Source organism: Kitasatospora sp. NPDC085895, from assembly GCF_040702125.1.
GTDB classification, from domain to species: Bacteria; Actinomycetota; Actinomycetes; order Streptomycetales; family Streptomycetaceae; genus Kitasatospora; species Kitasatospora arboriphila.
Window position 1 is genome coordinate 1 of sequence record NZ_JBFBJY010000028.1, and the last position, 56,966, is coordinate 56,966.

Annotated in this window: 48 protein-coding genes, 2 tRNA genes and 1 pseudogene (1 of these 51 running past the window's edge); 28 read left to right on the forward strand and 23 right to left on the reverse strand. The window is 74.1% G+C overall.

The genetic code is table 11. The annotated features are described in order from the left end of the window. Nucleotides 1-97: 97 nt before the first annotated feature. Nucleotides 98-556, reverse strand: a pseudogene (bcp, locus tag AB0442_RS19020) (thioredoxin-dependent thiol peroxidase); the annotation flags it as partial. Between the two features lie 142 nt (nucleotides 557-698). Here bcp and AB0442_RS19025 point away from each other — a divergent pair. Next, nucleotides 699-1,037 (forward strand): DUF3618 domain-containing protein, encoded by a 339-nt coding sequence (locus tag AB0442_RS19025; RefSeq protein WP_363542688.1) that lies wholly within the window; start codon nucleotides 699-701, stop codon nucleotides 1,035-1,037. Between the two features lie 200 nt (nucleotides 1,038-1,237). Next, nucleotides 1,238-1,540, forward strand: coding sequence for a co-chaperone GroES (locus AB0442_RS19030; RefSeq protein WP_366164175.1), 303 nt, complete (start codon nucleotides 1,238-1,240; stop codon nucleotides 1,538-1,540). 90 nt (nucleotides 1,541-1,630) lie between these two features. Here the strand turns inward: AB0442_RS19030 and AB0442_RS19035 are convergent, their stop codons facing one another. After that, on the reverse strand, nucleotides 1,631-4,057 hold the full coding sequence (locus AB0442_RS19035) for a transglycosylase domain-containing protein (protein ID WP_366164121.1): 2,427 nt from the start codon (nucleotides 4,055-4,057) through the stop codon (nucleotides 1,631-1,633). 280 nt (nucleotides 4,058-4,337) lie between these two features. Here AB0442_RS19035 and AB0442_RS19040 point away from each other — a divergent pair, with 280 nt between their 5' ends. The 8 genes from AB0442_RS19040 to mycP all read left to right on the forward strand — a co-directional run bounded on the left by AB0442_RS19040 (nucleotide 4,338) and on the right by mycP (nucleotide 13,741). Then, a complete protein-coding gene (locus AB0442_RS19040; protein WP_366164122.1) occupies nucleotides 4,338-5,180 on the forward strand; it encodes an ABC-2 family transporter protein in 843 nt (280 codons plus the stop codon). Next, the gene (locus AB0442_RS19045; protein WP_366164123.1) at nucleotides 5,173-6,039 is read left to right on the forward strand and encodes an ABC transporter permease; all 867 of its coding nucleotides are present in this window, start codon (nucleotides 5,173-5,175) and stop codon (nucleotides 6,037-6,039) included. Before AB0442_RS19040 ends, AB0442_RS19045 begins: the two co-directional genes overlap by 8 nt. Before the next feature lie 121 nt (nucleotides 6,040-6,160). Further along, nucleotides 6,161-7,120: an ATP-binding cassette domain-containing protein gene (locus AB0442_RS19050; RefSeq protein WP_366164124.1), complete on the forward strand. Its 960-nt coding sequence runs from the start codon at nucleotides 6,161-6,163 to the stop codon at nucleotides 7,118-7,120. A 90-nt stretch (nucleotides 7,121-7,210) separates the two neighbouring features. Continuing rightward, a complete protein-coding gene (locus AB0442_RS19055) occupies nucleotides 7,211-8,518 on the forward strand; it encodes a DUF445 domain-containing protein (protein WP_366164125.1) in 1,308 nt (435 codons plus the stop codon). Nucleotides 8,519-8,556: 38 nt separating this feature from the next. Beyond that, nucleotides 8,557-9,594: an adenosine deaminase gene (locus AB0442_RS19060; protein ID WP_366164126.1), complete on the forward strand. Its 1,038-nt coding sequence runs from the start codon at nucleotides 8,557-8,559 to the stop codon at nucleotides 9,592-9,594. Nucleotides 9,595-9,927: 333 nt separating this feature from the next. After that, nucleotides 9,928-10,524: a hypothetical protein gene (locus AB0442_RS19065; protein ID WP_366164127.1), complete on the forward strand. Its 597-nt coding sequence runs from the start codon at nucleotides 9,928-9,930 to the stop codon at nucleotides 10,522-10,524. 34 nt (nucleotides 10,525-10,558) lie between these two features. Then, entirely contained in the window at nucleotides 10,559-12,166 is a 1,608-nt protein-coding gene (locus AB0442_RS19070) for a hypothetical protein (RefSeq protein WP_366164128.1), read from the forward strand. 111 nt (nucleotides 12,167-12,277) lie between these two features. Then, complete coding sequence (gene mycP / locus AB0442_RS19075; protein WP_366164129.1) at nucleotides 12,278-13,741, forward strand: type VII secretion-associated serine protease mycosin; 1,464 nt, start codon at nucleotides 12,278-12,280, stop codon at nucleotides 13,739-13,741. A 107-nt stretch (nucleotides 13,742-13,848) separates the two neighbouring features. Here mycP and AB0442_RS19080 read toward each other — a convergent pair whose 3' ends face one another. Both AB0442_RS19080 and AB0442_RS19085 read right to left on the reverse strand, forming a co-directional pair. Then, entirely contained in the window at nucleotides 13,849-14,919 is a 1,071-nt protein-coding gene (locus AB0442_RS19080; RefSeq protein WP_366164130.1) for a Gfo/Idh/MocA family oxidoreductase, read from the reverse strand. A gap of 37 nt (nucleotides 14,920-14,956) precedes the next feature. After that, nucleotides 14,957-15,982 (reverse strand): lytic polysaccharide monooxygenase, encoded by a 1,026-nt coding sequence (locus AB0442_RS19085; protein WP_366164131.1) that lies wholly within the window; start codon nucleotides 15,980-15,982, stop codon nucleotides 14,957-14,959. A gap of 386 nt (nucleotides 15,983-16,368) precedes the next feature. Between AB0442_RS19085 and AB0442_RS19090 the strand changes: the two genes are divergently transcribed. The 5 genes from AB0442_RS19090 (at nucleotide 16,369) to AB0442_RS19110 (ending at nucleotide 21,749) form a co-directional block, all read left to right on the forward strand. Then, complete coding sequence (locus tag AB0442_RS19090) at nucleotides 16,369-17,148, forward strand: HAD-IIA family hydrolase (protein WP_030275764.1); 780 nt, start codon at nucleotides 16,369-16,371, stop codon at nucleotides 17,146-17,148. A 269-nt stretch (nucleotides 17,149-17,417) separates the two neighbouring features. Continuing rightward, nucleotides 17,418-18,530 carry a VCBS repeat-containing protein gene (locus tag AB0442_RS19095; protein WP_366164132.1) on the forward strand — a complete coding sequence of 371 codons (1,113 nt, stop codon included), beginning with the start codon at nucleotides 17,418-17,420 and terminating at the stop codon, nucleotides 18,528-18,530. Between the two features lie 323 nt (nucleotides 18,531-18,853). Further along, nucleotides 18,854-19,135 (forward strand): hypothetical protein, encoded by a 282-nt coding sequence (locus AB0442_RS19100; protein ID WP_366164133.1) that lies wholly within the window; start codon nucleotides 18,854-18,856, stop codon nucleotides 19,133-19,135. 517 nt (nucleotides 19,136-19,652) lie between these two features. Next, nucleotides 19,653-20,849, forward strand: a complete 1,197-nt coding sequence (locus AB0442_RS19105) for a low temperature requirement protein A (RefSeq protein WP_366164134.1) — start codon at nucleotides 19,653-19,655, stop codon at nucleotides 20,847-20,849. Between the two features lie 189 nt (nucleotides 20,850-21,038). Continuing rightward, nucleotides 21,039-21,749 carry a uracil-DNA glycosylase gene (locus AB0442_RS19110; protein WP_366164135.1) on the forward strand — a complete coding sequence of 237 codons (711 nt, stop codon included), beginning with the start codon at nucleotides 21,039-21,041 and terminating at the stop codon, nucleotides 21,747-21,749. A 68-nt stretch (nucleotides 21,750-21,817) separates the two neighbouring features. Here the strand turns inward: AB0442_RS19110 and AB0442_RS19115 are convergent, their stop codons facing one another. Both AB0442_RS19115 and AB0442_RS19120 read right to left on the reverse strand, forming a co-directional pair. Beyond that, a complete protein-coding gene (locus tag AB0442_RS19115; protein WP_366164136.1) occupies nucleotides 21,818-22,561 on the reverse strand; it encodes a CoA transferase subunit B in 744 nt (247 codons plus the stop codon). A 1-nt stretch (nucleotide 22,562) separates the two neighbouring features. Further along, entirely contained in the window at nucleotides 22,563-23,324 is a 762-nt protein-coding gene (locus AB0442_RS19120; protein ID WP_366164137.1) for a CoA transferase subunit A, read from the reverse strand. Between the two features lie 388 nt (nucleotides 23,325-23,712). On the opposite strand from AB0442_RS19120, the gene AB0442_RS19125 reads away from it, so the two are divergent. From AB0442_RS19125 to AB0442_RS19150, 6 genes are all read left to right on the forward strand, one after another. Next, entirely contained in the window at nucleotides 23,713-25,053 is a 1,341-nt protein-coding gene (locus tag AB0442_RS19125; protein WP_366164138.1) for a substrate-binding domain-containing protein, read from the forward strand. Between the two features lie 182 nt (nucleotides 25,054-25,235). Next, on the forward strand, nucleotides 25,236-25,994 hold the full coding sequence (locus AB0442_RS19130; protein WP_344627086.1) for an ABC transporter ATP-binding protein: 759 nt from the start codon (nucleotides 25,236-25,238) through the stop codon (nucleotides 25,992-25,994). A gap of 77 nt (nucleotides 25,995-26,071) precedes the next feature. Then, on the forward strand, nucleotides 26,072-26,854 hold the full coding sequence (locus AB0442_RS19135; RefSeq protein ID WP_366164139.1) for an ABC transporter ATP-binding protein: 783 nt from the start codon (nucleotides 26,072-26,074) through the stop codon (nucleotides 26,852-26,854). Continuing rightward, nucleotides 26,851-27,717 (forward strand): branched-chain amino acid ABC transporter permease, encoded by an 867-nt coding sequence (locus AB0442_RS19140; protein ID WP_366164140.1) that lies wholly within the window; start codon nucleotides 26,851-26,853, stop codon nucleotides 27,715-27,717. The genes AB0442_RS19135 and AB0442_RS19140 overlap by 4 nt, the downstream gene beginning before the upstream one ends. Before the next feature lie 107 nt (nucleotides 27,718-27,824). After that, a complete protein-coding gene (locus AB0442_RS19145) occupies nucleotides 27,825-28,931 on the forward strand; it encodes a branched-chain amino acid ABC transporter permease (protein ID WP_366164176.1) in 1,107 nt (368 codons plus the stop codon). Next, a complete protein-coding gene (locus tag AB0442_RS19150) occupies nucleotides 28,928-29,833 on the forward strand; it encodes an alpha/beta fold hydrolase (protein WP_366164141.1) in 906 nt (301 codons plus the stop codon). Before AB0442_RS19145 ends, AB0442_RS19150 begins: the two co-directional genes overlap by 4 nt. A gap of 204 nt (nucleotides 29,834-30,037) precedes the next feature. Here AB0442_RS19150 and AB0442_RS19155 read toward each other — a convergent pair whose 3' ends face one another. Both AB0442_RS19155 and AB0442_RS19160 read right to left on the reverse strand, forming a co-directional pair. After that, the gene (locus AB0442_RS19155; RefSeq protein WP_366164142.1) at nucleotides 30,038-31,303 is read right to left on the reverse strand and encodes a hypothetical protein; all 1,266 of its coding nucleotides are present in this window, start codon (nucleotides 31,301-31,303) and stop codon (nucleotides 30,038-30,040) included. A gap of 463 nt (nucleotides 31,304-31,766) precedes the next feature. Beyond that, complete coding sequence (locus AB0442_RS19160) at nucleotides 31,767-32,366, reverse strand: hypothetical protein (protein ID WP_363542634.1); 600 nt, start codon at nucleotides 32,364-32,366, stop codon at nucleotides 31,767-31,769. Between the two features lie 506 nt (nucleotides 32,367-32,872). On the opposite strand from AB0442_RS19160, the gene AB0442_RS19165 reads away from it, so the two are divergent. Beyond that, complete coding sequence (locus AB0442_RS19165; RefSeq protein ID WP_366164143.1) at nucleotides 32,873-34,054, forward strand: LLM class flavin-dependent oxidoreductase; 1,182 nt, start codon at nucleotides 32,873-32,875, stop codon at nucleotides 34,052-34,054. A 63-nt stretch (nucleotides 34,055-34,117) separates the two neighbouring features. Here AB0442_RS19165 and AB0442_RS19170 read toward each other — a convergent pair whose 3' ends face one another. Both AB0442_RS19170 and AB0442_RS19175 read right to left on the reverse strand, forming a co-directional pair. After that, nucleotides 34,118-36,244: an EAL domain-containing protein gene (locus AB0442_RS19170; RefSeq protein WP_366164144.1), complete on the reverse strand. Its 2,127-nt coding sequence runs from the start codon at nucleotides 36,242-36,244 to the stop codon at nucleotides 34,118-34,120. A 703-nt stretch (nucleotides 36,245-36,947) separates the two neighbouring features. Then, on the reverse strand, nucleotides 36,948-37,373 hold the full coding sequence (locus AB0442_RS19175; RefSeq protein WP_030275780.1) for an OsmC family protein: 426 nt from the start codon (nucleotides 37,371-37,373) through the stop codon (nucleotides 36,948-36,950). Nucleotides 37,374-37,705: 332 nt separating this feature from the next. On the opposite strand from AB0442_RS19175, the gene AB0442_RS19180 reads away from it, so the two are divergent. Together AB0442_RS19180 and lepB are read left to right on the forward strand one after the other, a co-directional pair. Then, a complete protein-coding gene (locus AB0442_RS19180) occupies nucleotides 37,706-38,005 on the forward strand; it encodes a chorismate mutase (protein ID WP_344627099.1) in 300 nt (99 codons plus the stop codon). A 269-nt stretch (nucleotides 38,006-38,274) separates the two neighbouring features. Next, nucleotides 38,275-39,105 carry a signal peptidase I gene (gene lepB, locus AB0442_RS19185; RefSeq protein WP_366164145.1) on the forward strand — a complete coding sequence of 277 codons (831 nt, stop codon included), beginning with the start codon at nucleotides 38,275-38,277 and terminating at the stop codon, nucleotides 39,103-39,105. 85 nt (nucleotides 39,106-39,190) lie between these two features. Here lepB and AB0442_RS19190 read toward each other — a convergent pair whose 3' ends face one another. Beyond that, nucleotides 39,191-40,252, reverse strand: a complete 1,062-nt coding sequence (locus AB0442_RS19190; RefSeq protein ID WP_366164146.1) for an EamA family transporter — start codon at nucleotides 40,250-40,252, stop codon at nucleotides 39,191-39,193. A 67-nt stretch (nucleotides 40,253-40,319) separates the two neighbouring features. Continuing rightward, nucleotides 40,320-42,710 carry a transglycosylase domain-containing protein gene (locus AB0442_RS19195; RefSeq protein ID WP_366164147.1) on the reverse strand — a complete coding sequence of 797 codons (2,391 nt, stop codon included), beginning with the start codon at nucleotides 42,708-42,710 and terminating at the stop codon, nucleotides 40,320-40,322. 254 nt (nucleotides 42,711-42,964) lie between these two features. Here AB0442_RS19195 and AB0442_RS19200 point away from each other — a divergent pair, with 254 nt between their 5' ends. Further along, on the forward strand, nucleotides 42,965-43,789 hold the full coding sequence (locus AB0442_RS19200; RefSeq protein WP_366164148.1) for a hypothetical protein: 825 nt from the start codon (nucleotides 42,965-42,967) through the stop codon (nucleotides 43,787-43,789). A 79-nt stretch (nucleotides 43,790-43,868) separates the two neighbouring features. On the opposite strand, the gene AB0442_RS19205 is transcribed toward AB0442_RS19200, so the two are convergent. The 3 genes from AB0442_RS19205 to AB0442_RS19215 all read right to left on the reverse strand — a co-directional run bounded on the left by AB0442_RS19205 (nucleotide 43,869) and on the right by AB0442_RS19215 (nucleotide 45,471). Then, nucleotides 43,869-43,942, reverse strand: a tRNA-Lys gene (locus tag AB0442_RS19205). A gap of 64 nt (nucleotides 43,943-44,006) precedes the next feature. Next, nucleotides 44,007-44,579, reverse strand: a complete 573-nt coding sequence (locus tag AB0442_RS19210; RefSeq protein WP_363542645.1) for a YdeI/OmpD-associated family protein — start codon at nucleotides 44,577-44,579, stop codon at nucleotides 44,007-44,009. A gap of 40 nt (nucleotides 44,580-44,619) precedes the next feature. Continuing rightward, nucleotides 44,620-45,471 (reverse strand): alcohol dehydrogenase catalytic domain-containing protein, encoded by an 852-nt coding sequence (locus tag AB0442_RS19215; RefSeq protein WP_366164149.1) that lies wholly within the window; start codon nucleotides 45,469-45,471, stop codon nucleotides 44,620-44,622. A 156-nt stretch (nucleotides 45,472-45,627) separates the two neighbouring features. Here AB0442_RS19215 and AB0442_RS19220 point away from each other — a divergent pair, with 156 nt between their 5' ends. Together AB0442_RS19220 and pgi are read left to right on the forward strand one after the other, a co-directional pair. Beyond that, the gene (locus AB0442_RS19220) at nucleotides 45,628-47,208 is read left to right on the forward strand and encodes a Na+/H+ antiporter (protein ID WP_363542648.1); all 1,581 of its coding nucleotides are present in this window, start codon (nucleotides 45,628-45,630) and stop codon (nucleotides 47,206-47,208) included. A 140-nt stretch (nucleotides 47,209-47,348) separates the two neighbouring features. Beyond that, on the forward strand, nucleotides 47,349-49,010 hold the full coding sequence (gene pgi, locus AB0442_RS19225; protein WP_366164150.1) for a glucose-6-phosphate isomerase: 1,662 nt from the start codon (nucleotides 47,349-47,351) through the stop codon (nucleotides 49,008-49,010). Nucleotides 49,011-49,076: 66 nt separating this feature from the next. Here the strand turns inward: pgi and AB0442_RS19230 are convergent, their stop codons facing one another. From AB0442_RS19230 to AB0442_RS19260, 7 genes are all read right to left on the reverse strand, one after another. Beyond that, on the reverse strand, nucleotides 49,077-49,418 hold the full coding sequence (locus tag AB0442_RS19230; protein ID WP_366164151.1) for a hypothetical protein: 342 nt from the start codon (nucleotides 49,416-49,418) through the stop codon (nucleotides 49,077-49,079). Nucleotides 49,419-49,498: 80 nt separating this feature from the next. After that, nucleotides 49,499-49,572 (reverse strand) — tRNA-Lys (locus AB0442_RS19235). Nucleotides 49,573-49,638: 66 nt separating this feature from the next. Beyond that, the gene (locus AB0442_RS19240; RefSeq protein WP_363542652.1) at nucleotides 49,639-50,235 is read right to left on the reverse strand and encodes a bifunctional DNA primase/polymerase; all 597 of its coding nucleotides are present in this window, start codon (nucleotides 50,233-50,235) and stop codon (nucleotides 49,639-49,641) included. Nucleotides 50,236-50,368: 133 nt separating this feature from the next. Beyond that, nucleotides 50,369-50,770, reverse strand: coding sequence for a hypothetical protein (locus AB0442_RS19245; RefSeq protein ID WP_344627640.1), 402 nt, complete (start codon nucleotides 50,768-50,770; stop codon nucleotides 50,369-50,371). Nucleotides 50,771-50,926: 156 nt separating this feature from the next. Next, nucleotides 50,927-52,279 carry an AAA family ATPase gene (locus AB0442_RS19250; protein WP_366164152.1) on the reverse strand — a complete coding sequence of 451 codons (1,353 nt, stop codon included), beginning with the start codon at nucleotides 52,277-52,279 and terminating at the stop codon, nucleotides 50,927-50,929. Nucleotides 52,280-52,287: 8 nt separating this feature from the next. Continuing rightward, entirely contained in the window at nucleotides 52,288-53,871 is a 1,584-nt protein-coding gene (locus AB0442_RS19255; RefSeq protein ID WP_366164153.1) for a hypothetical protein, read from the reverse strand. Between the two features lie 37 nt (nucleotides 53,872-53,908). Continuing rightward, entirely contained in the window at nucleotides 53,909-55,108 is a 1,200-nt protein-coding gene (locus AB0442_RS19260) for a hypothetical protein (protein ID WP_366164154.1), read from the reverse strand. 289 nt (nucleotides 55,109-55,397) lie between these two features. Here AB0442_RS19260 and AB0442_RS19265 point away from each other — a divergent pair, with 289 nt between their 5' ends. Beyond that, nucleotides 55,398-56,036 carry a histidine phosphatase family protein gene (locus tag AB0442_RS19265; protein ID WP_366164155.1) on the forward strand — a complete coding sequence of 213 codons (639 nt, stop codon included), beginning with the start codon at nucleotides 55,398-55,400 and terminating at the stop codon, nucleotides 56,034-56,036. A gap of 34 nt (nucleotides 56,037-56,070) precedes the next feature. On the opposite strand, the gene AB0442_RS19270 is transcribed toward AB0442_RS19265, so the two are convergent. Beyond that, nucleotides 56,071-56,966: the 3' portion of a tetratricopeptide repeat protein gene (locus tag AB0442_RS19270; protein WP_366164156.1), read on the reverse strand. 493 nt of this gene lie beyond the right edge of the window; the window shows 896 of its 1,389 coding nt (coding positions 494-1,389); its start codon lies off the right edge, out of view — the gene reads right to left on this strand; the stop codon is at nucleotides 56,071-56,073.

Consider the following 56,966-nt stretch of genomic DNA (forward strand, 5'->3'; position numbering starts at 1 on the left):
GGCCGTCGGCGACGCTGTGGCCGAGCGCGGTGGCGGTCTCCGCGTAGCCGAGGACGACCGCCCGGGCGGCGTCCTCGGGGCCGAGCAGCTCGCGGCGCAGGTCGCGCAGCAGCTTGGCGACGTGGCCGGTGGCCTTGACGTTGTAGAGCGCGTGCTCGACCTTGCCCTCCTCGTCGACGACGACGGTGGAGCGGATCACGCCGACCACGGTCTTGCCGTACAGCTTCTTCTCGCCGTACGCGCCGTACGCCTCCAGCACCGACCTGTCCTCGTCCGCGACCAGGGTGACCCGGAGGTTCTCCTTCTCGCGGAACGTGCCGAGCTTCTCCGGCTTGTCGGGGGAGACGCCGATGACGTCGTAGCCGGCGCCGGCGAAGACCTCCAGGTTGTCGGTGAAGTCGCAGGCCTGGGTGGTGCAGCCGGGGGTGAGGGCGGCCGGGTAGAAGTACACGATCACCTTGCGGCCGAGGTGGTCGGCGAGGGACACCTGGTTGCCGTCGGCGTCGGGCAGGGTGAAGGCGGGGGCGGTGTCGCCCGCCTTGAGGCGCTCGCTCACGGTGGATCTCTCCTCGTGCTGGACGGGTGGTCGTACCCCGGCAAACCTACCCCGCTCGGTGGGTGGCGCTGCGCGGCGCGTGGGGGGAGCTGACAGACTGTGCGTGTCGCACAGGACAGCATCAGTGATTGGGGTGGCTCTCGTGGCCCAGGCGAGCAAGGACAAGTCGGCGCGAACGACGGCCCAGATCGAGGCGGACATCGCGCAGGCCCGTGAGCGGCTCGCGTCGACGCTGGACGAGCTGGCGATGCGGGTGCACCCCGCGACGGTCGCGGCGCAGACCAGGGCGCGGATGCTCGGCGCCGTCGAGCAGAAGGTCGGCCGGGCGTACGTGGCGGCGAGCGGGACGCTGGAGCAGGTCAAGGCCGGTTTCACGGACGAGAAGGGCCGGCCGCGGCCGGAGCGGGTGGTGCCGGCGGCGCTGGTCGGTGTCGGCGTGGTGCTGCTGCTGGCCTCGGCCCGCAAGCGGCGGCGCGGCTGAGTCAGGCCGGTCGGGGCCGGGGCGCTGCGGCGTCCCGGCCCTTTCCGTGTCCGTTCCGGATGGCGGGCACCTGCGGGCCCCGCCGTGCACCCGCGGGCCGTCGGGCGGGTACGGTCGGGTGCGTGAGCAAGAACGACGAGCAGAGCGCGCGGCACGAGGAGCCCCGGCACGACCGGCTGGGGGAGAAGCTGCCGATCAGGATGTTGCACGACCGGGTGCTGGTGAGGGCGGACGCGGGCGAAGGCGAGCGGCGCTCCACCGGCGGCATCCTCATCCCGGCGACGGCGGAGCTGTCCCGGCGCTGCGCCTGGGCCGAGGCGGTGGCGGTCGGCCAGAGCGTGCGGACGGTGGAGCCGGGCGACCGGGTGCTGTACGACCCGGAGGACAAGCTGGAGGTCGAGGTCCGCGGGGCGACGTACGTGCTGCTGCGCGAGCGCGACCTGCACGCGGTGGCGGCCGAGCGGCTGTCCGGCGCGGAGGGGTCGACCGGCCTCTACCTGTGAGCTCCGTGGGCGGGTGAGCCCCGCGGGCACGTGGGCGACGCCCCGGACCGCGTGTGCGGTCCGGGGCGTCGTGGTGCCGGGCGGGGCGGTTCAGGGCCGGGGTGCGGGTGGCGGTCCAGGGGCGGGTGCGGGGGCCGCGGCGGGCCGGGCGGCCGCGGGGCGCTTGACGGCGGGCGCCTTGGGCTTGGGCTTCGGTTGCGGCTTGGGCTTCGGCTTGGGCTTGGGTTTGGGCGCGGCGGGGGGCTGGGGGCTGGGCGTGGGCGGTTCGGTGTTGCCGGGGCCGGGTTGCAGGTCGAACTGGCCGACCGGGCTGCCGCCGAGCGCGGCGCCCATGTAGGAGGTCCAGATCCGGGCGGGGAAGGTGCCGCCGTTGACCCGCTCGTAGCCGGCGGTGCCGGCCAGCGACTCCTTGGCGTGGGTCTTCTTGTCCTCGCGGAACAGGCCGACCACCGTGGCGAGTTCGGGAGTGTAGCCGGCGAACCAGGCGGAGCGGTTGTCGTCGGTGGTGCCGGTCTTGCCGGCGGCGGGCCGGCCGAGGGCCTGGGCGGTGGCGCCGGTGCCGCGCGGGCCGACGGTGTCGCGCAGGACGTCGGTGACGGCGTCGGCGCTGGTGCGGCTGACGGCGGTGGTGGCGTCGTGGGCGGGCAGCGCGGGCCGGTCGCCGGTGCCGGGGCGTTCCAGGGCGGTGACGGCCCAGGGGCGGAAGGCCTGGCCGTGGTTGGCGAGGGCGGCGTAGACGGCGGCGAGGTCGAGGGCGCTGGGGGTGGCGGTGCCGAGCGTCATCGAGCTGTGGTCGGGGTCCATGCCCTGGAGGCTGTCGGGCAGGCCGAGGCGGATCGCGGTGCGGCGGACGTTGTCGAGTCCGGCGTCGATGCCGAGTTGGGCGTAGACGGAGTTGACCGAGCGCACCATGGCTTCGCGCAGGGTGATCTGGCCGTGGTTCTCGTTGTCCTCGTTGGGCGGGGCGTAGGGGGTGGGGCCGCCGACGACGAGCCGGCCGCTGGTGCCGTCGTACGGGGTCTGGGTGGTGATGGGTTTGCCGTCCTGGGTGGTGCGGTCGCCCTCCAGGGCGGCGGCGAGGTCGATGGGCTTGAAGGTGGAGCCGACCTGGTTGTCCTGGCGGAGGGCGTCGTTGTAGGGCTGGACGGCGTAGTCGGGGCCGCCGTAGGCGGCGACGATGCGGCCGGTGCCGGGTTCGACGGAGGCGCCGGCGACGCGGACGTCGGTGTCGGTGCGGGGGCGCTTGACGGGGTCGAGTTCGGCGGTGAGTTCCTGCTTGACGGCGTTGACGAAGGCGTCCTGGCGGTTCTTGTCGAAGGTGGTGGTGATCCGCCAGCCGCCGGCCTTGAGGGTGGCGGTGTCGAGGACGCCGGTCTGGGTGAGCCAGTCGTCGGCGATGTCGACGAGGTAGCCGGCCTGCCCTTCGAGTCCGCCCGCGGGCTGCGGGTCGAGGACCTCGGGGAAGGTGGTCGCGGCGCGGGTGGCCTGGTCGAGGAGGCCGAGCGAGACCATGCCGTCGAGGACGTAGTTCCAGCGGGCGACGGCCTTCTCGCGGTTGGCGGGGGAGGCGGTCTTCACGTCGTAGGCGCTGGGGGCCTGCAGCAGGGCGGCGAGGTAGGCGCCCTGGGCGAGGTCGAGGTGGGCGGCGTCGGTGCCGAAGTAGGCGCGGGCGGCGGTCTGGATGCCGTAGGCGCTGCGGCCGAAGTAGCTGGTGTTGAGGTAGCCGGCGAGGATCTCGTCCTTGCTGTCCTGGCGGTCGACCTTGAGCGAGATGAAGAGTTCGCGGGCCTTGCGGCTGAGGGTCTGTTCCTGCGTCAGGTAGTAGTTCTTGACGTACTGCTGGGTGATGGTGGAGCCGCCCTGGAAGGCACGGCCGCCCTGGCCGAGGTGGCTGACGTTCTGCCAGGCGGCGCGGACCATGCCCTTGAGGTCGATGCCGCGGTTGCGGAAGAAGGTGCGGTCCTCGGCGGAGACGACGGCGTCGCGGACGTGCACGGGGACCTGGTCCAGGGCGACGTCCTCGCGGTTGACTGCGCCGGTGCGGGCGATCTCGGTGGTGCCGTCGGCGTAGTAGTACACGTTGCTCTGGGCGAGGGCGTGCGCGTTGGGGTCGGGGACGGGCACGGCCAGGTAGAGCGCGGCGAAGGCGCCGGTGGAGAGCAGCAGTCCGCCGCCGAGCAGGGTCAGCGAGGTCCGCCAGGTGGGGACGGTGCGGCGCCAGCGGGGGAGGCTGCGGCGGTGGTCGCGGCGGGCGCGGCGGCGCAGCCGGCGGCGGTCGCGGCGGGTGCCGGGTGCGCCGGGGGGCGTGCCGGGTCCGTCGGGCCGGTCGTTCTCGCGGTCGGGGCGGCGCGGGCCGGGGGCCCGGCCGGGGGCCGGTGCGGGTGCGGGCCGGGCGGGGGCGTCGGGGGCCGCGGCGGTGCCCCGTTGGGCGGGCGGATCGGCGCGCGTGGCGGTGTCCTGCCCGGGGCGGTGGTGGCCTTTGCCCGCCGGGTTGTTGGCTCGCTGCGCTCGGGTCATGGGGCGATTATGGGCGATTTGATCCGTAATCAGGTGTTTTGGCCGGTCGGTTCGGGCGTGCCGGAATTCGCCTGCGCGGGCTCGCGGCCGGCGCTACGGTGAAAGGTGACAACCGCAGACCGCTGAGACGCCGCTCAGCTCCGCCCGCCGCTCCGGACCCCCGGGGTGCGCCCGGTCGGAGCCGATCGGGGCTGCCCGCACGCCCGCGTGCGGGCCGTTCGGCGTGCGCCCGTACCGGTCCGTGCACGACTGCGGGCCGAAAAGTCGACAAGGAGACATCATGGCGATGGCAGTGCAGACCGGACGACGGGAAGGGGGCGGCACGGCGGTCCACCTCGCGGTGGCCGCCGGCGCCTTCCGCCGCTACGCCACCTACCGCGCCGCGACCCTCGCCGGCACCGTCACCAACACCGTCTTCGGCTTCATCCTCGCCTACACCTTCCTCGCCCTGTGGCAGGCCCGCCCCGGCCTCGGCGGCTACGACACCGCCCAGGCCGTCACCTACATCTGGATCAGCCAGGCACTGCTCGTCACCGTCGCCGTCTGGGGCGGCGGCTTCCAGGACGACGTCCAGGAACGCCTGCGGACCGGCGACATCGCCGTCGACCTGCACCGCCCGGTCGACTTCCAGGGCTGGTGGCTCGCCACCGACCTCGGCCGCGCCGCCTTCCACCTGCTCGCCCGCGGCACCCTGCCGACCCTCGCCGGCGCCCTCGCCTTCCACCTCCGGCTGCCCGCCTCGCCGCTGGTGTGGGCGGTCTTCCTGATCTCCGTCGCGCTCGCCGTCACCGTCAGCTTCGGCCTGCGCTTCCTGGTCGTGCTGACCGGCTTCTGGCTGCACGACTCCGACGGGGTGCGGGCCGTCGTGCTGGTCGTCGCGATGTTCCTCTCCGGCATGCTGCTGCCGATCGGGCTCTTCCCCGGCTGGCTCGGCAGCCTCGCCGCCGCCCTGCCCTGGGCCGCGGTGATCCAGACCCCGGTCGACATCCTCGTCCAGCACCGCACCGGCGCCGCCGCGGCCACCGGGATCGCCGGCCAGCTCGCCTGGGCCGTCGTCCTCCTCGCCGCCGGACGGCTCACCCTCGCGCTCGCCGTGCGCAAGGTGGTGGTGCAGGGTGGCTGAGCTCCTCCTCGCCGAGCGCCCGGGCCGCGGGGCCGTCCGCGCCGGGTGGGCGCGCGCCTGCTGGGCCGTCCGCGCCTGGTGGCTGATGGCCGGCATGTGGACGCGGTCCTCGATGTCCTACCGGACCTCCTTCGTCCTCATGCTCCTCGCCAACCTCGCCACCACCTCCCTCGACTTCCTCGTCGTCGTCCTGATGTTCCGCCACACCCGCACCCTCGGCGGCTGGACCCTGCCCGAACTCGGCTTCCTCTACGGCACCTCGGCCTTCGCCCTCGGCACCGCCAACCTCTTCGTCGGCTCCGTCGACGCGCTCGGCAACCGGATCCGCACCGGCACCCTCGACACCATGCTGGTCCGGCCCGCCCCGGCCCTCGCCCAGGTCTGCGCCGAACGCTTCTCGCTGCGCCGCCTCGGCCGGCCCCTCCAGGCCGCCGCCGTCCTCGGCTGGTCGCTCACCGCACTGCCCGTGCACTGGACGGCCGACCGGATCCTGCTCGTCCCGGTGCTGCTGCTCTGCGGCAGCGTCATCTTCGCGAGCATCTTCGTCGCCGGCGCCACCCTGCAGTTCTGGTGGGGCGACGCCGGCGAACTCCAGCACTCCCTCACCTACGGCGGCGCCACCCTGCTCCAGTACCCGCCCACCGTCTTCGCCAAGGAACTCGTCGCCGGCACCGTCTTCGGCGTCCCGCTGGCCTTCGTCAACTGGCTGCCCGCACTGCACGTCCTCGGCCGACCCGACCCGCTCGGCCTGCCCGCCGCCTTCCAGTACGCCTCGCCCGTCGCGGCCGCGCTCTGCGTGCTCGCCGCCGCCCTCACCTGGCGGGCCGGACTGCGCGCCTACCAGGGCGCCGGCAGCTGAACCGGCCCCCGAACCGACCCGGCAGCCGGACCGGCCCGCCGGGCCCACCACCCCGCCGGGCCCACCACCCCGCCGGGCCCACCACCCCGCCGAGCAGAAGCCGAGCAGAAGGAGACACCCCGTGGCCCTCATCGAACTCGACGACGTCCGCCGCAGCTTCACCGTCCGCACCCGCGCCGGCCGCTTCCGCCGCGCCCGGCGCGAGGTGCACGCCGTCGACGGCCTCAGCTTCACCGTCGGCGCCGGCGAGTGCGTCGGCTACATCGGCCCCAACGGCGCCGGCAAGTCCACCACCGTCAAGATGCTCACCGGCATCCTCGTCCCCAGCTCCGGCCGGCTCCGCGTCGCCGGCGTCGACCCCGCCCGCGACCGCACCGCCCTCGCCCGCCGGATCGGCGTCGTCTTCGGCCAGCGCACCACGCTCTGGTGGGACCTCCCGCTGCGCGACTCCTACGAACTCGCCCGCCGCATCCACCGCATCCCCGACGCCCGCTACCGCGCCAACCTCGACCGCTGCGTCGACCTGCTCGACCTCGGTGCCCTCCTCGACACCCCCGTCCGGCAGCTCTCGCTCGGCCAGCGGATGCGCGGCGACCTCGCCGCCGCCCTGCTCCACGACCCCGAGGTGCTCTACCTCGACGAGCCGACCATCGGCCTCGACGTGGTCAGCAAGGCCAAGGTCCGGGCCTTCCTCAAGGAGGCCCACCGGGGCCGCGGCACCACCGTGCTGCTCACCACCCACGACCTCGTCGACATCGAGCAGCTCTGCGACCGGGTCATGGTGATCGACCACGGCCGGCTCGTCCACGACGGCGACCTCGACGGCCTGCACGCCGCCGGCGACAGCGAACGGACCCTGGTCGTCGACCTCGCCGAGGCGCGGCCGCCGATCCTGGTGCCCGGCGCCCGCACCGTCCGGGTCGACGGGCCCCGCCAGTGGCTGGCCTTCCCCGCCCGGGAGAGCGCCGCGCCGATCGTCGCCGCGGTCGCCGCCCGCTACCCGCTGGCCGACCTCTCGGTCCGCGAACCCGCCATCGAGGACGTCATCGCCCGGATGTACGCGGGCGCCGTCATCGGCTGAGCCGCCCGGCCCCGCCGGCCCCGCCGTCCCGATCACGCCGCCCGGCCCGGTGTCGTGATCAGGACGGCGGGCGCGGGGCAGACTGTCGGGGTGAGCGTCGAACAGAGAACCGGAACGGCCTCCCGACCTCCCACCGGGGTCAGCTTCACCGAGGCCGACGAGCGCAAGCGCCGCGGCGTACGGCGGATGAAGACCATCGCCACCGGCCTGCTGGCGTTCGCCACCGTCGTCTTCGCCCTGGCCACCTGGGCCTCCGCCGCCGGGGCCGGGGCCTGGGCGGGCTACGTCGCGGCCGCCGCCGAGGCCGGCATGGTCGGCGCGCTCGCCGACTGGTTCGCGGTGACCGCGCTGTTCCGCCGCCCGTTCGGCCTGCCGATCCCGCACACCGCGATCATCCCGACCAAGAAGGACGCCTTCGGCAAGTCGCTCGGCGACTTCGTCGGCGACAACTTCCTCTCCCCGCCGGTCGTCCGTGCCCGTCTGGAGGCCATCGGCATCTCCCGCCGGCTCGGCGAGTGGCTGGCCGCCCCCGGCAGCGCCGAACGCGTCACCCGGGAGGCCGCCGCCGCACTGCGCGGCGTCATCGCCGTGCTCCGCGACGAGGACGTGCAGGCGGTCGTCGCCGAGGCCGTCACCCGCCGGGCCGCCGCCACCCCCGTCGCGGAACCGGCCGGCCGGCTGCTCGGCAAGGTCGTCGCCGACGGCGGCCACCACGGCGTGGTCGACCTGGTCAGCGTCCGCGTCCACCACTGGCTCGCCGAGCACCACGAGGACATCGTCGAACGGGTCACCCGCAAGACGCCCGGCTGGACGCCCAAGTTCATCGACCACCAGGTCGGCGAACGCGTCTACAAGGAGCTGATGCGGTTCGTCACCGACATCCGCGACGACCCGCAGCACCCCGCCCGCGGCGCCATCGACAACTTCCTCGCCGACTTCGCCACCGAGCTGCAGCACGACCCCGACACCATCGCCCGGGTCGAGCACGCCAAGGCCGACCTGCTGGAACGGCCCGAGGTGCAGGACCTCATCGCCTCCTCCTGGGCCGCCGTGCGCACCCTCGTCCTCGGTGCCGCGGAGGACGAGCAGAGCGAGCTGCGCCGCCGGCTGCGCGACGCGCTGCGCTCGCTCGGCCGCCGGCTCGCCACCGACCCGAAGCTGCAGGCCAAGGCCGACGGCTGGCTGCAGGACGCCGCCGAGTACGTCGTCGAGACCTACCGCGAGGAGATCACCGCGCTGATCTCCGACACCGTCGCCGGCTGGGACGCCGACGACGCCTCCCGCAAGATCGAGGCCAACGTCGGCCGCGACCTGCAGTTCATCCGGATCAACGGCACGGTCGTCGGCGCCGCCGCGGGGCTGGTGATCCACACCGTCGCGGTGGCCCTCGGCGGATAGCATGCAGAGTCAGTCGGACCCGTGAAGGAGCGTGTGTGGTGACCGAGGGCAGCAACCCGATCGAGGCGTTCATCGCCGGCATGCCGAAGGCCGAGCTCCACGTGCACCACGTCGGCTCCGCCTCCCCGCGGGTCGTCGCCGAGCTCGCCGCCCGCCACGAGGGCCGCACCAAGGTGCCCGCCGACCCGGCGGCGCTCGCCGAGTACTTCACCTTCACCGACTTCGCGCACTTCATCGAGGTGTACCTGAGCGTCGTCGACCTGATCCGCGACGCCGAGGACGTCCGCGCCCTCACCTACGGCGTCGCCGAGGACATGGCCCGCCAGCACATCCGCTACGCCGAGCTCACCATCACCCCGTACTCCTCGGTGAACCGCGGCATCCCCGACGTCGCCTTCATGGAGGCCATCGAGGACGCCCGCAAGGCCGCCGAGAAGGAGCTCGGCGTCGTGCTGCGCTGGTGCTTCGACATCCCCGGCGAGGCCGGCCTCGCCGCCGCCGAGGAGACCGCCCGGCTCGCCGTCGACCTCGCCCCCGAGGGCCTGGTCAGCTTCGGCCTCGGCGGCCCGGAGATCGGCGTGCCCCGCCCCCAGTTCAAGCCCTACTTCGACCGCGCCCGGGCGGCCGGCCTGCGCAGCGTCCCGCACGCCGGCGAGACCACCGGCCCGCAGACCGTCTGGGACGCCCTGCGCGACCTCGGCGCGGAGCGGATCGGCCACGGCACCCAGGCCGTCCAGGACCGGGCGCTGCTCGACCACCTCGGCGAGCACCGGATCGCGCTGGAGGTCTGCCCGACCTCCAACATCGCCACCCGCGCCGTCGAACGGATCGAGGAGCACCCGATCAAGCAGATGGTCGACGCCGGACTGCTCGTCACCGTCAACAGCGACGACCCGCCGATGTTCGGCACCGACCTCAACACCGAGTACGCCGTCGCCGCCCGGCTGCTCGACCTCGACGAGGCCGGCGTCGCCGCGCTCGCCAAGAACGCCGTCGAGGCCTCCTTCCTCGACCAGGGCGGCAAGGCCCGGCTCGCCGCCGAGATCGACACCCACCTGGCCGCCTGGCGGCGCTGACCGGGCCCCGCCACGCGTGGCACGACCCCGGTCCGGCGAGAAGCCGGGCCGGGGTCCGCCGTTCCGGGCGGGGGAGCGCCGATGGCGGGAACAGGACGCCCGGGCGGGGATGTTGTGAGTGTCCGGTGACAAGTGCGTACCGATGGCCGCCGAGGGTCCGTACCCCCTGACGGCCCGTCCGTACGGGCCGCTATGTTACGGGTGGGGGTTGCTGCCGCCCGTCGGTGCGCACGACCGACCGGACGGTGACGGACCCTGATTGCCGGGGGCGAGAGAGATGTGGTGGAACGGCTGGCCGCGGCGGGCCGGCCGGACACGGGGGAGGTTTCAACGATGGTGAACGCGGCGGACTCCGGCGGCGGCAGCGGCGGCGGCACGTTCGGCATCTTCTACAACGTCGTGTCGACGGTGACGGCCGCTCAGACCGCGGCGATGGTGGCCCAGTCCCAGGCCCTCGCCGGCCAGGTCGGCGCCCAGGCCGTCAAGGTCGAGGTCGAGAACCTGCAGACCTTCAAGAACAAGGTCGACACGATCCTCAAGGACCTCGACGGCTCGCCCGCGAGCCACGGCGAGGTCTCCCAGCAGCAGCTGCAGTCCTGGCAGCTCGGCCAGAACTTCGGCCAGGCGGGCAGCCTGATGAGCGCCTACGCCACGGTGCACGCCAACCTGGAACAGCTGTCGAAGACGCTCTCCCTGCAGATCGAGGCGATGAGCGCCAGCATCGACATGGCGGCCCGCGGCTACGCCAACGCCGACGAGGAACAGCGCCAGAAGTTCCAGACGATCCTCAACCAGGCGGACCAGCAGACCCAGGTGTCGTCGGCGGCCGGCTACCGGACCGCCGCGGGCGGCGGCACCCAGGCCCGGCCCGCCTCGTACCCGCAGCAGGCCGCCCAGCCGCCCACCGGCACCCAGCAGGGTTCGTACTGATGTCCGCTCCGGCAGCGGAGAGGGGGAGTGAGGCATGACCGAGAAGCGATTCGTCAGGTTCCACCGCGACGGCGACGACTTCGGCGGCGCCAGCCACGAGCAGTTGGTGGCCATGGTCGAGAGCGCCGACCCGGTGGCCGTCATGCAGGTCGGCCAGCGGCTGCTGCTGGCCGCCCAGAAGATGGACGAGATCAGCAACGAGCTGCACGCCCACATGAGCGGCCTCGAGTGGGAGGGTCAGGCGGCCGACAGCTTCAAGACCTGGGGCGGCAACGTCTCCAAGTCCACCATGCAGCTCGCCGACTACTCGCGGAACGCCGGCACCTACATCGCGACCGCCGGCGAGACGCTCGGCGAGGTCAAGCGGAGCATGCCGGACGTGCCGACCTCCGACATGGAGCTCGTCCGCCGGTACGAGGCGCAGCCGAACACCGCGGTCGGCGTCGGCGGCTTCATCGCCGGCGGCATGGCGATGCCCGGCATCGGGAACGTGGTCGGCGGCTGGGCGGCCGACAAGGTCGCCGGCATGGTGGACTCCGACTGGGTCACCCAGGAGCAGGCGCAGGCCGCGCAGCAGCGCGTCGACCAGGCGCACCAGGACGCGATCCAGCAGATGGCCAAGCTGGGGCAGTCCTACGACCAGTCGGTCACCCGGCTGAACTCCGCGCAGCCGCCGGAGTTCCCGGCGGTGCCGGGTGCCGAACGGCGCCAAGACGGACAGAACGTCGAGGTGGGCGGCAGCACCGGCGGCGGCGGAGGTACCGGCGGCTCGGGCCGGCCGGCACAGATGCCCACGTGGACACCGCCGTCCGGCCACCAGACGGTGCCCACGACGCCGCCGGTCCACCAGGTGCCGACCGGGCCAGGCCCGGTGCACACCATGCCGTACCCGAACACCGGCCAGGTGCCGAGCACCGGCATCGACCACGCGCCGACGATGCCGACCTCGCCGACCCTGCCGGGCGGTAACCAGCCCGGTGGTGGCAGCACGCTGCCCGGCGGCGGAAGCCTGCCCGGGGGCGGGAACCTCGGCGGCGGCGGTCTGCCCGGCGGCGGTCTGCCCGGCGGTCTCGGAGGCGGTGGCCTCGGTGGCGGCGGTCTGGGCGGCGGCCGCGGTGGTGCCGGTGGCGGCGGTCTCCCCGGCGGTCGCGGCGGCGGTGGCAACACCGTCGGCGCGGGTCGTGCGGGCGGTACGGCCGGAGCGGGCGGCACCGGAGCCGGGGCCCGGCCCGGTGGTGGTGCGGCCGGCAGCACCCCGGGGACGGGCCAGGCGGGCCGCGCCGGTGCACCCGGCATGGGCGGCATGCCCCACGCCGGAGGCGCGGGCGGTGCGGGCGCCAAGGGCGGTGCCGGCGGCGGCCGCGCGGGCGGCGGCCTGGTGGGCCGGGCCGGCGGTGCGGTCGGTGGACGCCGCGGGCCCGCGGCCGGCGGCGAGTTCACCCAGGGCGGCACCGGTCTGCGCGGCCGGGCCGAGCGGGGCGCGGACGGCCGCTCCGGCCAGGGCGGCTTCGGCGGCGGCCACGGTGCCGGCGGCGCGGGCCGCAAGGACCGCAACCGCGGGAACCGTCCGGACTACCTCGTCGAGGACGAGGACACCTGGACCTCCGGTTCGGGGCCGGTCAACCCCGGCGTGATTGAGTAGGAATCAGGTCGACTGCCCGGCCGCGGGGCCACGAGACGCCCCGCGGCCGGGCAGGTCCGTGCGTCGGGAGGCGCGCCGGGCCGACGGCGACGGTTGACGAGGGAGAGCAGGATGCGGCGAACGGGCACGGCAGTGCGGGGGCGGCGGTTCGCCGCGGTGATGGCGGCGGTGGCCGCGGTCGCGGTCGGGACGGCGGCCGGACCGGCCGCCGCCGTGGACTCGATCCGCGCCCAGCAGTGGTACCTGGACGCCATGCACGCCCCGGACATGTGGAAGACCAGCACCGGCCAGGGCATCACCGTCGCGGTGATCGACAGCGGCGTGAACGCCGCGCACCCGGACCTGGCGGGGCAGGTGTTGCCCGGCAAGGACTTCACCGGAACCGGGAACACCTCGGACTCCACCGGCCACGGCACCGGCATGGCGAGCATCATCGCCGGCACCGGCAAGGGACTGGGCGGCAAGGGCGAGTACGGCCTGGCCCCCGGCACCAAGATCCTGCCGATCAAGGTCAACGACACCTACGGCGGCAAGGTCGAGGCGGAGAACTCCGACCTCGCACAGCTGGGCCAGGCGATCGTCTACGCCTCGGACCAGGGCGCGAAGGTCATCAACATGTCGGTGGGCATCCCGGCGTCGAACCTCAAGCCGGTCGACCTGCAGAAGTTCAAGATCTCGGTGGACCACGCCCTCGCCCGCGGCAGCCTGGTCTTCGCCGCGGTCGGCAACAGCGGAAACACCACCAACCGGGTGGAGTACCCGGGTGCGGCCCCCGGCGTGGTCGGTGTCGCCGCCACCGACAAGGACGGCAAGGCCGTCGCGGTGTCCGAGCACGGCCCGCAGGTCTCCCTGGCCGCGCCGGGCGCCGACATCTACAGCGCTTGCACCGGACCGTCCGGCTACTGCAAGGGCACCGGCACCTCCGACGCCACGGCCGTGGCCTCCGCCTCGGCTGCCCTGCTCTGGGCGGCCCACCCCGACTGGACCAACAACCAGGTCCTGCGCGTGCTGATCAACACCGCCAGCAACCCGAAGGAGCGCAGCGACTTCATCGGCTACGGCGCCGTGCGCCCGCGGATCGCGCTCAGCGACCCGGGCGACCCGGGCGCGGCCGGCGAGTTCCCGCTGAAGGCAGCGGCGGCCGTTGATCCGACCCCGGGTGCGGGCACCGGCGGTGCCACCGCGCCGGGGACGGCACCGGCCCCCGCCGGGTCCTCGCAGGCCGCGGCCGCCCCCTCGGACGGCGGCTCCGGCACGGACCCGCTCGACCTGGTGCTGATGATCATCGGCGGGCTCTTCGGCTTCGCGGTGCTGCTGGTGATCGTCTTCTTGGTGATCGGCCGGCGGAAGAAGGCCGCCGCCGCGGGCGCGGCCCCGGTGCCGCCGCCCGCGCCGTACGGTGCCCAGCCGCCCCACCAGGCGCCGGGCTTCCCCGCCCAGCAGCCGCCCGCCGGCCCCTACGGGCAGCAGCCGCCGGCCGCCCCGTACGGCCAGCAGCCCTCCGCGCCCGGCGGCTACCCGCCGCCGCAGGGGCAGACCCCACCGCCTCCGGGCGGCAACCCCTACGCCCGCTGACGGGCGAGGACAGCACGGCCCCGGGGCCGGCCGCGATCCGCGGCCGGCCCCGCGGCGTTCCCCGGGCTCGGGCCGGCCCGCGGGGCGATCGTCGGCCGAGGTGGCCGTCAGCCGAGGCGGACGACGCTGCCCGTGGCGGCGGAGGTGCGGGCCGCCTCCAGGACGGTGAGCGCGGCGACGGCGTCCCGCGTGTCCACCGGCGGCGGGGTGCCGTCGGCCAGCGAGGCGGCGATGCCGGCGTAGTAGGCGGGGTAGTCGCCGGGATCGGTGGGGATGCGCTCGGCGCCCTCGTCGGTGCCGAGGGTGCCGTACGCGGCTGGGTCGTCGGCGCCCCACGGGTAGCCGTCGCCGGGCGTGCGGCCCGCCCTGAGGTCGCTCTCCTGCGGGTCCATGCCGAACTTCACGTACCCGGCGCGGTCGCCGAGGACGCGCAGCCGGGGGCCGCCGACCGGGGCGACGGCACTCGTCCACAAGTGGGAGCGGACACCGGAGGCGTGGGTGAGGGCCAGGAAGGCGTCGTCGTCGACCACCGCGCCGTCGCGCCGGGTGTCGATCTCCGCGTACACCGACTCGGCCGGGCCGAAGAGCGTGAGCGCCTGGTCGACGAGGTGGCTTCCCAGGTCGTACAGGGTGCCGCCGACCTCGGCCGGGTCGGCGAGCTCCCGCCACCCCGGCTTGGGCTTCGGCCGGAACCGCTCGAAGCGCGACTCGAAGCGGTGCACCCGGCCGAGCGCACCCTCACCGATCAGCCGGCGGGCCGTCAGGAAGTCGCCGTCCCAACGGCGGTTCTGGAAGACCGAGAGCAGCACCCCGGCCCGCTCCGCCGCGTCGCAGAGCCGGGCCGCCTCGACGGCCGAGCCCGCGAGCGGCTTGTCGATCACCGCCGGCAGGCCGGCGGCGACCGCCGCCTCGGCGAGCGGTACGTGGGTGCGGTTGGGGGAGGCGACGACCACCAGGTCGAGGTCCTCCGCCCGGTCGAACAGGTCGGCCGGGGTGTCGAGCGGCTGCGCCCCGGGATGGGCGCGGTGCAGCCGGTCGCGGCGGTCCGGGTTGGCGGTGACCACCGCGACCAGCTGCAGTCCGGGGGTGGTGGCGATCAGCGGGGCGTGGAAGGCGGAACCGGCCAGGCCGTAGCCGATCAGGCCGACGCGGAACGGGGTGCGGGGCGCGCTGGTCATGCGACCCACTCAACCACGGCCGCACCGGCCGGCCGGGTCAGCGCGCGTGCGTGCCGCGGGCGCGGTTGCGGCGGCGCAGCACGGCCATCGCGGCGCCGGAGAGCACGAACGCCGTGCCGACGGCGGCGATCAGCCCGGTGGAACGGTCGGTGCCGGTCTGGGCGAGCTGCTGCCCGGCCGGGACGGCGTCCGTGACGGCGGGCGTCCCGGAGGCCGCCGGGGTGCCGGTGCCGGTGGCCGAGGGGGTGCCCTGCCCGGTGCCGGCGGGGGAACCGGTCGCCGCGGCGGGTACGGCGACGGGTGCGACGGCGCTCGTGCCGGTGCCGGTGGCCGGGGTGGCGGCGGAGTCGTGGACGTGCGGGGTGCCGCTGCCCGCGGGCGGGACGGGGGCCGTGCCAGCGGTCTTGCCGCTGCCGTCGAAGACCACGTCGGAGCAGGAGTAGAACGCCTCCGGGCTGTCCGAACGCTGCCAGATCGCGTACACCAGCTGGCGCCCCTTCAGCCCCGCCGGGATCCGACCGGGCAGCACGTACTGGCCGTCGACCAGCTGCGGGTCGGTGACCGTCAGGAACGGGGTGGACTGCAGGTTCGACCAGGCGAGCGGCTTGGCCGGGTCGTACGTGCCGTTGGTGACGTACAGCCGGAAGGTGCCGCGGTGCGGCGCGGTGGCGCGGTACCGGAAGGTGAACGGCGAGCCGGCCGTCAGGTTGGTGGCCGGCCAGTCCGCGCGGGGCAGGTCCAGGCCGGCGAACTCGGCGTTGTCGGCGCTGCACAGCTTGCCGTCCGGGATCAGCTGCTGGTGGCGGCCGTTGGCGTCACCGATCCGCACACCGTTCCAGTCGTACATCGCCTGGGTGCCGCCGCGGGCGATCGCCGCCGCGCAGGCCGCGGACTTCGGGTGCTCCGGGCCCTCCAGGTAGCAGCCCTCGACCCGGCTCAGCGGGTTCTGCATCGAGCCGTGCGCGGCGGCCGTGCCGGTGCCGAGCGTGCCGGACAGGGCCAGGCCGGCGAGGGTGCCGGCGAGGACGGTGACCCGGCGGCGGGCGGAGGGACGAGCGGACATGGCGGCGCTCCAGGATCGAGGGTCGGGGACGCTGTGCCAGCACGCTAACCACTGCCGATGGCCGGATTGACGGGTGATCAGTGCTGTTATGGGGTCTTTAAGGCGTTCTTGAGGCGGCAGGCCCGGGGTCCTGCGGCTGGCCGGCGGATGCCGTAGCGGCGTCCGGCGGGGCCGGCGCGGGTCGGGGCGGGCCAGGAACGGGCCGGAGCGGGCCGCAGCCGAGTCCGCTGGTCGGGACGTCCTCCCCGCCGGGCAGGTGTGCGGATTAGGCTGGTCGTGTTGGGGCAGCCAGTAGGACCCCCACACGTCGCGGAGGGCCCGCAGCGGGCACCGGGCGGAGGGGTGCAGTTCCGTACGACCACCGCACGACCTCGGGAGACACGCACGTGGCAGACCGCAAGCCCATCGAGTCCTGGCTGACCGACATGGACGGCGTCCTCATCCATGAGGGCACGCCGATCCCCGGCGCGGAGGAGTTCCTCCGCCGTCTGCGGGAGTCCGGCAAGCCGTTCCTGGTGCTCACCAACAACTCGATCTACACCCCGCGCGACCTCAGCGCCCGTCTCGCCGGCATGGGCCTGGAGGTGCCGGAGGAATGCATCTGGACCTCCGCCCTCGCCACCGCCAAGTTCCTCAAGAGCCAGCGGCCCGGTGGCACCGCGTACGTCATCGGCGAGGCCGGCCTCACCACCGCGCTCTACCAGGCCGGCTACGTGCTGACCGACAAGGACCCGGACTACGTGGTGCTCGGCGAGACCCGCACCTACAGCTTCGAGGCGCTCACCAAGGCGATCCGCCTGATCAACGGCGGCGCCCGCTTCATCTGCACCAACCCCGACGAGACCGGCCCGTCCACCGAGGGCGTGCTCCCGGCCACCGGCTCCGTCGCCGCCCTCATCACCAAGGCCACCGGCGTCGAGCCCTACTTCGTCGGCAAGCCCAACCCGCTGATGATGCGTGAGGCGCTCAACACCGCCGGGGCGCACTCGGAGACCGCCGCGATGATCGGCGACCGGATGGACACCGACGTGGTCTCCGGCATGGAGGCCGGCATGGAGACGATCCTCGTCCTGACCGGCCTCACCTCGCCGGCCGACGTCGAACGCTTCCCGTACCGGCCGACGCGCGTCGTGAAGTCGATCGCCGACCTGATCGACGAGATCTGACCGTCGGGGACAGTCGCAGCGCCCCTACCAGCGGGTTTCCGCCGGTAGGGGCGCTGCGTTCGCTCGCCGGGCCGTCTACGGGACGTCAGCGGACCGAGTCGTGGGTGCGTCAACGACACTCTGCTGCGGTGATGCGGCGTCACCACCGCCTGGTGCGGCCCCATCGCCCCGGGACCGGTGCGCCGTGCACGAAGGCGCTGTGCCATGATCCTCGCGCCGCTCCGCCGCGACCGGCCACTGTGCTCCTCACGGAAGACCCGAGGCACCCCATGTCACAACGCCGTCTCCCCCTGTACGCCCGCGCCGCAGCGGTCGTCACCACCGTGACCGCCGCAGCCCTGGGCGGCCTCGTCCTGCCCGCCCACGCCGACACCGTGACGGCCGTCGAGAACGACCTCAACGGCGACGGTCACACCGACCTGGTTGTGGTGGGCAACCAGGCCTCGCTCGACGCTGGTCTCTGGCTGACCGACGGTGCGGCGGGCGGAAACCTCACCGGCACCGCGACCGACATCGGAGTCAACGGTCTGGGTGCGAGCGGCAGCAGCCCGGCCGACTACAACGGCCGCCAGGTGATCGTCGGGCACTTCCGCACCGGTGCCGGCCCCAACGACGTCCTGATCTACGACCCGGCCACGGGATCCGGCACGGTGATCTACGGCACTGGAGACGGATCTCCTCTGAACCCGCTGAGCGGCATCGGCGTCCCCTCGGTCGCATTCATGTCGCCCGTCACTGGCGCACTGCCCACGTCCATAGCCAATGCCGGCCAGCTCTACACCACCGCCGCCCAGGGCGAGCCGAACCCCCTCCCGTCGCTACTGAGCGTCCTCGACGGCGCGCTGTGGCTGCAGCCCACCGGTGCGGCGCCTGGTGCATTCTTCCCGCCCGAGCTGGTCCTCACCGAGACCAACCCCACCGGCAGCGGCACCTGGAGCGGCTGGAGCATCACGACCGCCCTTGTCGACAACATGCCGGCCCTGTTCGCCCGCTCCGAGACGGGTGGCCAGCTGTACTACTACAGCCCCGCGGCCCTGCTCGACATGACCCTCGGCACCCCCGCCACACCGGTCCTTGTCGCCGCTGAGGGTTGGGACGCTGCTGCGAAGCCGCTGGTCCAGGCCGCTGACGTCGATCAGGACGGCACCGTGGACCTCCGCGCCGTCGACGCCTCCGGCAACGCCACCACCTATCGCTTCGACGGGACGGCCCTCACCGCCCTGGGCACCCACAACCTGCTCACCGGCGCCGACACCGTCCCCGGCGGCACCCCGACGGCCACTCCCACCCCCACGGCCACTCCCACCCCCACGGCCACTCCCACCCCGACTCCGACCGGCCCCAAGCGTCACCCGCACCCGACGAAGTCGCGCCAGCACTGACGGCCCATTGGTCCTACGGCTGGTTACGGCTGAGGCAGTAGAGCATAGGGACCGTCGGCTCCGTTCTGACCGTCAGAAATTCCCACAGCGCCCCTACCAGCGGGTTTTCCACCGATAGGGGCGCTGTGCTTGCCATCTGGCCGTCTCCGGGACGTCAGCGGCCAGAGCCGTGGCCGAACACCGCGTTCACGGCCTCCCGAGTGCGCTTCCGGCTGCTCGGCATCAGGCTGTGTAGATCCTCGGCGGGAACCCGGGGTTCGCGTGACCCAGGGGATGCACCATGCCCAAGCCCGGAGAACCGGCAATCCGGCAGGATGTGCCTCATGACAGCAGAGCAGGGGCCCCGTGCCAGCCACACCGTGACAACGCACTCCGACGGCGTCTCGCGCGTGTTCGGCCGGGAAGAGAACGCACAGATCAGCGTTCGGAAGGCCGGCGCCGAGGTCGTCATTGCAGCCAATGCCGCCGGGCTTCGAACCCTCGCTCGCCACCTCCTGACGCTTGCCGAGGGCGGCACGCCCGACGGTAGCCACCTGCACCTTGAAGACGGCAACGGGCTCGAGGCAGGTTCGGTCAGCTTGATCCTGGAGCGGGACGACGAGTAGTGCGCGTCTGACCTGAAGGCCGCGCCCCGCTTGGCTGTGCCAGCCCCTGTCCGGCTAGGCCCCCCGAGGGAGAGGGTACGGAGTCACCACTTGTATGGGCCGTGCTGATCATTGTTGGCCTTGTCGCAGTGGGATCGCTCGTCGTGATCGGAGCCGCTTGCGTGTTCCTGGTCAATCACTGGCGGAGTCGCGGGTCCTCATAGGCGGCCGGCCGGGCCGTCCGTGGGCCGTCCGAGGCTGGCCAAAACTGACGGCCGGTAGCCCACGGCAACTGATCCGCTGCTGGTCACCGCCGTGTCGCCAGGCAACAGCGCAGCCTGGTTCGGCCGGAAGCCAGACCGGCGAGATCTAGACCGGGTCCGGACCGGATCCGGACGGGGCGCCGCCGCCGCGGGGCCGGCCTTCCCGGGTCGGCCCCGCGGGCGGCGGCGCCGTTCGAGCCCGAGGGGGAGCAGTGGAACGGGCAACCGAAGTGGGAAGACCCCGGACGGAACCGGGGGAGGGGGCCGCGCACGCGGTGGAGACGCCGGGCGGGGCGGAGACACCGGAGGGGGCGCAGCCGCCGGGCGGGGTGGACGAGAAGCGGGTGACCTGGGCGGAGCTCTACTTCGACCTGGTCTTCGTCTTCGCGGTGACGCAGGTGTCCCAGCTGCTGCACCACCACCACGACTGGGCGGGGACGGGCCGGGCGCTGGTGGCCTTCGCGCCGGTCTACTGGTGCTGGGTCGGGACCACCGTGCAGGCCAACGTCCGTGACGTCGACACCCCGCGCGACCGGATCGGGATCTTCGGTGTGGGCCTCTGCGGCCTGTTCATGGCCCTCGCCCTGCCCGGCGCGTACGGCGACGGCGCCCGGGGCCTGCTCTTCGGTGCGGGCTACTGGGCCGCCCGGCTGGTGCTGCTGTGGCTGGTCCGCGGCATCCGCCGGGTCTGGCTCGGCCCGTACGGCGTCGGGGTCGCCGTCAGCGGCCCGCTGGTGCTCCTCGGCGGCATGACGGACGGCCCCGCCCGGACCGCCCTGTGGGCCGCGGGTGCCGCCTGCGACCTGGTCGCGCCGCTGGTCTTCCGCCGCCGCCTGGCCGCCGTGACCTACCACCCCGGCCACCTGCCGGAGCGGTTCGGGCTGTTCCTGCTCGTGGCGCTCGGCGAGTCCATCGTGGGCATCGGCGGACCGGTCGCCGGCTCCGACCTGCACACCGGCCGACTGCTGTCGGTGGCCGTCGCGTTCGCCATCTCCTGCGCCCTGTGGTGGCTCTACTTCGGCTTCGCGTCGGACGCCATGCGGTTCGCCGTCGAGACGGCCGCCTCCCGCCGCGACATGATCCGCTGGGTGTTCTCGTACGGCCACCTGCTGCTGATCGCCGGTGTCATCGCGGTGGCGGTGGGCTTCGGCGAGACCGTCGCCGAACCGGGCCACGCCCTGGGCCTCGGCACCGTCGCGCTGCTGTACGGCGGCTGCGTGCTCTACCTGCTCTCCTTCAGCTACACGCGGTGGATGATGTTCGGCAAGGTCTCGCCGACCCGGCTGGGGGCCGCCGGCCTGGTCCTCGTCCTGCTGCCGCTGATGCCGCACCTGCCGGCCCTCACGGCGCTGACCGCGCTGGCCGTCGTGCTCGTCGGGCTCAACGGGGTCGAGCACGTGCGGGTCCGCCGGGACCGTGCCCGGGCCGGAGCGGAGACCGAGGCGGAGCCCGAGGCGGCCCTCCAGGTCTGAGAGCGCTGCGAGCGCTCAGCACCCCCGGGAGGGACCGGTGCGGATTCCCGGGGGATCCGCCGGGGATCCGGCGGGGAGACGGGTGGGCGGAGCGGGCTGTCGGTAGGGGTGTGTAGCGTTCAGGTCGTAGGAAGTCGTACGTCGGAGGCGACCGCTGCGCAGTGCGGCGCGGTCGGTGGGAGGTTTGTCGTGACGGATCTGGCTGAGACGGCCGCGGGCGCCGGTTTCGAGCTGCCCGAGTCCTGGCAGGACGTGCTCGCGGACGAGGTCGGCAAGCCGTACTTCGCCCAGCTGGCCGCCTTCGTGGCCGGCGAGCGCGCCGAGCACCAGGTCTTCCCGCCGAGCGGGCAGGAGTTCTCCGCGCTGGAGGCGACCCCGTACGACAAGGTCCGCGTGCTGGTCCTCGGTCAGGACCCGTACCACGACGACGGCCAGGCCCACGGCATGAGCTTCTCCGTGCTGCCGGGCACCAAGACCCCGCCGTCGCTGCGCAACATCTTCAAGGAGCTGGAGGCCGACCTCGGCGTCCCCGCCCCCGACAACGGCTACCTGATGCACTGGGCCGAGCAGGGCGTCCTGCTGCTGAACGCGGTGCTGACGGTGCGTGCGCACGAGCCCAACTCGCACAAGGGCAAGGGATGGGAGAAGTTCACCGACGCGGTGATCAAGGCCGTCAGCGAGCGCGAGGAGCCCTGCGTCTTCGTGCTGTGGGGCAACTACGCGAAGAAGAAGCTGCCGCTGATCGACACCGACCGCCACGTCGTCGTGCAGGGCGCCCACCCGTCGCCGCTCTCCGCGAAGCTGTTCTTCGGCAGCAAGCCGTTCTCGCAGATCGACGCCGCCCTGGAGGGCTTCGGTGCCGAGCCGATCGACTGGAAGATCCCGAACCTGAACGACTGATCGGCACGGGAAGGCCGGCCGCGCGCTGTGAGGGCAGCGAGCGGCCGGCCTTCCCCGTCTTCGGGGGCTCAGGCCGAGAGTCCGGCCGAAAGCGCGGGGGAGAGACTCAGCGGGGGCTCGGTGGCGGCGCGGACCTCTTCGACCGTGCGGCCGGGGGCCACCTCCACCAGCAGGAGGCCGTCCGGGGTGACGTCGAGGACGGCGAGGTCGGTGACGATCCGGTGCACCACGCCGCGGCCGGTGGCCGGGAGCGACAGCTCGTCGACGATCTTCGGTGAACCGTCCTTGGCGGTGTGCTCCGTCACCACGATCAGCCGGCGCGCGCCGTGCACGAGGTCCATGGCGCCGCCCATGCCCTTGACCACCTTGCCGGGGATCATCCAGTTGGCGAGGTCGCCCGAGGCGGACACCTGCATCGCGCCGAGCACGGACACGTCGATCCGGCCCGCCCGGATCATGCCGAACGAGAACGCCGAGTCGAAGTACGAGGCGCCGGCCTCGACCGTCACCGTCTCCTTGCCCGCGTTGATCAGATCCGGGTGCTCGGTGCCCTCCTGCGGGTACGGCCCCACCCCGAGGATCCCGTTCTCCGAGTGCAGCACGACGTGCACACCGGGCGGAAGGTGATTGGGGATCAGGGTCGGCAGGCCGATTCCGAGGTTCACGTACTGGCCGTCGCGCAGTTCCCGGGCGGCCCGGGCGGCCAGCACGTCCCGGGGGTCGAGGGTGGTGGCCGTGGCCGGCGCCGTGGGGGCGGTGGACGTGACGGTGGCCGGCGCGGTAGGGGCCGTGGACGTGTCGGTGGCGGGCATCTCAGACCTCCTGGGGGATCGGACGGACGGCGCGGCGCTCGATGCGGCGATCCGCGGGGTCGGCGGCGACGACCCGGTCGACGTAGACACCGGGCAGGTGCACCGCGTCCGGCGGGAGCTCGCCCGGCTCGACGACCAGGTCGGCCTCGACCACCGTGACCCGCCCGGCAGTGGCGCACAGCGGATTGAAGTTGCGGGCGGCCGCGTGGAAGACGCAGTTGCCGTGCCGGTCGGCCACCTCGGCCCTGACCAGCGCGAAGTCCGCCGTGATGGCCTCCTCCAGCAGGTAGCGCCGCCCCCCGAACTCGCGGACCTCCTTCGCCGGTGAGGCGACCGCCACCGAGCCGTCGGCGGCGTAGCGCCAGGGCAGACCCCCCTCCTCGACCTGCGTCCCCGCGCCCGCCGGGGTGTAGAAGGCGGGGACGCCGGCACCCCCGGCGCGCAGCCGCTCGGCCAGCGTGCCCTGCGGGGTCAGCTCGACCTCCAGTTCCCCACTCAGGTACTGCCGGGCGAACTCCTTGTTCTCGCCGACGTACGAGGACGTCATCCGGGCGATCCGGCCCGCACGCAGCAGCAGGCCGAGGCCCCAGTCGTCGACGCCGCAGTTGTTGGAGACGACGCGCAGCCCGGACGTGCCCGCCGCCGCTAGCGCGCCCAGCAGGGTGCTCGGGATGCCGCAGAGGCCGAATCCGCCGACGGCGAGGGTCGCTCCGTCGGGAATGTCCTCGACGGCACGGTCGGGGGAGTCAAGGACCTTGTCCAAGGGGTCACCTCACTGAGGGCGGGGGTGGGAGTTGCCGGCGGCTCTCCGATCCGAGGACCGGGCGGAGCAGCGGGTGATGGGCCCGGCCCCGGCCCGGGCGGTGGGCCGCGCCGGGGGTCGGCGCAGCGCTGGGCGGCGGGCCGGGTCGGGGGCCGGCCGGGCTCCTCCACCCTCGCCGCGGGGCCCGGCCGGATCCATGGCGGCACCCGACATTCGGTGCGCCCCGGCCATGGGGCCGTGCCACACGGATCGCGCTGCGGAGCTCCGACATGGCTGAGGGACACACAGCCGGGGCGGTCGGTGCGTCGTCCGGCCATATGTCCCCGGACCGGCCGCACTCCTACGGTTCCGGCATCCACCCCGCAGCGATCCCCAGGAGCCGGCCGCCATGCGCCACACAGCACTTCCCCGCGTCAGATCCATCGGTGCGGCCCGGGCCGCGTCCACGGCCGCCCCGGCCCCGGGAGCCGCCCGCAGCACCGCGGCCACCGGCGGCGGTGCTGCGGGCGGTCCGCGGCACGTCGGGCGGCGGATCGCCGTCCTGGCGGCCTGCGGCGTGCTGGCGGTCGGCTGCGCCGAGGCCGGAACGGCGGGGACGGACTCCGCAGGCGGGAACGGCGGGGCTTCGAGCCCGGTCAAGGTCGGCCTGCTCTACTCCAAGACCGGCCCGCTCGCCGCGTACGGCAAGCAGTACCTGGAGGGCTTCAAGGCAGGGCTCGACTACGCGACCAAGGGCACCGGCAAGGTGGACGGGCACCCGATCGAGTTCGTCGAGCAGGACGACGCCGGCGACCCCGCCAAGGCGGTGTCCGGCGCCAAGGAGCTGATCGGCAAGGGCTACAAGATCCTCGCCGGCTCCACCGCCTCCGGCGTGGCCCTGCAGGTGGCGCCCTTCGCCGCGCAGAACAAGGTGCTCTTCATCAGCGGACCGGCCGCCGCCGACAAGGTCACCGCGCTCAACAAGTACACCTTCCGATCGGGCCGCCAGTCCTACCAGGACACCCTGACCGCGGCCTCGTTCGTGGGCGACGCCAAGGGCAGGAAGGTGACGGTGCTGGCCCAGGACAGTGCCTTCGGACAGGCCAACGTGGCCGCCGTCAAGGCCGTCCTCGGCAAGGAGGGCGCCACGGTCGACGCCGTCCTCGCCCCGCCCAGCGCGACCGACCTGACGCCGTTCGCCACCCAGGCCAAGGCCGCCAAGCCCGACCTGCTGTTCGTGGCCTGGGCCGGCGAGACCGCCTCCGCCCTGTGGACCTCCCTCAACCAGCAGGACGTCTTCTCCTCCACCCGGGTGGTCACCGGCCTGGACCTCGCCGCCTCGTACCCGCTGTTCGGCCCGGCGGGCGAGAAGATCTCCTTCCTCAACCACTACTTCGCCGGTGCGGCCGGGACGGACATCGAGAAGGCGATGACCGAGGCCGTCGCCAAGGGCGGCGGCAAGCCGGACATCTTCACCCCCGACGGCTTCACCGCCGCCCAGATGGTGGTGCACGCGGTCGAGGCCAACAAGGGCTCCGCCGACGACACCGCCGCCCTGGTGAAGGCCCTGGAGGGGTGGAGCTTCGACGGCGTGAAGGGCCACCTCACCGTCCGCGCCGAGGACCACGCCCTGCTGCAGCCGATGTTCCAGGTCCGGCTGACCGGCAGCGGGGCCGCTGCCAAGCCCACCGTGGAGAAGGTCCTGCCCTCCGAGCAGGTGGCGCCGCCCGTCCTCGCCATGGTCGGCTGATCGTGGAGCAGCCATCCGCATCGGGGCCCGGCGCGGGGCCGTCCGGCGCCGCTGCCGGCCTGCCCGGGGAGACAGCCCTGCCCGGGGAGACAGCCCTCCCCGGGCAGGCGGTCCTGCGCGGGCAGGCAACCCGCTCCGGGCAGGCGGGCGGCCCGCGGCCGGTGGGCAGGAGCACGGCCGCCGTGCGGACCGCCGAGCCTGTCCTGCGGCTGACGGGGCTCGGCTGGTCGGTCCGGGGTGTGCCGATCGTGGAGGACGTCTCCTTCACCGTGGGAGAGGGCGAGTTCGTCGCCTTCATCGGACCCAACGGCGCGGGGAAGACCTCCCTGTTCAACCTGATCTCCGGGATCTACCCGGCGAGTCACGGCACGCTGGAACTGGACGGGGCGGACATCACGGACCTGCCCGTGCACGCACGGGCCCGGCGCGGGATCGGGCGGACGTTCCAGACCTCCTCGCTGTGGGGCGGGATGACGGTCGCCGAGCACGTACGGCTGGCTGCGCAGGGCGCGGCTGGGCCGGCCGCCTCCTACCGCTTCTGGCGCCGGGCCGACCGGTACTCCGCCCAGGTCGCCGAGACGTTGGAACGGACCGACCTCGGGCACCGGGCGGACACCGTGGCGAACGCCCTCTCGCACGGCGAGAAGCGCAAGCTCGAACTGGCGGTGCTGCTGGTCGCCGAACCGCGGCTGATCCTGCTCGACGAACCGATGGCCGGCGTCAGCGCGGAGGAGGTCCCGGCCCTCACCGAACTGATCCGCTCGGTGCACCGCGAGTCGGGCCGGACGGTGCTGATGGTGGAACACCACATGGACGTCCTGCTCGGTCTCGCCGACCGGCTCGCCGTGATGCACCACGGCACCCTTCTGGCACTGGACACGCCTGCCGCGGTGATGGCGGACCCCACCGTGCAGCAGGCCTACCTGGGTGAGGCGCTGTGACGGACGACCCCTCTCTGACGCAGTATCGGGAAAGGCGGGAGACGACGGTGGACGGGCGGGCGGCGGGTGCGGCGGAGATGCCGAAGCCGCTGCTCGCCGTGCGGGACCTGCGGGTGGTCATCGACGGCCTACACATCCTGCACGGCGTGGACCTCGACGTGGCCCCCACGGGAGTGACCGCGCTGCTCGGCCGCAACGGCGCGGGCAAGACCACCACGGCCAAAGCGGTCATGGGCCTGGTGCCGAGGTCGGGAAGCCTCCTCTTCGACGGGGCCGAACTGGCAGGACTGCCGACCCATCTGGTCGTCCGCCAGGGCATCGGCTACGCCCCGGAGGACCGCGGCATCTTCGCCGGGCTCACCGTGGCCGAGAACCTCCGGCTGGCCGAGCGTGATGCCGAGCCCGCCTACGACCTGGTGCACGAGCTCTTCCCCGAGCTGCGGAAGCGGGCTCGACAGGCCGCCGGGACCCTCTCCGGTGGCCAGCAGCAGATGGTGGCGATCGGCCGCACCCTGCTCAACCGTAACCGGCTGATCATTGCCGACGAGCCCACCAAGGGCCTGGCACCGAAGATCGTCTCCGAGGTGGCCGAGGTCTTGGCCCGGGCGGCGGAACGGGTGCCGATCCTGCTCGTCGAACAGAACCTCGCACTGGTGAGGCGGCTGGCCGGCCGCTGCACCGTCCTGGCCGACGGCCGGACCGTCCACCGGGGCGACACCGCCGAACTGCTGGCCGACGAGGAGGCCTCGCGCCGACTGCTCGGCGTCGGCAGCAGGCGCGCTTCTGCTGCCGCCGCGCAGGCCGCGGCCGACGACTCCCCCCGTTCCGTCGAATCCGCTACGGAGGTGACCTCTCCATGAACACCGTCGTCCTCCTCGTCTGTACGGGTCTCGGTCTGGGCGCTCTCTACTTCCTGGTGGCCTCCGGGCTGTCGTTGATCTTCGGTCTGATGGACGTGCTCAACTTCGCCCACGGGGCCCTGCTGTCGGTGGGCGCCTACGCCGCCTGGTGGGCCTCCGCCGAGGCGGGGGTGGGCTTCTGGCCGGCGGTGCTCTTCGGCACCGCTACGGGGACCGCCGCCTCCGTCCTGCTCGAACTGGCCGTGATCAGGCCCCTCTACAGTCGTCCTCGTGACCAGATCCTGGCCACCGTCGGCGTCGGCCTGGCGCTGCCCGCCCTGATCATGGGCATCTGGGGCGCCGACGCCCGTCCCTTCCAACCGCCGGCCGCGCTGGCCGGCACCGTCTCGCTGCTGGGTGCGGTCGTCCCCGTCAACCGCTTCGTCCTGATGGGCGCGGCCCTCGTGGTGCTGGTGCTGCTGCGCCTCTTCCTGAGCCGTACCCGGTACGGCCTCATCGTCCGGGCCGGTGTCGAGGACCGCGCCATGGTCACGGCCCTCGGTGTCGACGTGCGTCGTGCGTTCACCCTGGTCTTCGCCATCGGCGGAGCCGCCGCCTCGCTCGGCGGCGCGCTCGCCGGTCTCTACTTCGGTTCCGTCAACCCCGGCCAGGGCGCCGGTCTGCTGATCTTCGCCTTCGTCGTGGTCGTCATGGGCGGCACGGGCTCGGTCACCGGTGCCGCCGTCGCATCGGCCGCAGTGGGCCTCGTCCAGCAGTTCGCCAACTACTACACCGCCGCCGGGCTGGGCGATCTCTCCGTCGTCGTACTCCTCGCCGTACTTCTCCTCGTACGGCCCCGCGGACTCACCGGGAGGCTCGCGTGACCGCCAACTCCTCGACCACGGGCACCGAGAGCCCGACGGGCTTCACAGTCTCATTGCCCGGCGGTGCTTCTGACGGAGATTCTGGAACACCAGGACGTGGTCGCACCATCCCTCGAACAGGTGAATCATTCGGTGACGGCTCGACTCCGCTCCGTCGAGCACTACGCTGGTGGCCGATCGCCCTGCTGATCCTGTTCCTTGTCGCCCCATACAGTGCGCTTCCCGTCCCGGGGCTCCTCGACGGGCCGCCCGGCAGCCCCGGAAGCCTCCAACTGATCGCCCTGTGCCTCCTCTACGGGGCCCTCGCCACCGGCTACGACCTGCTCCTCGGCCGGACGGGCCTGCTCTCCTTCGGCCACGCCCTCTACTTCGCGGCGGGTCTCTACTGCACCGACCTCGCCATGCTCGAACTCCGCCTCCCCCTGCTGCCGGCCGCCGCCGCCGGTATCGCCTGCGCCACCCTGCTCGCCGTGCTGCTGGGCGCGGTCAGCCTCCGGGTCACCGGCATCGGCTTCTCCATGGTCACGCTCGCCTTCGCCCAGGCCGGGGCGATCCTCGTCCAGCGCAACCCCGGCGGACTCACCGGCGGCGAGGAGGGGCGCGCCGCCCCCGCGGACCTGCTGCCGCCCTCGCTGGTCGGCATCGGCAACACCGCCAACCTCTACTGGATCGCGCTCGGGTACCTCGTCCTCACCCTCGCGATCGTCCACGTCACCGTCGGCTCGCCGATCGGCCGGGTCTGGGCCGGCATCCGGGAGAACGAACGACGCGTCGAGGTCCTCGGCCTGCGGCCGTACGGCTACAAGCTGATCGCCTTCGTCGTGGCCGGAGCCCTGGCCGGCGCCGGCGGCGTCGTGTACCTGCTGCTGACCGGCGGCGCGACCCCGCAGGCCGCGACCTCCGACGCCACCCTCGCGCTGCTGGTCATGGTGGTGCTCGGCGGATCCGGCACGCGCTGGGGTCCGCTGCTCGGCGGCGCCCTCTACACCTGGGCCGGCCACCGTCTCGGCGACCTCGCCAACTCCGCCGCCGTCGCCGACCTGCCCGCCGTGCTGCGCGTCCCGCTCTCCCAGCCGCTCTTCCTGCTGGGCGGCCTGTTCGTCGTGGTGGTCTACCTCCTGCCGGGCGGCCTGGCTAGACTGCCCGCCCGTCTCCGTGCCGCCCGTGCCGGCTCGGCCGTGCCTGTTCGAATCCGTGGAAATGAGGCAGCGTGAGCATCTCCGGAGGACCCGTCCACGACGAACTGTCCGTCCCCGTGCCCGGTGGGGACCTGGCCGTCCTGCGCTGGCCGGCCCGGGTGCCCGACGCACCCACGGTGGTCGCCGTCCACGGCATCACCGCCAACGCCCTGGCCTGGGGCGAGATCGCCGACCGGCTGGCCGGCCGGGCCACCCTGATCGCTCCGGACCTCCGGGGACGGGCGGACAGCCGCTCGGTCGACGGCCCGTTCGGCCTCGCCCGCCACGCGGACGACGTCGCGGAGGTCGTCCGCACCCTGGGCCTCGGCCCGGCCCACCTGGTGGGGCACTCGATGGGGGCGTGGGTCTGCGCCCTGACCGCGGTACGCCACCCCGAGCTGGTGAGCCGGATCCTGCTGGTCGACGGGGCCGTGAGCTTCCCGCTCCCCGCAGGGGTCCACGAGGACGACGCACTGGCGGCGGTCCTCGGCCCCGCCCTCGCGCGGCTGTCCATGACCTTCCCGGACCGGCAGGCGTACCGGGAGTTCTGGCAGGCCCACCCCGCCTTCGTCGACGAGTGGACCGCACGGATGGACGCCTACACCCAGCGCGACCTCGTCGGGACGGAGCCCGGACTCCGCTCCTCGTGCGTCCCCGAGGCGATCCGGCAGGACGGCCGCGAGGTGCTGCTGGACAAGGAGGCCGCTGCCGCCGTCCACCAACTGCCCTGCCCCGCCGAACTGCTCTGGGCCGAACGCGGGCTGCTCAACGAACCGCAGGGGCTCTACGACGCGGCGCGCCTCAGGTCGGCCGGCTTGGACGAAACCCGCGTCCCCGCCGCCGCCGTCCCCGGCACCAACCACTACTCGATCATCGGTGGTGCGGACGGTGCGGACGCCGTGATCGACCGGCTGCTGCGGGGCGCGGCGCTCGACTGACCCGTGGAAGGCCGGTCGCCGGCCCGGATCCGTCGGGGACGGTTCGAGCCGGCGACGGTGCCCGGTCCGGGCCGGCCCGTCTGAGCGGGCCGGACGGAGCGGGCCGGACGGAGAGGCGCGAGTGGCCCGGTATACCGGGAGACCGGGATACCGGGTGGGCCCGGGGAGGTCCCGGGGAGGTCCCGGGAGGCCGGGAAGGAGGGCTCAGCCCGCCGTCCCCAGGAAGCTTTCCCAGCCGCCCGTCGGGGCCTTGCCCACGCCGAGGGTGCGGAGCTTGCGCAGCGTCGACTGGTCCTGGACCTCCAACCACTCGACCAGCTGCCGGAACGAGACCAGCCGGACGTCCGGCTTGCCGGCGATCTCCTTGATGGTGTCCTCGACGGCGTTCATGTAGATGCCGCCGTTCCACTGCTCGAAGTGGTTGCCGATGAACAGCGGCGCCCGGTTGGTGGTGTACGCCCGGTTGAAGCCCGCCACGTAGGCGTCACGGGCCTGGGCCTGCCACTCCGCGTGCTTGGACGGGTCGCCCTTGGTCGAGCCGTGCGACTGGTTGGCGAGGATGTTGTAGTCCATGGAGAGCACCTGGAAGCTGTGCCCGGGGAACGGGATGCCCTGCAGCGGGAAGTCCCAGATCTTGCCGTCCTGGACCTTCTGCGGCCAGATCTGCAGGCCGCCGGGCGAGCTCGCGTCGTACTTCCAGCCCAGCTTCGCCGCGGTCGGCAGCAGCCCCTTCTGACCCTGCAGGCAGGGCGTGCGGCCGCCGATGAGCTCCTTCTTGTAGTCGAAGGGCAGCGGATCGACGTCGGTGAAGCCGGTGTTCGTCTTCCACTGCGTGACGAACGACACGGCCTGCTGGATCTCGTTCTCCCAGTCCTCGGGAGTCCACTTGTTCACGGCGTTGCCGTCGTCGGGCTGACGCGCGCAGAAGTGGCCGTTGAAGTGCGTGCCGATCTCGTGGCCGGCCAGCCAGGCCTGGCTGATCAGCTTGATGGTGTTCCGGACGGCGTTCGCGGAGAGGAACGGGATGTCCGAGGCGCCGGCGGGGTGGCGCGGCGGGTGGTAGAGGCTCGACTTCTCCTTCGGCAGCGTGTAGATGCCGGAGAGGAAGAAGGTCATCGACGCCTTGTGCTCCTCCGCGATCTTCAGGAACCGGCTGAACTGCCCGTCGTCCGTGGCGCCCGCACCGTCCCAGGAGAACACCACGAACTGCGGCGGCTGCTCACCGGGCTTCAGCTTCTCGGGCTTGGGCTGGTTCGGCTGTGCGCCGCTGTCCGAGGTCGAGCCGTCGCCGAGCGGCGTGCCCTTGACGGGCTTCGCCGTCGAGGTGCTGCCGGCGCCGTCCCCGGAACCGCCGCCGGGGCCCGAACCCTTGGCCTTCGCCCCGCCGCCGCTGGAACAGGCGGTGACAGCGCCGAGAGCCGCAGTGGCCGCCCCGGCACTCAGCACTGCCCTCCGCGAGATGCTGCTCATGGTCTCCCCTACCCGCGTGGTGCCCGCACCCAGCAGACGTCCGGACACCAGGAGGCATCCGGACGGCGCCGACATAATCGGACAATTGATCTGTATTCCTGCACAAGGATGTCATGAGCGCTCAGGTCGGTACAGCGCGCCTGTCCACCCCCAGGCCACCACGCAGCTCATACCCATGGCGGCTGCACCATCGACCCGACTGTTGCGGTCCTGAGACAGATCGTCGGGAAGAGCGGCGGGTCGCCGGGAAGAGTGACGGGCCGATCGCTGCCGACGCGGGGTCAGGGAGTCCGGGGGAGTTCCGTGCGGCCATTGTGCCGACCCGACCGACCCGCCCCTGTCTCTCGACCCGGCCTGCCACCCGGACGGGGCTTGGCCGGGACCGACCCGGGACCGATCCGGACCGACCCGATCCGGACCGACCGGGATCCGGTCAGGTCGTCTCAGGTCGGAGCGGCGGCGCTCAGCAGGCCGCCGCAGCGCGGCGCCGACGGCGGATGACACGGGCGATGCTGCCGCTGATCAGCGTCGCCGCTGCGCAGGACACGACCAGGCTCAGCCAGGCGGTGTCGAACCAGTGGCTGTTGAGCCAGCCCAGGCTGACGATGTAGGCGGCCCAGACCACGGCCGCCAACGCGGACCAGCGGAGGAAGATCCGCGACGAGGCCGGCGAGTGCCCGACTGCCAGGTCGAGGACGGTGCGGCCGGCCGGGACGAACCTGGCGATGATCACGATGACCGCAGCGGCCCGGCTGGTGCGCTGCGCCAGCGCCGCCTGCATCCGCTCGACGCTCGTCGCCAGTTCGGGGCGCCGGGCCAGGCGGCGCCGTACGGCCGGAGCCCCGCGGCGGGCCAGGTTCAGCAGCAGGAGGTCGCCGAGGAAGGAGGCCACGGCCACCCCGAGGCCCAGCAGAAGCGGAGCACCCTCGACCTCGGAGGTGCGGAGCACGGCGAGGATCACCAGCGTCCCGCTCGGAAGGAAAGGAAGGAACGCGTCACCGAGCACGGCGCACAGCGCCAGCGCGCAGATCCACGACGGGCCGAGTACGGCTGCGGCGTCCAAGGTCGAACTCCCTCCAGACCGCCCGGGGGAGAGCAGTGCTGCAGGGAGTAACGCTAGCGAGTCGAACTTTCATGCCATGAAGCACCCCCCGTGTGTCGCGGCTCATGGCGCATGCTCGCGGCTCACGGCTGAGCCGCAGCCGGTGCGGGCGCCCCGGCGGAGCCGCGTCCCCCGACCGGTCGGCACATGGCACGAGCCCCCGGAGCGGGGTGCCGCTCCGGGGGCTCGCGGGGACCATCGGTGCTGGTCCAGCCCGGTGGTCTTCGTCAGGAGTGTGGTGATGCATGCACCGCACTGATGAGTAACTTTGCCCGACCGTCGTTCCTGACGCGACATCAGGAGCTGGCGACTTCCCGCGCTGGCATGAAGTCGCCAACCGCCGCCTGCACGGGGCGGCCGATCGGTTCGGGAACGAGGGAACACGCCCGCCCGAACGGAGGTTGTCCTCCGTCGGCGGTCGACCGACCGGCGACCAGGAACCCGCGGCGACCAGGAGGACGGGCGGCATGAGCGGCGAGCACACGGGCGGAAGCCAGAACCCCACGGAGACGGTGCCGGGCGACCCCGTCCGCGGACGCGCCCGCGGGTCCGCGCCCGCCCCGCTCTCCATCCTCGACCTCGCCACCGTCGGCGCCGGCTACTCGCCGGCCGACGCGCTCACCGCCACCACCGAGCTGGCCGCGGCGGCCGAGAGGTGGGGCTTCCACCGCTTCTGGGTCGCCGAACACCACGGCATGCCCGGGGTCGCCAGCTCGAACCCCGCCGTGCTGCTCGCCCACCTCGGCGCGCACACCCGCACCCTGCGCCTGGGTTCCGGCGGCGTGATGCTGCCCAACCACGCCCCGCTCACCATCGCCGAGCAGTTCGGCCTGCTGGAGGCCCTGCACCCGGGCCGGATCGACCTCGGCCTCGGCCGGGCGCCCGGTACCGACCAGGCCACCGCCCGGGCCCTGCGCCGCGGGCTCTCCGACGGCGCCGACGACTTCCCGCAGCAGCTCGCCGAACTCACCCACTTCCTCGACGGCGACTTCCCGGACGGGCACCCGTACGCCCGGCTGCGCGCCGTCCCGCAGAGCGAGGCCCGGCCGCCGATCTGGCTGCTCGGGTCCTCCGGCTTCAGCGCCCGACTGGCCGGCCGGCTCGGCCTTCCGTTCGCCTTCGCCCACCACTTCAGCGCCGCCAACACCGTCCCGGCGCTGGACCTCTACCGCAGCACGTTCCAGCCGTCCGCCGTCCTGGACGAGCCCTACGCACTGATCGGCGTCAGCGCGGTCGCCGCCGACCGGGAGGCCGAGGCACTGCGCCTGGCCCGGTCCGCCGGCCTCGCCATGCTCCGGCTCCGCCAGGGCCGCCCCGGTCTGATCCCCACCCCGGACGAGGCCGAGGCCCACCCCTACACCGAGATGGAGGCGGACTTCCTCGCGAGCTGGCTCGGCAACGTCGTCCTCGGCACCCCCGGGCAGGTGGCCGACGGCCTGGAAACCCTCCGCAAGCGGGTCGGCGCCGACGAGCTCATGGTCACCTCGCACATCCACGGTCACGAGGCCCGCCACCGTTCCTACGGCCTGATCGCCGAGGCGTACGGGCTGACCGCGGCCGTCGACGCCGGTGATGCCGGTGATGCCGGCAACGTCGGCGGTGCCGCCGGCGCCGCTGACCCGAGCCCCACGGAGGTCCCGGCCCGCTGACCCGAGCCCCACGGAGGTCCCGGCCCGCTGACCCGGCTCCGCCGATCGCGGTGTTGCCCGGACTCAGTCGGGTTGGCACTCCCGGAGCATGTCCGCCACGATCTCGGCGTCCCCGGGCTTGGCGAAGTACCAGCCCTGGGCGGTGTCGCAGCCGGTGAGCCGGAGCCGCTCGGCCTGGGCGGCGTTCTCGATGCCCTCGGCGGTCACGGTCAGGCCGAGGGCGTGGGCGAGCCGCACCATGGCGCCGACGATCTGTTCGTCCGCCTCGGTGCGCCGGGCCCGGGCACCGTCGGGGTCGGGGGAGGCGGAGCGTCCGCCGGGGAGGCCGGTCGTCCCGGCGTCGCGGAAGGCCTCGACGAAGCTCCCGTCGAGCTTGAGGACGTGCACCGGGAGCCGGGAGAGGTAGGCGAGGTTCGAGTACCCGGTGCCGAAGTCGTCGATCGCGATCCTGATGCCCATGTCGGCGAGGGCCTGCAGGGCCTGGATGGGGCGCCCGCCCGGGCCGAGCAGGGCGCTCTCGGTGATTTCCAGCTGGAGGAGTCCGGCGGGGAGACCGGTCCGGTCCAGGACCTCCGCCACGTCCGCGACGACGTCGGAGTCCCAGATCTGACGGGCGGCCAGGTTGACGCTGACGAAGGTGTCGGCGTCCGGGAACTCCGCCAGCCAGCGTCTCGCCTGTCTGCAGGACTCCTCCAGCACCCACTTGCCGAGCGGCACGATCGCGCCGGACTCCTCGGCCAGCGGGATGAACCGGTCGGGCGAGAGGGTGCCGTACCGGGGGTGCCGCCAGCGGACCAGCGCCTCGGCGCCGTGCACCAGCCCGTCCGAGAGGCCGACCAGCGGCTGGTACTCGACGATGAACTCGCCGCGCTCCAGGGCCGGCCGCAGCGCCGTGGAGAGCAGCTGCCGGGTCAGCTGGTGGGCGCCGCGCGCCGGGTCGTAGAGCGTCCACCGGGCGCGGCCGTCCGCCTTGGACCAGTAGAGGGTGGAGTCCGCGTCCTTCAGGAGGTCGGTCGGGGAGGTGCCCTCGACCGGCCGTTCCACCACGCCGACGGAGGCGGTGACGGCCAGCCGGTGACCACCGATCTCGAAGGGCTTCTCCAGCGCCTTGATCAGTCGACCGGCGAGCGAGGTGAGCTGTTCGGAACCTTCGCTGTCGGTGATCAGGACGGCGAACTCGTCGCCACCGAGCCTGGCCACCAGCTGCCGGTCGCCACGGGCGAAACCGTTCTCCAGCCGGGCGGCCACCGCGACCAGCAACTGGTCACCGACGTGGTGGCCGAGCGTCTCGTTGATCACCGCGAAGCCGTCGAGGTCGAGGTAGCACAGCCCGATCCGGGGATGCCGCTCGCCGTCGGCGGCCTGCGCGGCGCCGTTCGTCGCGCCCTTGACGGCACCGCGTACGCTGGAGCCGTTCGCGGTGCCGACGGCACCGTGACCGTTCGCGGAGCCGTTCGCAGGGCCGGCGGCACGGGCACCGTTCACCGCGCCCGCTCCGGCGCCTCCGGATCCCTTCACCGCGCCGCCCGACCCGGAGCCGTTGAGCGCCGCGGCGGCCGTGGTGAGCGTGCCGCCGGCCGAGCCGCCGCCGGCGGGCCTGGCGCTGCCCGCGGGCCTGCTGCCGCCCGCCGGCGCCGGGCCGGTCACCGCCGTCGTCCCGGGCTCGGTCCGGCCGCGGTCGGTCCGGGCGCCGACGGCGAGGAACGCGGCCTCCAACCGCTCGAAGAAGAGCGTGCGGTTCGGCAGCCGGGTCAGCGGATCGTGCAGGGCCTGGTAGGCGAGCCGGTCGCCGAGGAGCCGCTGCTCGGTCACGTCCTCGACCATGGCCAGGGTGTAGAGCGGGTGCCCGGCGCCGTCCCGGATCAGGGAGAGGGCCACCTTGCTCCACACCGAGCGGCCGTCCCGGTGCTTCAGCCGCTTCTCGACACGCAGCCGGTCCCGCTTGCCGTGCACCAGGTCCCGGTAGAGGCGCCGCGGGGTGTCCTCGGGCTCGATGATCTCGTGGATGTGGGTGCGGGCGAGGTCCGACGGCTCGCGGCCCAGCATCGCCGCGAAGGCGGGGTTGGCCTCGATGATCCGGTCGTCCGCGTCGATCAGGGCCATCCCGATGCCGGCGTCCGCGAACGCCGCCCGGAAGCGGGATTCGCTCGCCCGGAGAGCGGCCAGCAGGCGTGCGGTGCTGCCGCCCACCGGCCCGGTGCAGGTGGGACAGGAGAGCAACGGCTCGACCGGCAGGACCGGTTCGATCCCCGGCCGGCCCGACGAGTGCCCCACCGGCGGCTGCCCCACCGATGACTGACCCACCGATGACTGCCCCACCGACGGCGACTGATCCGCGGGACTCGCCTGGGCCCCGGTGCCCGCCCGCTCGGCGGTGTGCTGCTCGGGGCGCCCGGGCGGCGAGTGCGGGGGCTCGGGGCGGCCGTGGCGCGCCCGGTTCAACTCCTCGTGCCGCACACCCGTGTGGTGTGCGTCGACCCCCTCGTTTCGCCCCGGCACGGCACGCTCCCGTCCGCTGCTCCCGCTGATCCGGACGGCTGCCGTAGTGCAGTTGTCCGTGTCCACGGCGGTCCACGCCCTCGTCCGATCCAACCCCTCGATCGAAACCCCTCGGGTCGGGCCACCGCCGCCGATCATAGGCGTCGCGGAGAATCGGCGGTGACCGCCGCCAGGGTGATTCGTCGGCTTTCTGACGGAGCGTGATCGGACGCGGCACCGCCCCCGCCCGCCGCGGAACGGCGGCGGACGGGGGCGGGTGCGCATACGGCCTGCTCGTCCGGTGTGTGACCGGGCGGACGGAGGTCCGGTGTGCCGCTGGTGGGTGTCACGGCACCGGGGCGGTGGGAGCGTTCCGACGATTTTGGGAGCGCTGCCACCGACGGCGTGTCGCGGGTCAGGCCAGCTTGGCGGTGAGGGTGATCGTGGTGCCGGTGAGGGCCTGGCTGACCGGGCAGTTGGCCTTGGCGTCCTCGGCGGCCTTGACGAAGCCCGCCTCGTCGAGGCCGGGGACCTCGCCGGTGACCGTCAGGTGGATGCCCGTGATGCCGGTGCCGGGCTGGAAGGTGACGTCGGCCTGGGTGTCCAGCTTGGTGGGCGGGGTGCCGGCGCCGGCGAGGCCGTGCGAGAGGGCCATCGAGAAGCAGGAGGAGTGGGCGGCGGCGATGAGCTCCTCGGGGCTGGTCTTCCCGTTCGGGGTCTCGGCGCGGGCCGGCCAGGACACCGGGTACTCCCCGATGCCGGAGGAGGCGAACGTCACCACGCCCTTGCCCTCGAGCAGGTTGCCTTCCCACGCGGTGCGTGCGGTACGGGTGGTTGCCACGATCAGGTACCTCCAGTGCTGGGAGAACTGCTGGGTCGTCACGTCCTGTGGCGCCGCGCCCAGCCTACGCGGCGATTGTCCGCCTGGACGGACGCTCGGCCGCACCCGCCACGCGGGGCCGCCGGATGTCCGGATGATGGACGCTTGGTCCGAAAGGTGGGAGTTCGGGGGGTGCCCCCTGTTAGATTTGCCGAGGCCCGCGCCGGTTTCCGGCCGTCGGGCGCGTCCAGCCCCGCCAGCTCCGGAGCGATTGTCCGATGACCGATCAGCCCACCGACCCCGCCGCCGACGCCGTGGCCGCCGATGTCGCCGCCGCGGACGCCGCCGAGGCGATGGCGCAGGTCGACGAAGCGGTCCGCGCCGAGCTGACCAGCCTGCGCGAGAGCATCGACAACATCGATGCGGCGGTCGTCCACATGCTGGCCGAGCGCTTCAAGGCGACCCAGCGCGTGGGCCGGCTGAAGGCCGACCACAAGCTGCCCCCGGCCGACCCCGCCAGGGAGCGCGAGCAGATCACGCGCCTGCGCGAGCTCGCCGCCGGTGCACACCTCGACCCGGTCTTCGCCGAGAAGTTCCTGAACTTCATCATCGCCGAGGTGATCCGGCACCACGAGGCCATCGCCCGTTCCTGACCGGGTGCCTGCCCGCACACGGCACCGCCGTACGCGGAGCAGTCGCACACGGCGCCGCCGTACGCGGAGCAGTCGCACACGGCGCCGCCTCGCCGAACCCCCGTCCGGATGTCGGATGCGGCTAAATACGGGATTTCCTGTGTACGGCCCACGGCGCTAGCGTGCTGTTCTCTTCGACCGGCGATCTCGACCCACCGGCGGGGCAGTCGCCGAGCCGGCCCGCCGGGCCCCGGCGCGGCCCGGCGGTGGCGCGGAGGGTGGCACTGCAGATGACCAGCTACGTGGGCACCCCCGGCGCGGATCCGTCGACGGGCCCCGAGCCCTCCCGGCGCCCGGGCGGTCCCACCGGCGCCACTCCCGCCACCGGCGCCGGCACCACCCCCGGCGGCGGCATCGACGGCAGCGGCAGCATCGACGGCGGCAGCGACACCGGCAGTGGCAGTGGCAGGCGTCCCCGGCGCCGCTGGCCCTGGTGGGTCGAGCTGCCGGTGATGGCGGCCATCGGTCTGGTGGTGGCGCTGGTGATCAAGACCTGCCTGTTCCAGGTGTTCACCATCCCGTCCGGCTCGATGGAGAACACGCTGCGGGTCCACGACCGGGTGGCCGTCAACAAGCTGGCCGTCCTCACCGGCTGGGAGCCGAAGCCGGGCGAGCCGGTGGTCTTCCGCGACCCCGGGAACTGGCTGCCGAACCAGCCGGACACCTCCGGCACCCTGCCCGGCGCCTTCGACGCCGTGCTGAGCTTCGTCGGCCTGCTGCCGCCGAAGGACGACAACTACCTGGTGAAGCGGGTCATCGCGACCGGCGGCCAGACCGTCCAGTGCGCCGGGACGGTGCTGCGCGTGGACGGGCACCCGGTGGCCGAGCCGTACCTGCACGCCGGCGACGACTCCTGCTCGGGCCTGGACTTCGGGCCGGTGACCGTGCCGCAGGGGTACGTCTGGGTGGAGGGCGACCACCGCAGCAACTCGGCGGACTCCCGCTACCACCGCGACGGGCCGGGCGACGGCGCCGTCCCCGTGGCCAACGTGGTCGGCCCGGCCGCCGCCGTGGTGTGGCCGCTCGGACACGTCGACTGGTTCGGCTGGTCCGGCCGCTGACGGCGGACCGACCGGACCGGGCAGATCGACCGGCGCGGACCGACAGGCGCTGACCCGGCCGGGCCCGGCCCACCCGCTCAGCCGGTCAGACGGATCCCCGGACGGCGTCCTGCGGGGCGTCCTCGCCGTCCAAGCCGCCGTCCAAGCCGCCGCCCGAACCGCCGGAACCGCCGACCCGCTCGGAGGCGCCGCCGCCCGAGGTCACCGTCCGCTCCGGTTCGGCGCCGGACTCGCTGGTCTGGGCGGCGAAGGCGCCCGCCAGCACCAGCAGGCCGCCGAGCAGCTGCGGTGCGCCGAGGTGTTCGCCGAGCAGCACCCAGGCGAGGACGGTCGCGACCACGGCCTCCAGGTTGGCGACCACGCCGGCGATCGGCGGCGACAGGTGCTGGACGGCGACCACACCGGTCAGATAGGCGAGCACCGTGGCGACCAGCACCATCCAGGCGGCCGGCAGCACCGCGGGCAGGCTGTGGCCGTTCATGGTGACCGAGCCGCCGAGCAGGCTCCAGTCCGCCTCCCACGGCCGGGTGAAGACGGTGAGCACGACGGCGCCGATGAGCAGGCCGTACGCGCTGACCGCGATCGGGTCGATCGGCTTGTCGCCGCGGCGGCCGGCGTCGGCGAGCACGAAGTAGCCGACCTGGCAGCAGGCCGCGCCGAGGGCGAAGACCACGCCGAGCGCGTCGAAGGAGAGCCCGTTCCAGACCTCGACGACGCAGGCCAGGCCGGTGACGGCGACGCCGGCGCCGATCGCGGCCCCGCGGGAGACCGGGCGGCGCTGCACGAACTTCACGTAGCCGAGCAGCAGCGGCGGGCCGAGGTACTCGATGAGCAGCGCGACGCCGACCGGGATGCGCGAGATCGCCGCGAAGTAGCAGGCCTGCACGCCGGCCACGGCCAGCAGGCCGAAACCGAGCAGCAGGCCCGGGCGCTGGCGGACGGCGTCCCGGTGCCGGTAGGCGAGCGGCAGCAGCACCACGGCGGCGCCGGTCACCCGCAGCCACACCACGTGCAGCGGTGAGAGGCCGGCCTCGATCAGCGGTTTCGCGGCGGTGCCGGAGCCGCCGAACGCGAAAGCCGAGAGCAGGGCGAGGGAGAGGCCGAGCGAGCCGATGCCGCGGGCCGGGGTGGGGGAGGAGCTGCGCACCGACGCATTGTGCCAGTCCGTGGACGCACTTGGTAAGGCGCCATCTCACGTGATGGTCCTGTGCGAGTCACCCCCGGCCGCCCGGCGTGGTGCCCGTCCCGCCGGACCCCGACCCCGAACCTGACCCCGTCCCGCTCGTCCCGCCCGAGTCCGAGTCCGAGCCCGAGCCGCTGCCCGGACCGGACCCGCCCGAGCCGGATCCCGTCCCGGTGCCGGACCCGTAGCCGAACAGGCCGCCCCCACCGGTGCCGTCCGAGCCCGTCCCGCCGCCCGAGGAGCCGCTCCCCGTCCCGGGGCGGCCCGCGCCCGGCGCGGCGCCCGTCGACGCCCAGGGGCGCTCGGGCTGCCGGGTGGCGTCGCCCTCGGCCGGCGCACCGGCGGCCGGCGAGGAGGGGGCGGTGGACGGGGTCGCGGAGGCGCTGCCGGTCGGCGCGGACCCGGTCGGCCGGGTGCGCACCTGCTTCGGCGCCGTGAAGTCGGAGACCGGCTCGCCGGACAGCGCGGCCTTCATGTAGGCGGTCCAGATCAGGGTGGGGTAGCGGCCGCCCGCGGCCTCGCCGGTGCCGCCGACCCCGTCCAGGGTGACCTGGGCGCCGGTGTCCGGGTCCTGGCCGAAGAGCGCGACGGCCGTCACCAGCTCGGGGGTGTAGCCGACGAACCAGACCGACCGGGAGTCGTCGGTGGTGCCGGTCTTGCCGGCGACCGGCCGGTCGAGGGCGCCGGCCCGCCGGCCGGTGCCGCCCGGGTCGTCGACGACGCCCTGCAGCATCGCGGTGGTGGCCCGGGCCGCCTCGGTGCTGACCGCCTGGGTGGTGCTGTGCGCGGGCAGCGGCACCTGCTCGCCCTCCACCCCGACGGACTTCACCAGCCACGGGGTGATCTGCTTGCCGTCGTTGTCGAGGGCCGCGTACACCCCGGCCATCTGCAGCACGCTGGGCGTGGCCGCGCCGAGCGGGATGGACGGCACCGCGGACAGCCCCGGGGTGTCGGCGGGCAGGCCGAGCGCGACGGCGGTCCTCCGGACGGTCTCCAGCCCGGTGTCCTGCGCGAGCTGCGCGTACACCGAGTTGACCGACCAGTCGGTGGCCTGCTGCAGGGTGATCTGCCCGTAGTCCTTGCCGCCCTCGTTCGGCGGGGCGTACGGGGTGCCGGTGCCGCCGCGGACGGCCCGTCCGCTGGTGCCGTCGTACACGGTGTCGGCGGTGATCCGGCGGCCGGCCTGGGTGCGGGCCTCGCTGTCCATCGCGGCGGCCAGTGCGATCGCCTTGAAGGTGGAGCCGGCCTGGTAGTCCTGCCGGGTCGCGTTGTCGATCCAGTGCCGGGTGGCGTCGCTGCCGCCGTACAGCGCGAGCACCGCCCCGGTCTTCGGGTCCAGTGAGACGGCGCCCGCCTGGGCGTCGGCGTCCTTCTTGCGCTTCGCCGGGTCGAGGTTGCCGGTGAGCTGGCTGCGGACGGCGGCCTGCAGCTGCCGCTCCCGCTCGGCGTCCACGGTGAGGGTGACGGTGTAGCCGCCCTGGGCCAGCTGGGCGTCGGTCAGGACGTGCTGCGAGGTCAGGTAGTCGGTGGCGGCGGAGACCAGGTAGCCGGCCTGCCCGGAGAGGCCGGGCGCGCTCCTGGGCTCCTTCACCTCGGGGAACCGGACGGCGGCCCGCTCGCCGGCGGACAGCCGGTGCTCCTGCACCATGCCGTCCAGCACGTAGTTCCAGCGGTTCGTCGCGTTCTGCTTGCCCTGCGGGGTGGCGGTGGCGACGTCGTAGGCGCTGGGCGCGTTCAGCAGCGCGGCCAGGTAGGCGCCCTGGGCGGCGTCCAGCCGGTCCGCGTCGATGCCGAAGTAGGCCTGGGCGGCGGCCTGGATGCCGTAGGCTCCGCGCCCGTAGTACGCGGTGTTGAGGTACCCGGCGAGGACGTCGTCCTTGCTCTCCGTCGCGTCCACCTTGATCGCGATGAAGAGCTCCTTCACCTTGCGGGTGACGCTCTGCTTCTGGCTGAGGTAGGTGTTCTTGACGTACTGCTGGGTGATCGTCGAGCCGCCCTGGGTGGCCTTGCCGGTCGCGGTGTTGAACGCGGCCCGGGTCAGGCCCTGCAGGTTGACGGCGCCCTCGTGGTAGAAGTTGCGGTCCTCGGCGGCCAGGGCGGCGTGCCGGGCGGCGGGGGAGATCCGGTCGAGCGGCACGTTCTGCCGGTTGGTCTGGCCGGTCCGGGCGATCAGCGTGCCGTCGGAGTACAGCCAGGTGTTGCTCTGCGCCGTCGCGGCGGCGTGCGCGTCCGGCACCTGCACCAGGGCCAGCCCCAGCGCGAACAGGCCGGCCGCGAGCAGCACCGCCGTCACCGAGCCGGCCAGCGCCGCCCGCCAGGTCGGGACCAGCCGCCGCCAGCCGGTGCGCCGCTGCGCCGTCCGGCGGCCGGACCACCGTCCGCGGGGCGCGCCGGGACCGCTCTGCTGCGAAGTACGGGGCACCGGAATTCCCTTCCTGCGAGCCCCGCAAAGGTCGCTCACCCGTCGGACGGCATGGACCGCCCCACCCTGCCTGATCGACTTGTCAGACGTTAGGGACTTATGTCCCATTTTTCCTTACCGTTCCCTCACCTCGCGGCCGCCGCCGCGCCGACCCGCCTCGTGCCGACCCGTGCCGTCCCGGGTGCCCGCCTCGCCCGCGGCCCCGCCACGACGCGGCGGGTAGGGTGCCCGGACCCGCCCGCACGAGGAGCACCATGGCCCGCCCGAGCATCCTGTACGTGACCGACCTCACCTACCCGGCCCGCGGCCGGCGCTACGGCGACGAGGACACCCACCTCTCCGCCGCGCTGCGCACCGACTTCGCCGTCGCCCTGTGCCACCCGCTGGATGCGGCCGACCTGATGGACTCCTTCGACGGCGTCGTGGTGCGCAACAGCGGCCCGGTGCTGCACTACCAGGAGCAGTACGACGCCTTCCGGGCCGAGGCGCTGCGGCGCGGCACCCGTGTGTTCAACGAGCTGACCGGCCGTGCGGACATGGCCGGGAAGCAGTACCTGCTCGACCTGTCGGCCGGCGGCCACCCGGTCATCCCGACCGCGGAGGCCCCGGACGACCTGGGCCGCCTCCCCGACGTCGCCGAGTACGTGGCCAAGCCCAAGCTCGGCGCCGACTCCATCGGCCTGGAGGTCGTCGGCCCGGACCGGATCGCCGGGATCGCCGCGGCCGGCGGCATGCTCGTCCAGCCCCGGATCGACTTCCGCTACGAGGTGTCCTTCTACTTCGTCGACCGGGAGTTCCAGTACGCCCTGCACACCCCGGACAAGGACGTCCGCTGGCAGCTCGCGCCCTACCGTCCGAGCGCGGAGGACCTCGCCTTCGCCCAGCACTTCGTGGACTGGAACACCGTCGACCACGGCATCCAGCGCGTCGACGCCTGCCGCACCACCGACGGCGAGCTGCTGCTGGTCGAGCTGGAGGACCTCAACCCGTACCTCTCGCTCGACCTCCTGGAGGCCGGGCAGCGCGAGTCCTTCACGGCCGCGATGAAGGACTCCCTGCACCGCCTGCTGCGCCGCTGACCCGGACGGCCGGGACAGCCGGTCCGGCCCCGGGAACGCCGAAGGCCCCCCGCTTCCGCGAGGGGCCTTCGACCGTCTGTGCGCCGCCAGGGACTCGAACCCCGGACCCGCTGATTAAGAGTCAGCTGCTCTAACCAACTGAGCTAGCGGCGCCTGCTGACGTGGAGAACAATACACGCTCCCGCAGGTCGGACGCACATCCGTATCCACCTGCCGTTCAGTGCGGCTTCTCCCCGGCGGCCAGCATGGCCACGAACTTCTCGATGCGGCGGGCGCGGGTCTCCGGCCGCTTGGCCTCCTGCACCCGGTGGAGGATCGAATACCGGTTGGTGCCGTCCAGCGCGGCGAAGTTCTCCGCCGCAGCGGGCACGGCGGCCAGGGCCGCGGCCAGGTCGTCCGGCACCGTCGCCGAGCGGGGGCTGTCGTAGGCGGCCTCCCAGCGGCCGTCCGCCCGGGCGCGTTCGACCTCGGCGAGACCGGCCGGGCGCATCCGGCCGGCGGCGGCGAGCGACTCCGCCTTCTCCCGGTTGATCTTGGACCAGCGGCTGCGGGCCGTGCGCGGCGTGAACCGCTGCAGCCAGTGCTGCTCGTCGAAGGAGCGCTTCTGCCCGTCGATCCAGCCGAAGCAGAGGGCGGCATCCAACGCCCCGGGGTAGTCCAGCGACACCACGCCGGGAGCCTTCTTCCGGAGCTTCAGCCAGATCCCGGGGGAGGTGTCGTGGTGCGCGTCGAGCCAGGCCTCGAACTCCTCGGCGGAGTCGAAGGCGAGCGTGTCCTGCGGGTCGGCCATGCCCGCAGTGAACCACGGGCCACCGACAGGTGAGGCGGGATCAGCTCCGGGGGGCGACCACCGCGAGCGTCCCGCCGCCCGGCGGCGGCGGGTGGGCCGCCGCCTCCTCCAGCCCGAGGACGGCGTCCGGCACCAGCCGGAAGGCGCCCTCCTCCCACAGCTCCACCAGTCCGCCGAGCTCGGCGGACTCGGCGGCGCCGACCGTCCGGCCGCCCGGCGGCGGCACCGGCGAGGCCACCCGGTCCGGGCCGCCGGCCAGCTCCGGCCAGAGCGGGGCGGTGCCCGGGCCGACGGCGTCCAGCACGGCGTCCACGCCCTGCGGGGCGGCCGCCCGGGCGCGTTCGGCCAGCTGCGCGCCGTAGCCGATCGGCACCGCGCCGGCCTCGCGCAGCGCGGCGTGCTCCCGTTCGGCGGCCACCGCGACCACCGCTGCGCCGCGGCGCAGCGCGAGCCCGACCGCGGCCCGCCCGGCCGCCGCACCGGCGCCGTGCACCAGCAGGGTCCGGCCGCGCCGTACCCCGAGCCGGTCGAGGGCGGCCCGCACGCCCGCCGCGGTGACGGGCAGCAGCGCAGCCTCGGCCCAGGGCAGGGCGGTGGGCCGGTGCGCCACCCGGTCGGCGTCGGCGGCGGCGTACTCGGCGCAGGCGCCGGACGGGCAGTGCCCGAGCACCTCGTCGCCGACCTCAAGGCCGTAGGTGCCCGGGCCGAGCTGCACCACCACCCCGGCGAACTCCGTGCCCGGCACCCCGGCCGGCGCACCGTCGGCCGGCGGCAGTCCGGCGGCCTCCACCCGGACGAGGACCTGCCCGGGTCCGGCCCGCGGCACCGCCGTCTCGACGGTCCGCGGGGCGCCGGCCGCACCGCCCGGCCCCGGGTACTCCAGCGCCCGCACCGGCCACCTCCCGCTCCCGCTCCCGCTCCCGTGCCCGCTCCCGTCCGCGTGCCCGGCGAGCCGCTCCGGGCGGGTGCTTAGTCACATTTATGCTGATCTGCGGGGTAGTGGACCGCATGTCGCACGGACCGGGGCGTACGGACAGGAAGTGGATGGGTGGCCCAGCTGTCGCTGCTGTTCCTGGTGCTCCTCGCGTCCGTGGTGACGATGCCGCTCGCCCGCCGCATCCACGTGCCGCAGCCGGTGCTGATGACCCTGCTCGGCCTGGCCATGGCGCTCGTCCCGCAGATCCCCAACGTGCGGGTCGACCCGGACTTCATCCTGCCGCTGGTGCTGCCCCCGCTGATCTTCGCGGTGGCCCGCCGCTCCTCCGTGCGCTACTTCCGGGCCAACGTCCGGCCGATCCTGCTGCTGGCGGTCGCCCTGGTCGCCGTCACCACGACCGTGGTGGCCGCCGTCTTCCAGTGGCGGGTGCCCGGTCTGCCGCTCGCCGCGGCGGTGGCGCTCGGCGCGCTCGTCTCGCCGCCCGACCCGGTGGCGGCGGTCGCGGTGGCCGGCTCGATCGGCCTGCCGCGCCGCCTGGTCGCGGTGCTGGAGGGCGAGGGCCTGTTCAACGACGTCACCGCGATCGTCATCTACTCGCTGGCCATCGAGGCGGTGGTCAGCGGCCACTTCTCCGGCGCGGACGCGGCGCTGCGCCTGGTGCTGTCAGCGGTGGTCGCGGTCGTCCTCGGGATCGCCCTCGGCTGGCTGAACACCTGGCTGGCCGGCCGCCTCGACGACCCCACCCAGCAGGTCGCGCTCAACCTGCTCGTCCCGTTCGCCGCCTACACCCTCGCCGAGGAGGCGCACGGCTCCGGCGTGCTCGCCGTGGTGGTCTGCGCGCTGTACCTCGCCGACCGGGCCGCCGACGCGGACGACGTGTCCTTCCGGCTGGTCGGCAACGCCTTCTGGGAGATCGTCGAGATCCTGATCACCGGCGTGGCCTTCGGCCTGATCGGCCTGGAGCTGAGCACCGTGCTGGCCGACGTCCGCTCCAGCTGGCACGGCATGCTCGGCGACACCGCCTGGGTGATCGCCGCGGTGGTGCTCGTCCGGCTGCTGTGGCTGCTGCCCGCCGCCTGGATCTCCGAGCGGCTCACCCACGGCGAGGAGGACACCCCGATCAGCTGGCGCGAGACCGTGGTGCTCTGGTGGTCCGGGATGCGCGGGGTCGCCACCGTGGCGCTCGCCCTCGCGGTGCCGCTCACCGTGCACGGCGGCGGGGCCTTCCCGGCCCGCAGCGAGATCGTCTTCGTGGCCTTCTGCGTGGTGCTCTTCACCCTCCTGGTGCAGGGGCTCTCGCTGCCCTGGCTGGTGCGGCTGCTCGCCCTGCGCGACCACCCCGACGTCCACGACGAGGCGCTGCGGGTGCTGCGCTGGCGGGCCGCGAAGGCCGGACTGCTCCGACTGGAGGAACTGGAGGAGGAACGCAGGCTGCCCGCCGAACTCGTCGACCGGCTCCGCGAACGCCAGCACGACCGGCTCGCCCGGCTCTACCCCGAGCGGTACGAGGAGGACGAGGCCGCCGAGGCCAAGCGCCGCCTCGCCCGCTGGCGGCAGGCGGCCGAGGTCGAGCAGGAGATGATCGCCGCCTCCCGTCGGGAGGTGCTGACGGCCCGTGGGGAGCCGGGCGGCGACCCCGGGATGGCCGACCGGGTGTTGCGCGAGCTCGACCTCCGCTCGGCGCGCAAGTGAGCGGGCCGGCCGGGGATAGGCTGGCCGCGGGCAAGGCCGTCAACGGAGTCGGCGCCAAGCACCACGCTGCCGCCGGACCTCGCGCTACCCTCCCGCCGGGCCCCGCAGGTAACGCATCCGGATGATTCAAGGAGCAACCGATGTCGGAGAACCGCCCCGGCTCTCGCATCCCCCTGGACCGAACCCCCCAGTGGGCCGCGCTGGCCAAGCACCGCGAGGAGCTGGGCGAGCAGCACCTGCGCGGGCTGTTCGACGCCGACCCCGAGCGCGGCAGCCGGTACACCCTGACCGTCGGCGACCTGCACGTCGACTACTCCAAGCAGCTGGTGACCGACGAGACGCTCGCCCTGCTGCGCGACCTCGCCGGCGCCACCGGCGTCGCCGCCCTGCGGGACGCCATGTTCCGCGGCGAGAAGATCAACATCACCGAGGACCGCGCCGTCCTGCACACCGCGCTGCGCGCCCCGCGCGACGCCGTGGTCGAGGTCGACGGCGAGAACGTCGTCCCCGCCGTGCACGCGGTGCTCGACAGGATGGCCGCCTTCGCCGACCGCGTCCGCAGCGGCGAGTGGACGGGCCACACCGGCAAGCGGATCCGCACCGTCGTCAACATCGGCATCGGCGGCTCCGACCTCGGCCCCGCCATGGCCTACGAGGCGCTGCGCTCCTTCACCGACCGCGGCATCGACGTCCGCTTCGTCTCCAACGTGGACGGCGCCGACCTGAACGAGGCGCTGGTCGGCCTGGACGCCGCCGAGACGCTGTTCATCGTCGCGTCGAAGACCTTCACCACCATCGAGACCGTCACCAACGCCGTCTCCGCCAGGAACTGGCTGCTCACCGAGCTGCGTGCGGACACCGACGCGGTGGCGAAGCACTTCGTGGCGCTCTCCACCAACGCCGAGGGCGTGGCCGACTTCGGCATCGACACCGCCAACATGTTCGAGTTCTGGGACTGGGTGGGCGGCCGCTACTCGTACGACTCCGCCATCGGCCTCTCCCTGATGATCGCCATCGGCCCGGAGCGGTTCCGCGAGATGCTCGACGGCTTCCGCCTGGTCGACGAGCACTTCCGCACCGCCCCGCCGGAGCAGAACGTCCCGCTGCTGCTCGGCCTGCTCGGCGTCTGGTACAACAACTTCTTCGACGCGCAGTCGCACGCAGTGCTGCCGTACTCGCACTACCTGTCCAAGTTCACCGCCTACCTGCAGCAGCTGGACATGGAGTCCAACGGCAAGTCGGTGGACCGCGAGGGCAACCCGGTGACCTGGCAGACCGGCCCGGTCGTCTGGGGCACCCCCGGCACCAACGGCCAGCACGCCTACTACCAGCTGCTGCACCAGGGCACCAAGGTGATCCCGGCCGACTTCATCGGCTTCGCCAAGCCGGTCGAGAGCCTGCTGCCCGGCCTGGTCGCCCAGCACGACCTGCTGATGGCCAACTTCTTCGCCCAGACCCAGGCGCTGGCCTTCGGCAAGACCGCCGAGGAGGTCGCGGCCGAGGGCGTGCCGGCCGAGCTGGTGCCGCACAAGACCTTCCGCGGCAACCATCCCACCACCACCGTGCTGGCCGCCGAGCTCACCCCGTCGGTGCTCGGCCAGCTGGTCGCGCTCTACGAGCACAAGGTGTTCGTCCAGGGCGCGATCTGGAACATCGACTCCTTCGACCAGTGGGGCGTCGAGCTGGGCAAGGTGCTGGCCAAGCGGATCGAGCCGGTGCTGCTCACGGGCGAGGGCACCGAGAAGCTCGACAGCTCCACCGCCGAGCTGGTCGCGCGCTACCGCGCGCTGCGCGGCCGCTGAGCCCGTGGGTGGCGGGGCCGTCCCGGCCGGGCGGCCCCGCCACCGTGCCGGCACCCTGACGGCCGGTCAGCGGCCCGCCGTCCAGCAGTTCGGGCAGCCGCCGGGCAGGTTCGACGGGCAGCAGGACGAGGGCGGCGAGGTCGGCCCGGCCGAGGCGTACGGCGGTCCGGTGGCGGTCGCCGGGCCCGGCGGCACCGGCGTGCGGCGGAGCTCCGCGGACCCGGGGAGCAGGGCCAGCAGCACGATCAGCGCCGCCCCGCCCAGCACCGCCAGGGCCACCAGCAGCCTGTGGCGCCACACCGCGATCCGGTGCGCGCGCAGCGCGGACGCCTCCAGGCCCTCGAGCTCGGCGCGGAGCCACTCCTCCCAGCCCGGCGGCGTACTGCGCGCGGGATCGTCGGGCGCCATGGACCGCGAGATTAGCAGTCGTGGACGTACCACGGAACGTCGAAGGCCCCTCGCTTCCGCGAGGGGCCTTCGACGTTCCGTGCGCCGCCAGGGACTCGAACCCCGGACCCGCTGATTAAGAGTCAGCTGCTCTAACCAACTGAGCTAGCGGCGCCTGCTGACGTGGAAGACTCTAGCAGTGGCTCCGGGCGGAGCCAAAATCGAATACCGCCGGGCGGGCTCAGGCCGACGGAACCGGGTGCAGCACCCCGGCGGGCTCCTCCGCCGCCTGCGGGGGGAGGGCAGGGAGGGCCGCCGCCCGGGCCTCGCCCCGCGCCGCCCGGACACAGGCCCACAGCACCACGGCCGCCCCCGGCAGCCACGGCTCGCGGGAGTCCGGGGCGACGATCCAGCGGCCGGCACCCAGCCCGGGCGACTCCGGGGCGTCCACCATCCGCTGCACCGGCGGCACGGTCACCGCGTCGCCCTTGCCGTGGCAGAGCAGCGGCGGGACGTCGCGCGCCCACTCCTCCCAGGCCAGCAGGGTGCGCAGGCGGGGCGCGGCGCCCGGCTGGACGAAGAGCAGGGTGCGTCCGCGGAAGGCGGCGACCGGGCCGCAGCCCGGGCCGGAGGACCACAGTTCGTCCAGCACCCGCCGGCCGAACAGCGACGGCATGCTGATCACGTCGAAGGCGCGGCCGCAGGGCAGCACGCTGGATGCCCAGGGGCGCGCCTCCCACAGAGCCCGCATGGAGCGCGGGTACTCGCTGGCCGAGGCCAGCCACGCCTCGCCGGCGACGGTGACGTACTCCACGGATTGATACGTCCAGATGTCCACCCCAGCAGCGTGGACCTCGCCGCCGCCGGGGCGGGCGGAAAACGGGGTTCGCCGGACACCGCGCCGCGCCGCGGCGTACCCTTACCGGCCGCATATGCCAGAGGCCCGGTGCGGCGGCGTCGCCGCGGCCCGGTCAGTGCTCCGCGCTGCGCTGCTTCTGCAGGCCGCGACCGTACTCGACCATCCGCACCGCGTAGTCGGGCGTCCAGTCCGCGCGGGCGGCGATCTCCGCCGGGCTCAGCGCGTCGAAGCGGCGGGTGTCTGCGAGCTGCGCGGCGGCGATCGCCTGGAAGTCGGTGGCGCGCTCCGCGGCGGCCCGGAAGGCCAGGGCCAACTCGGTCGAGCGGCGCAGCAGTTCGGCCGGGTCCTCGATGGACTCCAGATCGAAGAACCGCTCCTGCTCGGGCTCGTCGGCCTGCGGCTCGAAGAGCAGCTGGGCCGGCCGCAGCCGGCGTGCGGGAGGGGTGCCCGGGCCCGGGGCGGCCTGCGCGGGGACCCCGCTCTGGTCGGACGCCTGTGCATGGGGATCGGGCATGGACGGACACCTCCGGAGACACCGGTGACAGGAAAGGGCCGTCGTCCATTGTCGCGCGGCGGCGGCCGGTAGCGGAACGGTGTGCACCAGGTCGCTATTCCCGGTCGGGGCGCACGTGTCACCTGCGGTGCGCCCCCGACCCTTCCGCGACCGCCGTCAGGACAGCGGCACCCGGTGCGAGGCCAGGTGCGCCAGCACGGCGTGGTTGGCCTCCCAGCCGTCCGGGAACTTCACCGCCACCCCCAGTTGCACCGGCTCCGTCGAGGGGTGCTCGTCGAGCAGCTCGGCGATGCCGGCCCGGGCCACCACGATGCAGGCGTGCCGGTGCCGCGAGGCCAGCACGCACAGCCGGCCGGTCTCCAGGTGGAAGGCCGTCGCGTCGGGCCGCCCCGACAGCGGGTGCAGCACCACCGTGACGTCGTACTCGCGGCCCTGCAGCCGGTTCGCGGTGTCCACCGTCACCGCCGGACCGGCCGCCGGGTCCACCGGCACGTCCAGCGCCGCCAGCGCCTGCCGCACCGCCGCCGCCTGGTCCCGGTGCGCGGTGCCCACCGCGATCCGGCCCGGCGCGACCGGGGCGGACCCCTGCTCGGAGTGCGCCGTCAGCCCGCGGTCCAGCAGCCGCCGGACGACCGCCGCCACCGCCGCCACCGCCTGCGGGTCCGTCCGCACGGTGTGCCGCGCGGGCAGCTCCAGCAGCGCCCAGCCGCTCTCCACCGCCTCGTCGATCGCCGCGTCCACCGGCGTGCCGTCCGCCCGGACGGAGGCCGCCAGCCGCCGCTCGCCCGGCCCCGTCCCCGACCGGAACGGCGTGTACGGGTAGAACGCCGCCGAGATCAGCGGCGCCGCCGAGGCCGGCAGCCGCCAGGACACCGGCAGCCGGTGCGGCCGGATCGCCGGGTTGTGCGCGAGCAGCGTCACCACCGCACTGCTCGACGGGTCGTACGACAGCCCGGCCCACTGGTCGGTGCCGACCACGGTGAACGGGTCCAGCTGGCCGGGGTCGCCGACGAACAGCGCCCGCTCGAACAGCCGGGCGACCGCCAGCAGCGCGTCCGAGCGCATCTGGTACGCCTCGTCCACGATCGCGTGCCGCCACGGCGCCTCGGTGCGCACCCACTGCCACTTCGCCGCCGTGGAGACCACCACGTCGTGCTCCAGCAGGTCGGCGACCTTCTCCGAGGCCGTCACGTTGCCGTGCCGCAGGGCCTCCGGCGCGGGCCGGGAATCGCCCGCGTGCAGCCGGCCGATGGTGAGGTCCGGCCCCTTGGCGGCCAGCCGGTCCACCAGGTCGTCGACCTGGCTGTTGGTCTGCGCGACGATCATCAGCCGCTCGCCGGAGGCCACCAGCTCTCGCGCCGCGCGGACCACCAGCGTCGACTTGCCCGCGCCCGGCGGGGAGTCCACCACCACCCCGCGCGGCGCACCCGGTGCCGGCCGCACCGCGGCCTCCAGGATCGCCGCCACGGCGGCGTCGGCGACGGCGCCCGGCGCCTGATCGGCAGTCATGCCCGCGGTCATTCCCACTCTTCCGTACTGTTCGCCGACATCGGAGCGGCACCCGGAGGGCCGCCGTGCGTCCACGGGGTGTCCTCCGGATCCGGCAGCGGCGCCGACTGGCGGGGCGTCAGCTCGAAGAGCGTGAACACCACCCGCTCGCCGACCTCCGGCAGGCTGCCCGGCTCCGGCTCCTTTCGCCGGCCCATCCCGGACACCACCCGCACCGTGACGGTGCCCCCGTCCGGGTCGAAGCCCGCGACCACCCCGCGCTGCGGCGTCGCCGCGCCGACCCGGTGCACCTCCCGTCCGGCGTCCGCGTGCGGACGGTCCGCGGTGTGCACCACCAGCAGCGGCCGCGGCTTCGCCGACCGGCCCGAGGTGTCGTACTCCGGCACCACGGCGACCACCTCGCCCGCGAACGCCTCGCCGGTCAGCCGGTGCTCGGCCATCGCCAGCGGGTCGTCCAGCGCCTCCTGCACCTCCAGCCGGACCTGCTCGCGCTCGCGCTGAGCCAGCTTGCGGGCGGCCGTCACGGCGTCGTCCTGCTTCGGCTGCGGCGGCTCGCCGGCGGCCAGCCGGTCCCGGTGGCCGGTGTACGACCAGCGGTCGCCCTCCCAGCGCTCCGCGACGTGCCCGCCCTCCGACAGCGCCCGCAGCAGGTCGAGCCCCTGCCAGACGTCCGCCCAGGTGGGCAGCAGCACCTGCTCCAGCACCCCGTGCAGCTGCTCCGCGGCCCGCTTGACCACCAGCTCCGCCCGGGCGGCGTCCGCGGGGGCGGCCGCCCGGGCCGCGGCCAGCGCCGCGTCGTGCCGGACGATCGCCGGCGCCAGCACCAGCTCGTCGAACTTCGGGTCGGTGGCCGGACCGGCCGGCGGGTGCACCAGCTGCCCGTGCACGTCCCGCTCGCTCTCGGCCCGCTCGGCGGCCTCCGCGCCGGTCAGCCCGGCCGGTGCCAGGTGCCAGGCCAGCAGGGCGGCCAGGTGCTGGTCCTCGAGGTGGCTCTGCCCGGTCGCCCAGTGCCGGGAGAGCAGCGCCGTCATCGGCAGCAGCAGGCTGGAGCCGGGCACCTGCGCACGGTCGGTGAGGTGGGTCAGCCAGCGGCCCAGCAGCGGCACCTGGGTGGGCGCCGGGTAGGGGCCCGGGTCGACGTCCTCCGCGGTGCGGCGGAAGCGCGTGGAGCGGCCGATCAGCGCGAGGTGCCGCACCGAGCCGGTGTTCGGCACGATCAGCTGCGGAGCGTCGGCGCACAGCTCCCGCACCACCGGGTTCTTCTCACCCGTCTCCGCGTCCCGCTCGGTGCCCTCGACGTGCTCCACCTCGTCGGCGAAGGACTCCAGGTACGGCAGCAGGTCCGCGCCGAAACGGGCCAGGAAGTCGAAGCGCTGGTCGCGGTTGAGCGGCTGCGGCACGATGTGCAGCCGCGGGGCCGCCCGGTCGGTGCCCAGCATCACCGCCAGCGGCGCGCCGGCCTCGCCCGCCGCGGCCAGCGGCACCACGACCATCGGACGCTCCGACACGTGGCGGTGGCGCACCGTGGCCAGCGGCTCGGCCCGCCCGCTGCGGACGGCCTGCAGCCGGGCCAGCGTGGAGAGCAGGCTCACCGGGCCCACCGCCGGCGGATCGCGCGGCCCGCGCGGCTCACCGGACCACCTGCCCGAGGGCTTCGGCGCGCAGCGCGGCCGCGTACCGCAGCCGGGCGGACGCCTCGTCGGCCTCCGCGTCCTCCGCCGGGCCGCCCGGCTCCGCGCCGGCGGCGGCCAGCGCCGCGCCGACCGTGCGGATCGAGCCGAGCTCGCCGCGCACCCCTCGGCCCAGCTGCTCCACCACGTCCGAGCAGCGGGCCTGGGCGCGGCAGTGGAAGCCCAGCTCGCAGGTGGAGAGGCAGTCCGGGCTGTACGCGGCCGGGACGGAGCCCACCGCGGCCGCCAGCTCCTCGGCCGGCCGGGTCGGCGCGCCGCCCTCGTCCGGCGCCAGGTCGAAGCTGGTGCCCTCCGGCAGGGCGGCGACCAGCTGCCCGATGCCGGTCATCCGGGACAGCTGGCGCCGGGTGGTCGCGAGCTCGCGGCGGACGTCCACCGCGGCCGCGGTCGGCCGGTTGGAGAAGTCCCTCGGGCAGACCAGCAGCACCGTGGTCGACGGGCTGCCGGGCAGCTCCTGCGCGCGGTACGGGTCCGACTCGGCCGGCACCCCGGCCAGTGCCGCGGCCGTCTCCTGCAGCGCCAGCACGTACACCGCCGCCTGGCGGGCCGCCGCGCCGACCTTGGCCGGGTCCGCGGAGCCGTCCAGCACCGGGAAGGACTTGATCTCCACCACCGTGCAGCGGCCGCCGTGCACCAGCACCGCGTCCGGCTCCAGGTGGGCCGGGCTGCCGGCCACCGTCAGCCGGAGCATCGGGTGGTCCAGCAGCGTCCAGAGCGCGGGGTCGGCCGCCGCCTCGGCGAGCGCCTCCCGGGTGCGCTCCGCGCGCACGGCCGGCGAGGAGCGGCGCAGCAGGTCCGGCACGGCGAGCGGGGTGCCGCTCTCCTCCGGCAGGCCGAGGTGGCGGCGGAGCGGTTCGAGCAGCGCCGCGTAGCCGTCGTCCTTCAGCCGGGCCTCGAAGACGTTGCCGCGGGCGAGCGCGAACGGGGACTGGCCGAACGGGGCCGGCCGCCCCAACTGCCGGGCGACGGCGCCCTTGTCGACGCCGGCGGCGTCCAGCAGCGAGCGGCGGCGGCAGCCCGGATTGGCGGCGAGCGCGGCGAGGGCGCGGGCGTCGAGACTGCGCTGCGGCGCCCGGCCGCGCAGCTCGGAGAGCCGCTGCGCGAGCGGCTCTGACTGCCCCAGGAGCGAGACGTTCATGGTGCGGCCCAGTGTTGCATCCGCCACCGACAATCGGGGGCGGGACCTCCGGATCGGCCCGCCCCGGCCCCACCCCGCCCCGAGGCGAAGGGCCCGCCGGTGCCGAAGGGGAGGCGGGAGGGAGCGCGGCGACGGAGCGACGACCGTCGGCGCCGGGTCAGGAGGGCCCGGAGGCGAGCGGGCGACGGAACGGCCCCCACCGGCGGGCGGCCGCGGGGTGCGGGATCATGGTGGCCCGGCCCTCAATGGCGAGCAGGCCGCCGCGAACCCTGCTGCGAGGAGTCCACCCATGCCCGCCCGCATCGTGCTCGTCCGCCACGGCGAGACCGCATGGTCGGCCACCGGCCAACACACCGGCCGCACCGACGTGCCCCTCACCGAGGAGGGCCGCGCGATGGCGCGCGCCCTCGGCAAGCGGCTCGCCCGCGCCCCCTGGAACGGCCTCACCGACGCCGTCGTCTACACCAGCCCGCTCTCCCGCGCCCGCGAGACCGCCGAACTCTCCGGCTTCGGCGCCCGCGCCGTCGACCGCCCCGAGCTCCTGGAGTGGGACTACGGCCAGTACGAGGGCCGCACCGGCCACGACATCCGCGAGACCGACCAGCCCGGCTGGCTGATCTGGCGCGACGGCGTCCCCGGCGGCGAGAAGCTCTCCGAGGTCGCCGCCCGCGTCGACGGCTTCCTCGAAGAGCTCCACGGCACCCACGGCGTCCCCCACCCCGACACGACCACCATGCACGCCGCCGACTGCGACGTGGTGCTCTTCGCCCACGGCCACCTGCTGCGCATCCTCACCGCGCGCTGGCTCGGCCTGGCGCCCGAGAACGCCCAGCGCTTCAAGCTCGGCACCGCCGCCCTCTCGGTGCTCTCCTGGGAGTACGGCCTGCCCGCCGTCGAGATCTGGAACGACCACAGCCACCTCGACTGACGGCCGCACCTGGCGGTCCGTCCCGTACGGACCGTCAGGCCGCCCCCGCCGCACCGTCGTACGCGGACAGGAACTGCGCCACCTCCGGCACCGCGCCGTGCCCGCGCAGCCGCCCGGCGGTGCCCGCCAGCATCGCCCGGATCCGCGCCGAGCGGACACCGCCGAGCAGCACCACCGCCGCCGAGCCGTGCCCCGCCGCCCCCGCCAGGTCGCCCAGGCCCAGCCGGTCGTGCGCCAGCTCCGCCGTGTACAGCGCCCGGTTGCGGACGAACTGCGGCTCCTGCAGCGCCATCGCCAGCTCCGCCCGCCGCCCGGCGACCTCCCACTCGCCCAGCGCCGACCAGCACTGCGCCTCCAGCCCGGCCAGCTCGGCCTCGCCGAAGAAGGACATCCACTCCGGGTCCGCCTCCGACGGCCCCCGTTGGAACAGCGCCGACGCGCGCGCCAGCGCCCGTTCGCAGGACGGACGGTCCCTCAGCACCGCCCAGCCGCCCGCCTCGCGCAGCGACAGCAGCGCCAGCAGCCGGGCCGACCCGAGCCCCTTCGCCGCGGCCTGACCCGCCTGGGCGGCCCGCAGCGCCTCCCGCGGCCGACCGGCGTCCCGCGCCAGGAACGCGCTGTTGCAGAACACGTGCGCCTCCAGCGCCGCGTCCCCCGCCATCCGCGCGGTGGCCAGCGCCTCCGAGTAGAACGACCTGGCGTCCGCCAGCCGGTTCGAGTCGTGCGCCAACCAGCCCACCGAGATCGCCAGTTCACCGGCGCCCGACTGCAGCCTGCGCTCCGCCGAGGCCGAGTACGTCCCCTCGTTCAACAGGACGTACGCGCTGCGCAGCGACTGCCCCGCCCGCTCGAACAGGGCGTCCGCGCCCTGCGCGTCGTCCAGCAGCCGGATCTCCCGGACGGCCCGCTCGACCCCCTCGATCTCGGCCT

What these genes read in the sequence shown, in the direction of transcription:
- AB0442_RS19030 (WP_366164175.1), top strand. Translation starts at nt 1,238, where the DNA reads ATGTTGCACGACCGGGTGCTGGTGAGGGCGGACGCGGGCGAAGGCGAG.
- AB0442_RS19035 (WP_366164121.1), bottom strand. Translation starts at nt 4,057, where the DNA reads ATGACCCGAGCGCAGCGAGCCAACAACCCGGCGGGCAAAGGCCACCAC.
- AB0442_RS19040 (WP_366164122.1), top strand. Translation starts at nt 4,338, where the DNA reads ATGGCGATGGCAGTGCAGACCGGACGACGGGAAGGGGGCGGCACGGCG.
- AB0442_RS19065 (WP_366164127.1), top strand. Translation starts at nt 9,928, where the DNA reads ATGGTGAACGCGGCGGACTCCGGCGGCGGCAGCGGCGGCGGCACGTTC.
- AB0442_RS19070 (WP_366164128.1), top strand. Translation starts at nt 10,559, where the DNA reads ATGACCGAGAAGCGATTCGTCAGGTTCCACCGCGACGGCGACGACTTC.
- mycP (WP_366164129.1), top strand. Translation starts at nt 12,278, where the DNA reads ATGCGGCGAACGGGCACGGCAGTGCGGGGGCGGCGGTTCGCCGCGGTG.
- AB0442_RS19080 (WP_366164130.1), bottom strand. Translation starts at nt 14,919, where the DNA reads ATGACCAGCGCGCCCCGCACCCCGTTCCGCGTCGGCCTGATCGGCTAC.
- AB0442_RS19085 (WP_366164131.1), bottom strand. Translation starts at nt 15,982, where the DNA reads ATGTCCGCTCGTCCCTCCGCCCGCCGCCGGGTCACCGTCCTCGCCGGC.
- AB0442_RS19095 (WP_366164132.1), top strand. Translation starts at nt 17,418, where the DNA reads ATGTCACAACGCCGTCTCCCCCTGTACGCCCGCGCCGCAGCGGTCGTC.
- AB0442_RS19100 (WP_366164133.1), top strand. Translation starts at nt 18,854, where the DNA reads ATGACAGCAGAGCAGGGGCCCCGTGCCAGCCACACCGTGACAACGCAC.
- AB0442_RS19115 (WP_366164136.1), bottom strand. Translation starts at nt 22,561, where the DNA reads ATGCCCGCCACCGACACGTCCACGGCCCCTACCGCGCCGGCCACCGTC.
- AB0442_RS19125 (WP_366164138.1), top strand. Translation starts at nt 23,713, where the DNA reads ATGCGCCACACAGCACTTCCCCGCGTCAGATCCATCGGTGCGGCCCGG.
- AB0442_RS19135 (WP_366164139.1), top strand. Translation starts at nt 26,072, where the DNA reads ATGCCGAAGCCGCTGCTCGCCGTGCGGGACCTGCGGGTGGTCATCGAC.
- AB0442_RS19140 (WP_366164140.1), top strand. Translation starts at nt 26,851, where the DNA reads ATGAACACCGTCGTCCTCCTCGTCTGTACGGGTCTCGGTCTGGGCGCT.
- AB0442_RS19155 (WP_366164142.1), bottom strand. Translation starts at nt 31,303, where the DNA reads ATGAGCAGCATCTCGCGGAGGGCAGTGCTGAGTGCCGGGGCGGCCACT.
- AB0442_RS19165 (WP_366164143.1), top strand. Translation starts at nt 32,873, where the DNA reads ATGAGCGGCGAGCACACGGGCGGAAGCCAGAACCCCACGGAGACGGTG.
- AB0442_RS19180 (WP_344627099.1), top strand. Translation starts at nt 37,706, where the DNA reads ATGGCGCAGGTCGACGAAGCGGTCCGCGCCGAGCTGACCAGCCTGCGC.
- lepB (WP_366164145.1), top strand. Translation starts at nt 38,275, where the DNA reads ATGACCAGCTACGTGGGCACCCCCGGCGCGGATCCGTCGACGGGCCCC.
- AB0442_RS19200 (WP_366164148.1), top strand. Translation starts at nt 42,965, where the DNA reads ATGGCCCGCCCGAGCATCCTGTACGTGACCGACCTCACCTACCCGGCC.
- AB0442_RS19210 (WP_363542645.1), bottom strand. Translation starts at nt 44,579, where the DNA reads ATGGCCGACCCGCAGGACACGCTCGCCTTCGACTCCGCCGAGGAGTTC.
- pgi (WP_366164150.1), top strand. Translation starts at nt 47,349, where the DNA reads ATGTCGGAGAACCGCCCCGGCTCTCGCATCCCCCTGGACCGAACCCCC.
- AB0442_RS19230 (WP_366164151.1), bottom strand. Translation starts at nt 49,418, where the DNA reads ATGGCGCCCGACGATCCCGCGCGCAGTACGCCGCCGGGCTGGGAGGAG.
- AB0442_RS19245 (WP_344627640.1), bottom strand. Translation starts at nt 50,770, where the DNA reads ATGCCCGATCCCCATGCACAGGCGTCCGACCAGAGCGGGGTCCCCGCG.
- AB0442_RS19250 (WP_366164152.1), bottom strand. Translation starts at nt 52,279, where the DNA reads ATGACTGCCGATCAGGCGCCGGGCGCCGTCGCCGACGCCGCCGTGGCG.
- AB0442_RS19260 (WP_366164154.1), bottom strand. Translation starts at nt 55,108, where the DNA reads ATGAACGTCTCGCTCCTGGGGCAGTCAGAGCCGCTCGCGCAGCGGCTC.
- AB0442_RS19265 (WP_366164155.1), top strand. Translation starts at nt 55,398, where the DNA reads ATGCCCGCCCGCATCGTGCTCGTCCGCCACGGCGAGACCGCATGGTCG.